Below are 57,671 nucleotides of genomic sequence, written 5' to 3'. Positions count from 1 at the left end.
GAACCAATGGCGGCCTGCACCGTGGCTTTTGGGGTATAGGCCAGCATGCAGAACAGCCGTTCCTTTTTGGTCAGGGCGGTTTTGATCAGGCAGAGGAATACCCCTGCCATGCGAAACAGCAGTACGCCGAAAATCAGCAAAATCACGGATGCGCCCATGGAAAAAGCATATCGGATATCTACAGCTGCGCCTACCAGCACAAATAAAAGAAGCTCGGCGGCAACCCATAGCTTGGAATATTTAAGAGACAGCCGCACAGCTGCCTCCCGCCGTTGCCGGCGCAGAACAGCCCCCAGCCCCATCACCGCCAGCAGTCCGGAAAAACCAATGACCCCGGTCAGGGCATGCTCCAGCGTAACCAGAAGGAAAGAAATACTTAAAATAAGAATTACCTTCAGGCTGTCCCGGATGTGAAGCCGCCGGAAGACTTCTGCTAAAATCAGGCCGCAGAGGAGCCCTCCCAGCAACCCCAGAACCACCGAGGATGGAATCCGCAGCAGGGTCAAGGGTGAAAACCCATCCCCCGCGGCGATGCTGGTAAAGGAAGTAAAAAGAACAATTACAAAAATGTCATCCACCGAGGCGCCGGCCATGATGAGTTGAGGAATTCCTTTTTTAACCCCCAGACCCTGTTCCATCAAGCGGAGCATTTTGGGCACCACCACGGCAGGGGAGACGGCGGCCACCACCGCGCCGGCAATGGCGGCGTCTAAATAGGACATTCCCAAGAGGGGCGGTGCCAGCAGAATCATTCCGATCATTTCGATACTGGCGGGAAGAAAGCACATGAGCAGGGCAGGCCGCCCTACTTTTTTTAAATCCGCAAGGTCAAGGTTCAGCCCGGCCCGGGTGAGAATGATAATCAGAGCAATCTGCCGCAGGTCGGCGGAAATGCCAAGTATATCGGGGCTAAGCAGATTCAGAACTTGCGGCCCCAGCAAAATGCCGGTCAAAAGCATGCCAAGCAGGGCGGGCAGGCGCAGCCGCTGAAAAAGGCTTCCCAGTAAGATGCCGCAGAGAAAAATGAGAGCAAGACTAAGTAACATAAAAACACCCTTTCTTCTTTGCAGAAAGCAGGTTTTTCCATAAAAAAAGCCGATGCTTCTGCAATGTATGATTGCAGAAGTCATCAGCCTGAAGTCGAATACAACAAGCGGTTTCGGCATTGCCGCGGGAGAACTTCATTCCCAACCAATATTTTAGCATAAAGCAATGTTTTTTGCAAGTCTTTTTACCGGGTTACCACAGTTGCTTTGCCATCTTTTTGAAGAACCCAGCCAAGATAGGAAAGTTCACTGACATCAATGGCAGCCTGACCGTCCGCGTCATAGACCGCCGCCGCATAGACCCCAAGATCCTCTTGGGTCTGTTTCAAAAGAACGTTAACCGCTTTATAGCCGCTCACCGAAAGGACAGCGGGGAACTGAGAGGGATCATGGCCGGTCAGTAATTTTTCCGGCGCGTTCACTACCACCAAGGTATTGGTGTCCGGTTCATAGGTCACCTCAAAGCCGTTTTCCCTTAAGTCTTCCACCCGAATCAGAGTGAGAGCAGGGTTGTCCGTGCAGATAAAATCCGCAATGGGCAGGTCGTTGATATAAACATTGGCGTCCGCAAGTGTTCCGGTATTTGTAATATTGCGCAGAACTTCCGGTTTTTCGGGCTCTGGTTCTATCTCCGGCTGAGCCTGGGCGGCCGGTTGGGAAAAGGCATAATCCAGCATGGCAATGCTGTCGGTATAGCGGCCGTCAGCATAAGGCGCGCCCATAATAACCGAGATCAGCCGCACTCCGTTTCGTTCCACCACACCGGTAAAGCAAGCGCCTGCGGCAGAAGTGGTTCCAGTTTTCAGCCCCAGGGTGCCGTCATAGGCATAGGCGCGACCGGGAAGCATTTTGTTGGTGGCGTAATAGGTCTGGCCTCTGAAATTAAGATAGGTCATGCCGGAATAGTTCAGACAGTCAGGATAGTCGCTGATCAGGCGGTTGGCAATGGTTGCCATGGCCCGCGGGGTCACCCGGTTGCGGGAGGATATGCCAGTGCAATCTGCAAAATAGGCGTCAATACCCCAATCGGCAACAAACTGGTTCATGCGGTCTACAAAGGCGGACTCACTGCCGTAGAGATAATCGCCCACTGCCATGACCGCCGCATTGGCAGATACCACAAAAATCGCGCCCAGCATTTCATCCAAGCTATAGCTGGCGCCGGCGCTCAAAATCACGTTGGAATATCCCGGATCTCTGGAAAAGGCTGCCAGTGACGAACCCACAGGAATCATGGTGTCTTTGCTGATCTGCCCCTTTGCCATGGCGTCATAAATCACGTAGACGGACATGACTTTGGTCATGCTGGCAGGCACCATAGGGGTATCGCCTTGATAGCTGTATACTTCCTGACAGGTGTCGGCGTTTAAAACAAAGCCGCCCCGCGCAGAGATGCTCAGCGCATATCCATAGCCCATATTCAAAAGAATTCCCAAAACCAAAACTACGGGAATCAATTTTCTGCAAAACTTCAAAACATCACGCACTCCTTTGTTGTAATTTGTCTGCAAACTGTTTGTAACAATTTTGTAACAATTCGATATTTTAAACCCTTTTGGTCAATTTGTCAAGAGGAAAAGGGGAAAAACAGGAAAAAGAGGAGGAAAAAAACACCGTTTTTCCTGCAGAAAACGGAGGATTTGGGAAAATGTAAATTTTTTTTGAACAAGGGCAAAATTAGGACAGTTTTTTCCTTGCAAAACGGGAATGGCTGTGCTAAAATAAAAAATGGTGCCGGAATGGTTTCGGCATACAATGGAAAAGATAAGGATGGTGAGCACATGGAGATGAACGGTGACGGCGGGAAAAAATCTGACGGGCGAAGTAGCGGCGGCCGCCGACACGGTTTGACGGCCATGTGAGATAAGTCAGGTTTTCCCCCTTACGGTACTTAAAACTGCCAAAGGAGGTAAACAAAAATGGAAAAGAATTTGATTGAGCTGGGCCGCGACGAACTGCGGGACCAGCTGGTAGCGCTGCTGCATGAAAAAAAGTTTGGAAGTCTGCGGGCGATTCTGGACATTTTAAACCCGGCAGATATTGCGTTGATTTTTGCGGAGGTGGAGGAGACGGATCTTCCGCTTCTGTTCCGGCTGCTGCCCAAAGAGGCGGCGGCAGAGGTCTTTGTGGAAATGGACAATGACCAGCAGGAGTTTTTGATTTCGGCGTTTAGTGACACGGAATTAAAAGAGGTATTGGACGAGCTGTATGTGGATGATGCGGTGGATCTGATTGAGGAAATGCCGGCCAGTGTGGTGAAAAGGATTTTGCGTTATACCGATCCAGAAACCCGCAAGAGCATCAATCAGCTTTTGCAGTATCCCAAAGACAGTGCCGGAAGCATTATGACCATCGAATATGTGGATCTGAAAAAGCATATGACGGTGGCTCAGTCTTTTGACCGGATTCGGAAAACCGGGGTGGATAAGGAAACCATCTATACCTGCTATGTGACAGACCAGAACCGGAAGCTGATCGGGCTGGTATCGGTGAAGGATCTGCTCCTTGCGGAATCGGATCAGGTTATTGACGATATTATGGAGACAAATATTATTTATGTAAGGACCTTGGACGACCAGGAAGATGTGGCCCGGATGTTTGACAAATACGGGTTTTTGGCCATTCCGGTGGTAGACCGGGAAGAGCGTCTGGTGGGGATTGTTACCGTAGACGACGCGATCGATGTTTTGCAGAAAGAGAACACAGAAGATATTTCCAAAATGGGCGCCGTAATCCCCAGTGAGGAGACTTATTTAAAAACACCGGTATGGCGGCATGCCAAAAACCGTATATTCTGGCTGTTGTTTTTGATGTTATCGGCCACCCTGACAGGGAGTATAATTCAGCATTATGAAGAAGCCTTTGTGACCATTCCCATATTGGTGGCTTTTGTGCCCATGTTGATGGATACGGGGGGAAACTGTGGTTCCCAGAGTTCCACTATGATCATTCGAGGGCTTGCTCTTGATGAGATCCGGTTTAAGGATTTCTTCCGGGTGTTGTTTAAAGAATTTCGGGTAGCAATTTTGGTGGGGATTGTTCTTGCGGTAGTCAACGGTTTGCGGGTTTTCCTGATGTATCAGGGGAATCAGGAGGTGCTTTCCCATATGACACTGATGCAGCTTGCCACAGTGTCGGGACTGAGCCTGATTGGCACAGTGGTTTTGGCAAAATGCCTGGGCTGTATTCTGCCCATGGCAGCCAAAAAGTGTAAGATGGATCCGGCGTTGATGGCATCGCCGCTTCTGACCACCATTTTGGATACCTGCTCGGTTTTCCTGTTTTTCAATATTGCTATGGCACTTTTGCATCTGTAAAAGGGATAGAAGGAATGGGGCTTTGCCCTGTTCCTTTTTTCATAGAAAGGGCAAATGCGTTCTATTTTTTATGACTGTAAGGGAAGCAATTTTTCTGCTTTGAAAGGCGTCAATTGTGGGACAAAAAGAAAAGCGACGGCAAAAAAGCCGTCGTTTTTCTTACATATATTTTAAAGGATTTGAGAAACAAGTTAATTTTCTTTTGCCATGGGCAAATTGATCGTCACCCTGGTAAACCGGCCGAATTCGCTTTCGATCTGTATGGTTCCGCCATGGCTTTCGATGATCTCCTTGGCAATGGAAAGCCCCAGTCCGGTACCGCCCTTGTCCCGGCTCCGGGCTTTGTCCACCCGGTAAAACCGCTCAAACACATGGTCTAAATCCGCCTTTGGAATGCCCTTACCGCTGTCTTCCACCTTAATATAAACGTTGTTATAAAGACTGCCGGCAAAAATCTGAATCTTATCGCCTTTGGCACAATATTTGATGGAGTTTGAAATGATATTCTTGACCGCTCTCTCTATCTGATCCTGATCGGCATAAATCGCCGGGATTTCAGTGGTACGGTTATAGGTTAGTTCTAAGCCTTTCTTCTCTGCCTCCAGACGGAACATATTTTCCAGCCGGCGCAGCATATCGTCAATGGAAAACAGGCTTTTGCGAATATCCATCCGCTGCATATCAAACCGTGACAAAATCAGCAGGTTTTGCACCAGAGCCGTCATTTTATCTGTTTCGGTCTGCACAGTATTTAACAAGCTGACAGCGGTCTTTTTATCATCCAGATACCCATTGAGCAAGGTTTCGGTATAGGTCCTTATGGTGGTTAACGGAGTTTTCAATTCATGAGAAACCTCTGCCACAAATTTCTGACGGGCTGCCTCCAGGTTAAACTGTTCGGTAACATCTTCAAAAACACAGACAATTCCGGCGGTTTTATCATTATCAATTTTAAAAGGCAGAAAACTTGCCCGAATATGATTGTTTCCAACAAGAAGATCCCGCTCCTCAGTTTTGGAACGTTCCAGATACAAAAATTCAGCCATACAGACGCCTGCGCCAATGGACCGGAAAAACCGGTCAAACCGAAGCTGGGAAGGATCTTTGATCTCAAACATCCGCTGTGCCGCAGGATTGATATGGATCATGTTCTGATCCGTGTCAAAAGCGATAATACCGTTATTAATATGCTCTAAAATGACTTCTATTTTATGCTTTTCAGCATTTATTTGCTGCAGGCTTTTGTTCATCACGGTACCCATGTGATTAAATGCCCGTACCAGCTCACCCATCTCTCCGGCGGGCACCTTTTCAAGAGCTGGTTCAAAATCACCGCTGGCAAACCGCTCCGCCCGCAGTGTCAGCTGACGCAGCGGCGAAGCCATATGCCGGGTAACCAAAAGCCCGGCGGCGGCTGACAACAAAAGCGCGGCAAGCATTGCCCAAAGCAGACAGAACAGCATTTGCCGTATCAGCTGATGAAATTCGGTTTTGTTGTCACGTATGTACAAAATATATCCATCTGCTTCAGTACTTCCGTTTCGGATAAATAAAGCGTAATCCAAATAATCCCCAAACAAGGACACACTGTCCCCCTTTGCCGCACGCATTGCCGCTGACAAATTCGGGGTTACGGTCATGGATGCCGGACGCATGTCCGCAGGAGTGATCACGCTGGCATCCCGGGCGCTGAGGATAAAGCAGGATCTGTTTTCGTCAAGTCCCAGCTTGCCCGCAAAAGCGTTCACTGCCGCTTCTGCCTGGGAAGCGGTCACGGTGTCCTCCTGCTGGGAAGTTAATATCCGCTGAATGGATTGGGGCAGATCGCTTTCTGCCACAGAATGCATATCTTCTTGAAACTGGGAAGTATAAAATGCGGTTACGCCAAAAAACAGAATCATTCCGGCAATCAGGACAGCAGCCAGCACGGTCAAAATAACAATCCCGGTTAGCCGCCAATAAAGCTGTTTCAGCACGCCGCGTACACCTCCCCTGTGACACACCTGTCTTTTGTCTCAGGTGCATTTTGGCGCAGCAAAGCAAGATCGTTGTATTATTTTTCTGTCTTACCTTGTTCTTTTTATTATACCATGGAATTTCCATTAGGTAAAGTAAAATTTTAAACTTTTTGCAATAAATTTGAAATGTTTTTTTAAAATTGTTTTAATTCCTCCTGCCATAAAAGGTCGCAGGCCGCCCGCCGCCGCAGAAACCGTGCCAAATCTCCGGCTGTTGCAAGATGAACTTGAACGCCGCCGGGAAGCTTTAAAAAATACGGATTTTGTCCTTCTAAAACATACACGGGCATGTCTGTGTTATAGGGCTTTTCCGCTTTCTCTGCCAGGCAGAAAATCCGGCCATTTACCGCATCTTTTCCCACAGGGAAAATTTCTGCCCGGCGCAGGGCAGCAGAAAGCGCGGGCCTCAAAGCTCTGGTTTTGACCCATAAAGGAAGCCGATAAAAATTCCGGCGGAAGCGGTCAAATTCCATCAGCTTGGGACGGGATGATGTAATGCCAAGCTCCGCGTCGTGAGCCGTCAGCGAATCATCATGAAAACGGTATTCATATAAAGGTGTTTTTTCCCGGGTATGGCGAATACAAAACAGACTGTTCAGCCGCATAAAATAATCATAATCCTCCAGCAGAAACTGCCGGGGGGAATACCCGCCCAGCACGGTATCTACACTGCCCCGGTATAAAAACGCGGCCCCGATGGTGTTGTTGGGGACCGTATTTAAAAGCGCCGTTGAAACCGGCAGATACACATTGGCGCTTCCGGGCGGGAACGGAAACCAGCCATGCCCGGTCAATAACCTGCCTTCTTGGTCAATCAGCCGCATATTGGCATATACCATATCAACCTTCGGCCGCCGCCGAAGCTCTTCTGTCAGAACAGCAAGACAGTTTGGAAGCATCCGGTTGTCTGCACTAATCCAGGTAAAATATTCCCCTCTTGCCTTAGAAAATCCCCGGTTCAGTGCCCGGGGCAGTTTTTGGTTTTCTTGATGGATCACAGAAATCCGTTTTTCTTTTGCGGCATACTGCTCTGCAATGGAAGGGGAGGTATCGACAGAGCCATCGTTTACAATAATCAGCTCCCAGCGGGGATAGGTTTGTGCCAAAACCGATTCCACTGCTTCTTTTAGATATTTTTCGCCGTTGTATACGGGAAGCACCACCGAAACCAGGCCCGGTTCACAGTTTCTGTAGATTTTTTGGGCAGGCAGGGATCCAAAATGGGGAGCAAGATGGCACAAAATTTGGTTCAGCATAAAGCGCTCCCTTCCGCCGCTGTATTTTTATTGGAAACAGCCAGCCATAATTCTGCAAAAGCATCCCGTTCACATTTTTTATAAAAACATTCCATCTCCGTTCCTTTTCGGCGCAGGCGGCTCAATTCCTGCGCGGCAAGCAGCATCCGTTTTTTCAAATAGGCGCTGTCCCAGTTCCAGGGTGCATAGCCGTCCCTGCAAAGGCGGAAGGTGGTAAAGATACCGGCGCGCAGTGTATTTTTTACGTGTTCCCGGGTAAAACGCCGTGGATCTACCCGGTGCTCTACCCAGGCGGAGGGTTGTACGCCGATTTCCCAGCCTCTTTGCCGCATAAGAAAACATAGCGCTGTTTCTTCGCCGCCCTCAAAGCCTGTTCCTACTCGGCCGTAATTCTCGGGAAAGCCTCCCACTGCATGCAGTGCACTGCTGCGAACCGCAAAACAGGCGCCATAGGGGAAGGCGTATTGTTCATGTACGGTGCGGTACTGCCGAAACGGCACGGTATAAGCGCTCCAAAGTCCTTCATGTCCTGGTAAAACTACTTCGGGCACAGGGGATGGCAGAGGCAGATAAATCTGCCCGCCAATCACAGCCGCCTTTGGTCGGCGCAAGAAAGCATCTTTGATTTGGGACGCAAAGTCTGTGCCTGCCACGGCGTCATCATCCATATAGAGCAAAAATTCTCCCTTTGCACAGGCCGCGCCACGGTTACGGGCAAAGGAAAGGCCTGGTTTGCTCTCCCGTACCCACCGCACTCCGGACGGAAGTAAAGCTTCCGGATCCCCGTCCGGGCGGTTCCAAACTACCAGCACCTCGCCGCCGCTGTTTTCTTTGAGGGCAGATGCGGCGGCATCCCTAAGTCCTTTCCATCGGCCGCTGGTGCAGATAATGACCGACACTGTCAGTGGCCGCTGCGCCTTTGGCATGGGAGAAACCTCTTTTTTTACCGGCCGCAGCTGTCCCAGCTCCTGAACGCCTCTTTTGACGGAAAGGAAAAGTCCGCTTTGCCGCACCTTAGCCGCAGCCAAAAGACTAATATTTGTTTTTTTCTTTTCCATTGATTTCAATTTCTGCCTGAGGACGGAAAAGCCCAAACCAATTCTGTTCCGATACCGATTCCACCCAGGCGCTCCCTTCATAATAATCATAATAGGAAATGGGCAAGGTGTCCCGCCGTTCCAGTCCTGCCGAAAGGACATACTTGCCGGGAGCAAAGCAGTTAACAAATGTAAATACCGCCGTCTGTTTTTCGCCAGGCGTCATGCGCAGTCCCCAATCCCAAGAGGAAAGCACCATCAAATCAAGGCCTTCTCGGCTCCGAACTGCAAGAGAAACCGCCGTATTGTTGGGATCCGCACAACTGGGCACCTGTACCGTGACGGATATGGTAACCGGTTTCCCCCACTGCCACTGCCGGCCGGTCTTGACCTCCTGCACCGCACCGGGCTGGGTTCCAAACCGCCGCAAAGGCACAAGCCCCTTTTCGCCAAGTCCCCCGGTCACTGCGGCCTCCATATATGCGGAGGTTACCGGACCTACCTCGCCATCCAGCATCAGCCTTCCCTCTTCCAGCCAAATCGCCCGGCTGCAAAGCTTTCTGACACTGTCAATATCATGGGTAACATACAAAATGGTAACGCCCTGCTTTTTCAGCTCTTCCATTTTGCGAAAGCATTTGGCCTGAAACATAAAGTCTCCCACTGCCAAGGCTTCGTCTACAATTAACACATCCGGCCGGATACAGGCGGCGGCCGCAAAGGCCAGGCGCACAAACATGCCGTCAGAATAGGTTCTGACAGGCTCTTTTGCATAGTCGCCAATTCCTGCAAATTCCAGAATTTCTGGCAGCTTGGCCTTGGTTTCCTGTTTGGAAACGCCGTGAATGCTCCCATTTAAGTATATGTTCTGGATTCCCGTATATTCCGGATGAAACCCCGCGCCCAATTCCAGCAGAGCGTGCACTCTGCCTTGGATTCGCACCTTTCCCGATGCCGGCGCTGTGATACCGCTGAGAATTTTCAGCAGGGTTGACTTTCCTGATCCGTTTTTTCCGATAATCCCTATGGTTTCTCCGGAAACTGCCGTGAAACTGACGTTATCCAGCGCGGTTTTATATATTTTTCTGCACAGAGGATTTCCTTTGCCGTGATAAAGACGGTAATATTTGGTCAGCCCGCATACCTCGATCTGATATTTCATCTCCCGTCCCTCCTGTCCGGTGAAATCCGGTTTTTGTAAAATATTATAGCACACCCATTTTTCCTTTGCAAGAAGAGGCGGGAAATCAGAAGGCAAAAAACTTTTTAAAAAATTTTCTTTTGTCTTGTAACCAAAAATACCGTTTCACATATGATAAAGTGAACACTAAATAGGAGGTGCAAAACATTATGTTTGGAAACGGATGTGGAGGATCTGGAATTTGGATCCTGATTGTAATTTTACTGATTTGCTGCTGCTGCGGAGGTAACAGCTGTGGCTGCGGAGATACCTGTAATTTAAACGGCTGCTGCTGTGACTGACAGCAAATAGGGCCTACATAAACGTTTTGCAGCTGCGTCAGTCAGGTACACCTTGCTGCATCATCTGCTCCGCCGTGTTTTGCCGAGAGCGGAGCTGTTTCATCTGTCCCATCTGGGACGGACATTCCCGTAAAGGGAAGGATAGAAAATAAAAAAACAAGGAGGTGTAAGTATGTGCTGTTTTGGTAATGGTTTCGGCGGTGATAGCTGCCTTTGGATCATCATTCTGATCATCTTGATTTGCTGCTGCTGCGGCGGTAACAACAACGACTGTGGCTGCAACAACAACTGCGGCTGCTGCTAACGCATGGCTGCGGCTGAAAAGCCGGCACACATAAGGCGCGGAGAATCCGCGCCTCAGCGTGTCGATACTTTATCGACACGCTGACAGATGTTGAAAAAGGAAGTTAGATTTTCCGCAATTGCTTTCGTCGGCGTACAAAGGTACGGTAGAGAGCGATTGCGGGAAAAGCAAGCAATGACGCCGGTTTCTCAATGAATCCGGCGTCATTTTATACGACAACATAAAGTTTATGAAAAGGAAGCGCATTTTGCTTTTATCATCTCGCTTGCGGTATAACGACTTTTTCGACAGTCTGAGGCGCGGAGAATCCGCGCCTTACATTTTTTAAAGCCAGCACTTGACAAGCCGAAAAAGTTATGCTATACTTTTTTGGTATCTATAAATGGTTTTGCTACCGTGGCTCAGCAGGTAGAGCAGCTCACTCGTAATGAGCAGGTCGTCCGTTCGAATCGGATCGGTAGCTCCACATCGGAACAAGTTTTGCTTGTTCCGATTTTTTTTGCAAAAATTTTTTATAAGCTTGTAACCTTTTTCCTTTTCAAACGTTGTATAATACAGAGAGAATAATTAAACCTGCTTTTTCTTACTGCGCCTTTGGCCAAACAGGGATTTTTTATACCAAAGAGGTGAACCAATGGATATTACAGATGAACTATATAAAAAGCATTATCACGGTGCATTGCTTTATGTATATTCCCTGTGCGGTAATTATCATCTGGCGGAAGACATAGTGAGTGAATCTTTTTATAAGGCGCTGGTCTCCTATCAGGATACCGAAGAAAGATTTAAGTTCTGGCTTTTCCGCGTATGCAAAAACGCTTTTATTGATTTCCTGCGCCGCAACAAGAACAAAACAGAACTAAAGGCAGACCTGCAGGATGAAACCGACATTGCTGACAGGGTAATTGTACAGGAAAAATACCGTTCCTTATACCGTGCGGTAGAACTGCTGCAGCCGGAATATCAGGAAGTGATCACGTTATTTTATTTTAACGAAATGCGCATTTCTGAAATTGCCGTTATTACAAACAAAAGCCCTGCGGCTGTTAAGGTTGCGCTTTACAGAGCCCGGAAAAAACTGAAAGAAATTTTGGAGGTCAATTATGGATTTTAAAATATTGTACCAGAAATATCTGGCAAATGCGTGCACCCCGGAAGAAAAAGCTTTTGTAGAAGCCGAAATTGAACGGGCCAAAGCGGTAAGCGAAGAGCTGTTCAAAGAACACACCCGGATTGAACTTACGCCGGCGGAAGACCAGGATGTTTTACGTGCCCGGAAAAAATGGAATACCGCTACTTTCGTAAAAACAGCGGTTATTTCCGTCCTTTCCTGTGTGGTAGTAGGCTGTGTGACGATTGCGGCAGTTTATGGCATTTCTATCAGCAGCGCCAACCGTAATATGAAATATGACAACCAGCAAGCGGAGCAGGCGGTAAAAGAGTATATATATCAGCACGCAGCTGCCAATTATTCTATTCCAAATGCCAGCATAGATACAGTCTATGTTAAAGAGGAGGACCGTGACCTGGAAATGAAAGGCCCTCTTCGCAAAAGCTATTATATGATTGAATATGAAGCAAAACTGCCGGGATACGAATTTGAAGCCGAAATGAATTCCCGTACCGGTGAAATCACCATTACTGATGTAGATAGATATTAAATTATTAACATATAATCTAAGGAGGTTTAAACTATGATATTAAAACGAAAAGAAACAAAAGTATTTGCAGGACTGCTTGCCGTGCTTCTGATGGCTGTCATTTTTACAGCTGGGAAATGCGCTCTTGCTGAGCAGGCCTATGACACGGTTACCGCACAGCTCTCGCCCCAGTTTACTATAATTATTGATGGGACAGAACGCGACTTTTACAATGCAGACGGCAACGAGGTGCATCCCATTGTTTATCAGGGGACAACCTACCTGCCTCTGCGCGCAATTGGCGAACTGATGAACAAAAATGTAAACTGGGATCAGTCCACATTGACAGTGACCCTCAGCGGTAATCGCAATGGTGAAACGGTCAGCGGTATTCGGGATACCTCTGCACGGGAAACCGATGTTTCTGTTCAACTGCGCTATGATTTTACCATTGTAGTAGACGGTATCAAACGTACTTTTACTGATGTCAACGGCAATACGGTCTATCCTATCCTCTACGAGGGATCTACCTATCTGCCTCTGCGTGCGATCGGTAATCTGATGAATAAAACCGTAGGCTGGAACGAAGCAACAGAAACCGTGACGCTGTCTTCCCCGGAGAATGGTTCTCTGGTTACCGACGCAGACAGCTTCTATCAGACGGGGTCAAACCATAACCAGCAGCCACAGTCCAGCACACCGTCTTCTATTTCCGGCAGCGCTGCAGACTTAGAACAGGCAAAAGCCGCTGCACTCCGTCACGCTGGTGTTTCGGAGGCGGACGCTGTTTTTGTCAAAACTAAAACAGACCGTGAAAACGGTGTTTTGGTTTATGACCTGGAATTTATATGCGGCAATGTAAAATATGAGTATGAGGTGGATGCCCAGACGGGAGAAATCCGTTCCTTTGACAAAGAAACGCAAAAAACAGGACAATCTGGCACAGGGACTGCCAACACCAGCCCTTCTGCAAAAATTACGCTCGACGAGGCCAAGCAGATTGCCTTAAATCATGCGGGATTGTCTGTATCTGCTGTCTCCTTCCGGAATACCAAACTGGATTTTGATGGTGGCCGTATGGTATATGAAATTGAATTTATCAGCGGTAATCAGGAATATGAATACGAAATCAGTGCACAATCGGGAGAAGTTGTGAAATACGATAAGGACCGCCATGATTAATACGGAATTTTTCCTAATTTTTCCTTTGTGAAAAGGTTAAGAAATTCTTTTTCATAGATTTTATTTTACTAAATTCATTTAAGGCATTGACTTTTTTGCACACATCGTTTATACTATGCGTGAAAAAGAGAGTTTTATATGTCTTTTGGTTGTTTTTTGCTGGTATATGGAGTTTTTATGGGGTGTACTTTGGTACGCCCCATATTATTGTTATAAGGCAAAAAACGAAAATTAAAAAATCGAGGAGAAGAATTATGAAAGGAAAAATTGTTTTATTTGCGTTTTTGCTATGTTGCTTGTTCTCTGTTGGTTCGCTGCATATGGTATACGCAGCCCAGCCCGCAGGGGATATTACCGATACGGGAATTGATTTTCTGACCAATCCGCCCCAGCAGGAGGTCACTTATACCGCCGGTCAGGGAACCGTTACCTATACACCCGAAACAGACGGCAGCGCCGTCATTACCATGGAAAATGCCTCTATTAATGGAAGCGTAAAAGGAGTCCTCTATCAAAGTCCTAACAGGGCATCGGCGGCCTTGTTTGCCAGAGGGAAAATTGATCTGGTTCTTATTGGCGAAAACACCATCACCGTAACGGAAAAAGGAACCCAGGGCGTTTTTCTCTATGACAGTGATGTAACGGTAAAAGGCACAGGAAGCCTGATTGTGGATACCACTGCCATAACGGGTTATGGCCCTTCCCCTTTCAACGTTATGGCGGGCAAAGACACCAATGAAGCAACAAGAACAGGTCATTTTACCCAGGAGGGCGGAAACATTGCTATAAAGGCAAACGCAAAGGATCCGGGAATATGTTTTCTTGTCAGCAATGACCTTACCATTGGCGGCGGTTCTCTTACCACAGAAGGCGGAAGTTATGGTATAGTATGTTCCAAAGGTACCCTTTCCATTGCTGGGGGCAGTGTTGTCTGCCGGGGATTTTCCGGTGACGGTATCTCCAATTATAAAGGGAATATTTTCATTTCCGGAGCTGACACCACCGTCGAAATCTATACCGCCAAAAAAGATGCCTATTCTTTTGGTTTGATGGCAGAGCCAGATGGAGGCAGTGATCTGCCCAGCGGAAATATTTCTATCAGCGGCGGTAATATTCATATCGAGGCAGGCCAATGTGGTATTTATACCGAAGCCGGAGATGTCAGCATTTCCGGAGGAACCCTTTACACAAAGGCGGAAAACCAAACAGGCAGCGGCGATGCTGTTGGTATTTACAGTGTAGGGAAGATAGAAATTACCGCAGGGGAGGTCTTTGCCTGCGGCATGGGTGAAGGCGTTTCAGGCGTTGGCCTATACAGCGAAGCTTCTTTGTCAATCAGCGGCGGTATTGTGACCGCCCAAGGTGTAGAGCAGGCAGTTTTCCCCGCACCGACGTTGTCCGGGTATCCGGAGCCTTGCGTTCGGGCAGCAGCGGATTTTAGCGGAAAGGAACTTTTGGAGTATAACGAAGGCAATATTTCCAGCTATCTATACTTTAATATCAGCAGCGGAAAGTATAGTCTCCGTTTTGAAAACGGTACAGCCAGTATTTCCGCGCCCTTTGGCTTTAATGCAGAAGTGCTGTTTGCCGCCTTTGACGAAACGGGAACGCTTGTGGACTTTGAAAGGAAGAAAGCTGTGCTGGCTCCGGGAACGAACAGCATTGCCCCGGAACATTTCCAGCCGGAAAGTGGAAATACAGTGAAAGTAATGCTTTGGAACAGCGCTGACAGCATGAAGCCGTTATGTAGTGCCGATGTTTCTGGTTCATAGGCATAAGAGATGAGAAAAGGACCTCTAATTGAGGTCCTTTCAGCGTGTCGATAAGGTATCGACACGCTGACAGATGTTGAAAAAGGAAGTTAGATTTTTCGTAATCGCTTTCGTCGGCGTACAAAGGTACGGTAGAGAGCGATTGCGGAAAAAGCAAGCAATGACGCCGGTTTCTCGATGAATCCGGCGTCTTTTTTTTGCGGAAAGGAAAAGCAATTTTGCGGTCAACATAAATGCCCGGGGAGCCTTCGGGTACAGGGCTCCCGCAAAACCGCTGGTTTTGCGGGAAAGAGGAGTGGCAGCCGATAACGTGAAGCCGTATTTTCATAAAAAATGCGGCAAACCAACAGGCTTGCCGCGACGAAGATTGCGGTATAACGACTTTTTCGACAGTCTGAAAGGACCTCTAATTGAGGTCCTTTCATTAATGAATCCATTGTTCCATCAGGGCGATGGTTCCTACCAGATTCATTCCCATTCCCCAAAACAGCAGAGGGAAAAGATACCAGGAGTCTGGCTTGGGATCCCGGTTTTTCTGCCAGTATACCACCGCAAAGAAGATACAGGGCAGAAGGTCTACTGTATAGCGGTTGCCAAACTGCCAGCCGCCCAGGGTTTTATGGGCGCATAAAAGAAGCAGGTGCAGAACCGGAAGCAACAGGCAAAGCCAGGTTATCTTTTGTTTGGGATGTTTCACTGCGGCCCAGATTCCAAAAACAAGCCAGGGCAGGAAAATTGGGCTGAAAAGCCACAGGGCGGCGCCGTTGAAAATGGGAAAGACCAGGCGGCCGTTTTCCAGTTGGGGAAGGCGGAACATTTGTTTTAGATTCTGGGGAATGTACCCCAGATAAAACTGGCCATTGGGGGATTCCTCACTAAATTCCGGCAGGTAGTTATGGCCAAACTCAAAAACATTATCAAACCGGAGATAGTTTAAAAGCATCAAAAATCCGCCCACCAGCAGAGGTGGCAGCAAATACCACCAAAACCGACGCAGGCAGGAAAAGAATCCCCCATTTTGCCGGCAGGTGACAAACAAAAGATACAGCACCAAAGGAAGATATACCATATTGAGCGGCCGGCACCCCACTGCCAGCGAAAGGCAGAAGAGGGGAAGCGCGGCTTTTTTTATGCCGCCTTCTGCGGCATAGTAAAGGCTCATCATGGTAAAGGTAAAGGCGCAAGTCTGCGCAAAATACCACACATCTGCCCGGTAGCCTATGTGGAGGAAATTGCTTCCTATGGTTAAAAGCAGCGTCCAAAGTACAGCCGCCGGGAAGCCCATTCCCGCAGAGAAAGCCAGCCGCAAAGCATACAGTGCGCCAATCATGCCGATGGTCACCGCAATCAAATGATCTGGAGTATGGAGCCCGAATAAGGCGGCAAAGGGTAATAAAATTACAGCAGGAATGGGAGGAAAGCTGACATAATACTTCCCGCCGTACTGGGCAATTTCCAGGTAATCGTAGTTCCTGCCAAGGTCAAGATGCCCTTCCAGCCAGCGCATGGCTTCTAACACATAGGAATTATAGGTGGCAGAGCCAAACAGGGAATCGGCGGTAAACGCCCAGAGAATCCCATAAACAGCAAGCAGGGACAGTATGACTGTCCCTGCTGCGGAAAAAAAGTCTTTTTGGTTGGATGTGTGTAAAGCGGAGTGTTTCATTTTGATTCACCTTTGCTTTGATCGTAAAGACCAGTATTGGTTTCTTTGACAATATAAATGGGGCGGCGTTTGCATTCTAAATACGCTTTGGAAAGATACTGTCCCAGCACTCCAATGCACAAAAGCTGAATGCCGCTGACCAGCAGAATAATGCATACCAGAGACGGCCAGCCGTAAGAGCTCATCTGCCAGATCAGCTCTCTTATGATGACTACAATGATTCCGATGAAGGACAGCAGGCAGAATAGAACGCCTGCGACCGAAGCAATGGCAAGGGGTACCGTAGAGAACGCCACAATTCCGTCAATGGAATAGAGAAACAGTTTCCAAAAAGACCATTTGGTCTCCCCGGCGGCGCGCTGAATATTTTTATATTCCAGCCATTGGGTGTCAAATCCTACCCAGCTGAAAATCCCCTTGGAGAACCGGTTTCGCTCGGTCATGGAAAGGATGGAGGCAACCATCTGCCGGGTCATCATCCGGTAGTCCCGGGCGCCGTCTACAATTTCGGTATTGGAAATCCTGTTAATCAGTTTATAAAACATCCGGGCAAACCAGGATCGGATTTTTGCCTCACCTTCCCTGGTGACCCGCCGCGCTGCCACACAGTCACATTCCCCTGTGGTAATTTTCTGGTACATCACGGGAATCAGCTCCAGAGGATCCTGCAAATCAGCGTCCACAATTACCATATAATCGCCGGTTGCCGCTTCCAGGCCGGCGTACATGGCCGATTCCTTGCCAAAATTCCGGGAGAAGGAAACATATTTCACTCTCTGGTCCTTTTGGCTCATCTCCCGGAGCATAGGCAGCGTCCGGTCGGAAGAACCGTCATTGACAAATAGATATTCAAATTCCGCCTGTGGCATGGAAAGGCGGATTTTTTCGATTTCCTGATAAAACAGGGGGAGCACCGCTTCCTCGTTATAGCAGGGAACAATTACGGTAATTCGATCCATAATATACTCCTTTGGCGCTTATTTTCCGCTCCGGTTATAGAGGGAACGCTTGTCAATGACACGGACGGCTTTGCCCTCGCTTCTTTCAATGGATTTCGGCTCTACCAGCTTGACCCGTGCCTTCAGGCCCAGAATGGTCATCAGGTTACTTTCTACCTTTTTCGAGATGGTTTCCAAAGACCGAATCTCGTCAGTAAAGATTTTTTCCGATACCTCCACCAGTACGTCAAGCGTATCCTTGTTATCCTTACGGTCCACAATCAGCTGATAGTAGGGCATGGTCTCTTCCATGTTCATCAGCACCTCTTCGATCTGAGAGGGGAACACATTGACCCCGCGGATAATCAGCATATCATCACTGCGGCCCATGGGTTTGCTCATGCGGACAAAGGTCCTGCCGCAGGCGCATGGCTCATAATTGAGGGAAGTAATATCTCTTGTCCGGTACCGGATCAGCGGGAAGGCTTCCTTGGTGATACAAGTAAACACCAGTTCGCCTACACTGCCTTGCGGCAGAACCTCGCCGGTATCGGGATCGATAATTTCTGGAATAAAGTGATCTTCGTTGATATGCATACCATTTTGGCAATAACAGTCATAGGAAACCCCGGGGCCCATAATTTCGCTGAGACCATAGATGTCATAGGCCTTAATGCCCAGCTTGTCCTCCAGCTCCCGGCGCATCTGGGGCGTCCACGGCTCTGCACCAAAGGCGCCGCCTTCTAACTTGATATCGTCTTTGGTATATCCCATCTCATGCAGAGTTTCTGCCAGGGACAGAGCATAGGACGGGGTACAGGCCAGGAAGGTGCTGCCAAAATCCTTCATAATTTGAATCTGACGGCGAGAGTTGCCGCTGGAGACTGGAATGGCACAAGCGCCGATTTTCAAAGCGCCGTAATGTGCGCCAAAACCTCCGGTGAACAGGCCGAAGCCATAGGCTGTATGTACAATCGATTTTTTGGTTACCCCATAGGCGGTAAGGGCGCGGGCGGCAATCTCTGCCCAAATACCCACATCATGGTTATTCATTCCCACCACAGTCTGTTTTCCGGTAGTGCCGGAGGAAGCGTGGATTTCCGTTACCTCTTCCATGGGAATGGCAAAGTAGCCATAGGGGAAATTGTCCCGAAGATCCTGCTTGGTGGTAAAGGGAAGCCGGGATAAATCCTCAATTCCCCGTATATCTTCCGGTTTCAAGCCAATGGCGTCCATTTTTTCCCGGTAAGGCGCCACATTTTCATAAACCCGCTTTACCGTATTGCGCAGATGCTCGCTTTGCCAGTCTTGAAGCGCTTCCCGGGGCATCATTTCAAATTCTTTGTTCCAAATTGCCATAACACGTCACTCTTTCTTTCAATCTCTAAAAAATTTCCTATTTATTTTACAATGTTTTTTTCCGTTTGTCAATATGCCATAGCGCCAAACAGCCGCGCAGGCTTTTTTGGGCCGCGCGGCTGTTTTTATCATTTTCTATTGCGTAAAAATCCGAAGAATATCGTTCCATGTGGCATAAAGCATCAGAAGGATCAGCAGGGCAAAACCCGCAAAATGAATCCAGCCTTCCTTGTCTCTGGGAACCGGTCGGCGGAAGATCAGCTCAATCAGCACAAAAAAGATACGGCCGCCGTCTAGTGCGGGCAGAGGAAGCAGGTTCATGATTCCAATATTCACCGCTAAAAATGCGGCAAAGAACAGGAAATCATACCAGCCGCTCTGCGCCACTGTGTTCATGGCGTGTACTACGCCTACCGGGCCGGAAAGGTCATTCAGTCCTGCCTGACCGGAAAACAGCATGCCCAAAGAGACAAATACCAGTTTCACCATCCAAACTGTCTGGAAAAAGGCTTCATGCAGAATCCCCCAGGGGGTAACCGGGTCAATGGCAATGTCAAAGCCTACCACATATCCGGTACTGCCGTCTTCATAGGTGATTTCCATAGGGGTAAAGCTTTTGGTAATTTTTTCTCCGTCGCGTTCCAGGGTAAGGGAGGTCTCCGCTCCGCTAGTCCGGGAGAGCTCAAAGCTCAGATCCCGGCGAATATGAATGGTCTTGCCATTGATTTCGGTAATTTTGTCCCCCGGCTGCAGAAATTCCGCGGCAGAGGATTGGGGGTTGACATTTTCCACTCGGACGGAAGGAAGTCCGCCGTCAGAAACAGCGGTAACCGCCACCAGACTCAGTACAATCAAAAATCCCAGAATCAAGTTCATGCCTGCGCCTGCCGCCAGAATCACAATTCGTGGCACCGGCTTTTTCCGGTTGAAGGCGCCGGGTTCCGCGCTGTCCTCGTCCTCGCCCTCCATTTTGCAGTAGCCGCCCATGGGAATGGCCCGGACGGAATACAAGGTTTGTTTGCCCTGTTTTTTCAGCAGGGCAGGACCCATGCCAATGGCAAACTCGTGTACGGTTACCCCAAACAGCCTGGCAGTGAGGAAATGCCCCAGCTCATGGACAAATATAATTACAGAAAAAATCAGGATTGCTCCTATAATGGTAAGAATCATTACTTCATAACCTTTCAGCCCACAATTTTATTTCTCCGCCTATCTGTGAGCAAGATCAGGCGCAGTTTCCCGTTTTACTTTTGAAGGCCTTCCTTCCGCACCGCTGTATCAATCTCTAAAAGGTCTTCTGCGGTAAACTGTGTTTGACGTCTCCATGAATCCTGCCAGCGGTCCATAGCGGCCTCCACCGTATCGGCAATTTCCAAAAAGCCAATTTCATCCTGCAGGAAAGCAGTCACTGCCGTTTCGTTGGCAGCGTTCAGTACGGTGGGCATAATACCGCCCTGCCGGCCTGCTTTCTTGGCAAGGGCAAGGCAACGGAAGGTCTGTTCGTCCGGACGGGCAAAGGTGAGGGCGCCAAGGGCTGCAAAGTCCACTGGCGGCTCCACTGCTTCCAGCCGGTCCGGATAGGTAAAGGCATATTGAATGGGGTGTTTCATGGACGGCAGGGACATTTGGGCAATCACACTGCGATCCTTAAACTGCACCATGGAGTGAATGATGCTCTCCCGCTGCACTACCACCTCAATATCGTCAATTTCCACATCAAAAAGCCATTTTGCTTCCATAATTTCAAGGCCCTTGTTCATCAAAGTGGCACTGTCAATGGTGATCTTGGCGCCCATGCTCCAGTTGGGATGCTTTAAGGCCTGTTCTTTTTTTACTCCGGCAAGTTCGGTGGCCGTTTTCCCAAAAAATGGTCCGCCGGAAGCCGTTAAAAGAATTTTTTCAATTTCATCATGCCGTCCGGATTTCAGGCTTTGGAAAATGGCGCAGTGTTCGCTGTCTACCGGCAAAAGCCGTACGCCGTGTTTTTTGACCGCTTCCATAAAAAGACTGCCTGCGGTCACCAGCGTTTCCTTGTTGGCAAGGGCAATGTCCTTGCCCGCCTCCACTGCCCGCAAGGTGGGGATCAGGCCCGCAAAGCCTACAATGGACGAAAGCACCATGTCCGAACCGGTTTCAGCGGCCAAATAGCAAAGTCCCTCCCTGCCGGAGAGGATTTTCGTATTGGTATCCGCCACAGCGACAGCAAGGGCTTTTGCCCCTGCTTCATCCGGCACAGCAGCATACGCCGGATGAAACCGGCGGATTTGTTCTTCCAAAAGCAGAAGGTTCCGGTTCCCGGATATGCCGGTTATGGTAATTTCCTTTTTTTCCTTGAGTTCCTCCACCACCTCCAGCGCCTGTGTGCCAATGGAACCGGTAGAACCCAGTATGGTCAGCTTCATCAATTTTCATACTCCTTTATTTTATGCCCCAATTTTCCCGTATATCACGCTAAAATCCCAATTTTCAGCAAAAACAGAAAAATGGCCGGCGCTACCAGGACAATACTGTCGCAGCGGTCTAAAATCCCGCCGTGACCAGGCAGAAGGTTTCCAAAATCTTTAATGTTGTACTGCCGCTTAATAATGGATGCGGTCAGGTCGCCGATTTCTGAAACAATAGCAGCAATCATGCCCAGCAGAAACAGCAGAAACAGATTAAAATGCTGACCGCCCAGCGCATCGGTAAAGAACAGATTCACCACTGCGCCAAACAGCAGAAAACTGAGCCCGCCGCCTGCCAATCCACCTAGGGCGCCTGCCACCGTTTTTTTGGGGCTAATGTTGGGGCACAGCTTTCTTTTGCCAAATTGTTTGCCTACAAAATAGGCGGTGGTATCCGTCATAAAAGCGCCCAAAAAGACCAGCCAGATATAAAAGTTTCCAAATTCCAGGTTTCGGATATAGATAATATGCGAGAGGAAATAGGGGATATACAAAAGCCCCATAATCAATAGCGCAAGATGGTTCAGCGTCACCCGGCGATGACTGATCAGCATCATAATAAACAGGGCGGCCACATAGAGGTATACCAGCGCCATACAAGTTCCCGGCGCCAGATAGATGCCAAGCGGAATCACCAGCGCTGCCAGATATCCCATAAGGCAGATGGGTTTATGGGTTTGCAGCCCAACCGCATGGTAAAATTCATAAAGGCCAATGATTGATACCACCATAATCACGCCCATAATCACCGGAACCGGTGAAAACAGCATCAAAATAATGAGCGGCAATCCGATTGCGGACGTAATGACTCTTTGTTTTAAGGATGCTTCCATGCTATTTGACACCTCCAAACCGCCTGTCGCGGCTCTGATAATCCAAAATGGCCTGCCTCATATCCGATTCCTTAAAATCCGGCCAGCAAATATCGCTGTACCAGAATTCGGCATAGGCCGCCTGCCACAGCATAAAATTGGAAAGACGTTTTTCGCCGCTGGGACGGATAATCAAATCCACTTCAGGGAGGTCAGCCGTATCCAGATAGGAGGCAAACCGGTCTTCATCCAGAGCCTCAATGGCAAGACTGCCGGAGAGAATGTCCTGCGCCGCGTGTTTTGCCGCCCGTACAATCTCGTCACGGCCGCCGTAATTCAAGGCAATGTTAAGCACCATACCGTCGCCGGAAGCGGTGACTTTTTCTGCATGATGAATGGCTGCCTGAATCTTTTCGCTGAGCCTGCTAATATCGCCGCTGATTTTCAGCCGCATATTCCGGCCGCGGAATTTTTCTTCCACCATCATCAGATAATCATATAAAAGTTTCATCAGTGCGTCAATTTCCTTTTCCGGACGGGACCAGTTCTCGGTAGAAAAGGCATAGACGGTGAGCGCCTTGATGCCAAGACTGTTACAGTAATCACAGATGTTTTCCAAAATATCGGCCCCCCGCTTATGCCCTGCCGAGCGGGGAAGGCCCCGGCGCTTGGCCCAGCGGCCGTTTCCGTCCATAATGACTCCAATATGGCGGGGGATCCTTGTCATATTCAGTTCCGTTTCCTTTTTTTTTCGATTCCACAGCATAGTATCTTCCCTCAATACACGACGGGGAATAGAAGCGCTCTGCCTTCTATTCCCCCCCTTTTTTCTTTTTTACGCCGTCCTTTCAAGGTAGGCATGGTTTTGTCCCCCGCCGCTCAAGAGGCGGGGACATCTGTGCTTAGATTATACTTCCATAATTTCCTTTTCTTTGTCAGCAATAATGCCGTCAATCTGTTTCACAAATTTGTCGGTCAGCTTCTGTACTTGTTCTTCCAGATCTTTTAAATCATCCTCGGTAATTTCGCCAGCCTTTTTCTGTTTTTTAAACTGCTCCATGGCGTCGCGGCGGATATTCCGCACAGCAACCTTTGCCTCCTCGCCGCGTTTGGAGACACCCTTGCTGAGTTCACGGCGGCGTTCTTCGGTCAGCGGCGGGAAGTTCAAACGAATCATTTTGCCGTCATTGTTGGGCGTAATTCCGATATCTGATGCCAAAATGGCTTTTTCTACCGCCTTGAGCACCGAAGCGTCCCAGGGCTGAACAATGATGGTTCTGGCCTCCGGCACAGAAATGGTTCCCACCTGGGCAAGGGGTGTCTGCACACCGTAGTATTCTACTGTAATTTTATCCAGAATAGCCGGATTGGCACGGCCGGCACGGATAGACGCCAGATCCCCTTCCAGGGAAGCAATGGCTTTGTTCATTTTGTTCTCTGTATTTTTCATAGCGTTTCTTCCTTTCTACCGGCTTACCAAAGTGCCGATCTCTTCGCCCATTACGGCGCGTTTAATGTTTTCCGGGTCATTCAGTCCAAATACTAAAATGGGAATATTGTTATCCATGCACAAAGAGGTGGCAGTGGAATCCATCACGCCCAGCCCTTTGTTAAGCACATCAATAAAGGAGAGAGAATCAAATTTCTTGGCGTCGGGGTTCAGGTTGGGATCGCTGTCGTAAACGCCGTCCACCTTTTTAGCAAGCAGGATCACTTCAGCGTCAATTTCGGCTGCCCGCAGTGCCGCGGTGGTATCGGTGGAGAAAAAGGGATTACCGGTGCCACAGGCAAAAATGACAACCCTGCCCTTTTCCAGATGGCGCGCTGCTTTTAAGCGGATATACGGTTCTGCAATCTGCCGCATTTCGATGGCTGTCTGTACCCGGCTTTCCACGCCCAGGTGTTCCAGAGCGTCAAGCAGAGCCAGAGAGTTGATAACGGTAGCCAGCATACCCATATGATCGGCACGGGAGCGGTCCATACCCTCGCCGGTGCGTCCCCGCCAGAAATTGCCGCCGCCGACAACAATGGCGATTTCGACCCCCATATCATAGCATTCTTTTACCTTTTCAGCGATAGCATTAATGGTAGGCTGATCAAGGCCGAAGCCCTTATCTCCTGCCAGCGCTTCTCCGCTGATTTTCAGCATGATTCTCTTATACTTTGGCTTTTTCATAGGTTTCTCCTTTGCTTTTGATAAATTTAAACCGCGAAACCCTATCGGCTGCTGCCGGAGGCACTTGTGCTCCGGGACGATGAAGAGGAAGAAGACGAGGGCTTGCTCGTTGGCTTATACCGGTCCAATTCAGCCTGCAGTATGGTAATCTGATCCTGCAGCAGCTGAACATCCTCTTTGAGCTTTGCGTTCTCACTTTGCAGTGTATTTTCATCCGTTTCTTCCGACTGCGCCGCCTGTATCATCACCTGAAACGAACACGCAAACGAGCCTAAAAAAACGCCGGCTATAATAAATAAGATTCCAAATACCATTAATGTTTTTCTTCCCCGTGCGCTTCCTTTTTTTACAGGGGGAAGCTGTTCTTCTCTCATAGTAACCATCCTTTCGCGTAGCTTGGTTTCAACAATTGCGAAGTCATCCACTCACCGATTACCCCCAGGTTTAAAACCCCAGTGACCAGCAGTGTCATAATAATGCCGGAAATCATGATTCCAAGCAATATAGCCGGAAACGCGTATTTAAACCGCATATCCAGCAAAGAGGCAATCATTGCCCCGGTCCATGCCCCGGTTGTAGGAAAGGGAATGGCCACAAATATCATCAGCGCACCTGCGCTTGCTTTGCTAAGCTTGCCTGCCTTGCGGCGGGTTCGATCTTCCAGCCAGTGGGCAAACCGGCTGAGCAGGCGGGTGGTCTTGAGCCACTTGACAATAGGCCGGAAAATCAGCATAATCACCGGCACAGGAAGAAAATTACCAATTACCGACAAAAGGTACATTACCAAAATATTGCCGAAGGTATGATCCACCTGATTGAGCGCATAAATCAAAGACCCGCGTATCTCAGAAATCGGTGCCATAGAGAGGAAAAAAGTCCAGAAATATTCTGTAAAAGAAGCGTTCATATATACGTTACCCCGTGTATATCAGTTTTTCATGTGTTTGACATGGAAACCGCGCGGAGCCGCATATCAGATAAGGCCTCAAACCGCTTGTTTTCCGGTGTGTCATCTATTATTCATCAGTATAGCATAGTTTTATTTCTTTTTCAAGAAAAATTTATGTCCGCGGCATTATTTTCTGCGGCCGCGGCGGTTTTGACTTTTTTTCCGATACTGCGCGGTTTTCAGTGACCGATATAACCCCAGTATGAAGAAAAGAATCAGCACCAAAAGGACGGCCAGAACGAGATAGGTTATGATGCGAACCAGGAAAAAGCTCCAGAGCCATTCCCCCAGAGCCTGAACGGGCCAGAAGGGGCTGCGTTCCACGTCCACATCGGCGCGCAGATTGCCGGAAGCCAGTTCCGTTCCGTTATATAGGACGGTGACTTTTGCCGCAACCTGGTCTTTATATACAGGTGCATATATGGCGTCGGGGATTTCGGGACGAATTTCCAGATCCTGCCGGGTGGTGCCTTTTGGGACAACCACTTTAATATTTCCCTCAGAGGACAAAGTCACCGAATCGGTGGATTTCCCCTGTTTTACCCGGACTTCGCCAAGGATTTCGCCTTCAGAAATGGGAGATATGATTTCGTATTGTGAAAAGCCGTAATCCAAAAGACGGATGCTGTCCTGATGTGATGCCGCCACGTCTTTGCCGTGGAACACTACGCCAATCAGCTCCATGCCGTTTTGGACGGCGGAAAAGACCAGGCAGTTGCCTGCCTGACTGGTATTTCCTGTTTTGATGCCGTTTGCGCCTTTATAGTAATATTCTAGGTAGCGCATGGTGGACAAAAGGCCGTTGGTATTAATATAATACCGTTCCTTTTCGGTTTTGTTGGTGGGCGGAATCTTAATATGGGCAATGTCGACAGTATCCCGGAAGATTTCGTATTGCATGGCCGCCTGGGCAATCTTTGCCATGTCGGCAGCAGTGGTATAGTGATTGTCATCGTGAAGACCATGGGGATTCATGAAATGGGTGCCGCTAAGCCCCAGTTCTGCGGCCTTGGCATTCATTTTTTCCACAAAAGCCTGGTCGTTTCCGGCCAGACGAAAGGCAATGGCCATAGCGGCGTCGTTGCCTGATGGAATCAACAGTCCCTTTAAAAGCGCGTCAAAGGAGATAATTTCCCCTTCCTTCAGGTTCATGGTGCTGCTGTCTGCCGCCAATCCGCTAAGCATCTCGGGTGTAATCTCTATCTGCTCTTCCAGAGTCACCTCGCCTTTTTCCAAAGCTTCCGCCGCAAGCAGGGCGGTCATAATTTTGGTGGTGCTTGCAGGGAACATCTGCTTTTCGCTTTCCGATTCATATAAGACGGTGCCAGAGGTGCTTTCAATCAAGATACCCGTTTCCCCCTGTCCCAGAATGGGCCTGCCGTTTGCATCCATATGGGAGTTTTGCGTTTGCTCTGCGGCAGAGGTATCTGTTTGAGTCGAAGGCGCTGACGATGCCGCGGGGGATGCCGTAGGTTCCCCGAAAACCGCCGCGGGCAGGAGTACCTGCCACAGCAGAAATACCGCCCACAGTGCGCATAAAACCCGTTTCCGATTTTTCAATGTTACTCCACTCCTATCTGCTGTTTTGCAATTTTTCCATTCGTTCCCGTTCTGCCTGTGACAGCCGGATATACTGGGGTACCAAATCTGTATAGGAAACGGTCGCGCCGCTTTTTATTGCTTCAAAGGCCAGCTCGGCGACCGAGCCTGCCAGATTCATGTTCTGCATTCTCTGGGCAAAAATTGCCTGACCGCCAAGTGTTTCTTCAATGGCTTCTCGATACACCAAGGTTCCGTCTCCGCAGAATAAAACCGGCAATTCCTGTTTTTTCAATTCCGAAAGCAGATCGGAAAGGGCGATTGCCCGGTCATCACAGAGCCGCGCAAGTTGTTTGCCGCCATGGAACAAGGCGTTATACACCTGGTTTCTGCGGGCGTCTAAGACAGGGCAGATGATCCCGTCAAACACTGCGGAATTGTTGGCCAAGGCGTGCAGGGTGGAAACTGCCGCACAGGGCTTTTGCGTGGCCTGTGCCAGTCCTTTTGCGGTAGCAACGCCGATGCGGACGCCGGTAAAGGAGCCGGGCCCTACGGCTGCGGCAAAACAGTCAATTTCTTCTATCTTAATTTCTGCCTGGGCAAACATGACCTCAATTTGCGGCATCATCTTTTGGGAATGGGTTTTTTTATGATTGATCACCGTCTGTGCAATCAGCCGGGTATCGTCCATCAAAGCCGCAGTGGCAGCCATACAGCAGGTATCAATTCCAAATATCAGCATATGATGATCTCCCTGAAATTTTCGCCCCGTGCGGGGTCTTTTTTAAAATAGATCCAAATGGTATTTTCGGGAAGAACCGCGCGGACATTGTCCGCCCATTCAATCAGGCAGATGCCGTCACCGAAAAGGTAGTCATCCATCCAGTCACAAAGTGCCGGATCCGGGTTTTCCAGCCGGTAGACGTCAAAATGATAAACCGGCACCGTGCCGGGGTATTCATTCACCAAAGCAAAGGTGGGGCTGGTCACCATATCGCCGCCGCCAAAGCAGTCGGCTGCACCTTTGACAAACTCTGTTTTTCCGCAGCCCAAATCGCCGCTGAGGGCAAGGATTGCCCCGGGCGAAAGGGTTTTAGAAAAATCTTTGCCTGCCTTTCGGGTTTCCTCCGGGCTGTTTGTTTCGATCCGTAACATTGTTCTTCACCGCTCTTTTCAAAATTACCTTTTTATTATATTAATTCCCTGCCGCAAAGTCAAGACATTAGGGCAGATTTGCGGTTGCAATTTTCCCTCTGCTCTGCTATAATACAAAAAACGCTTTTTTGCGGCAAGAAAGGTGCGGTGAAAATGGAAAGAGTGGACAAGCACAACTATTATTTGGATATTGCTGAAACAGTGACCGAGCGGGGAACCTGCCTGCGGCGGAATTTCGGCGCCATTATTGTAAAAAATGATGAAATTGTTTCAACGGGTTATACCGGCGCGCCCCGGGGCAGAAAGAACTGTTCCGACCTGGGGTTTTGTACCCGGGAACAGCTTCAGATCCCAAGAGGGGAGCGGTATGAGCTCTGCCGGAGTGTACACGCTGAGGCCAATTGTATTATATCTGCCGCGCGGCGGGATATGCTGGGAGGGACACTTTACCTTTGCGGCAGGGATGCCAAGACCGGCGAACTGGTGCGTGATGCTTGCTGCTGCGCCATGTGCAAGCGGATGGTGATCAATGCCGGTATCGAAAAAGTGGTGGTGCGCAACACCCCTACGGAGTATACGGAAATTCAAGTCAGCACCTGGATAGAGGATGATGATTCCCTTTCCGGGAAAAGGGGCTATTAATATAAGTTTTGAAAATGGGGGATAAAAATGATTGAATTTCAAAACCAGATATTTCATTTGCACGCCGGCGGTATGAGCTATATTTTTGGCATAGAGGCAGGCGTGCCGCAGATGTATTACTGGGGCAAAACGGTGGAGGTATCTGACTTAAAGGGGTTGATGAGTCAGGGCGGCATGGGATGGTCTACCCAGGCAGATACGCAGCTGCTGGAAATGCCGGTTTACGGAACCGGGGATTACCGGAGCCCTATGCTGGAAATCGAGTTCGCGGACGGATCGGGTGTGACGGAGTTTCGGTATCAGTCTCATAGGATTTATGACGGTAAGCCAAAACTGAACGGACTGCCTGCCACCTATACGGAGCAGGAGAAAGAGGCCCAGACGCTGGAGATTGTTTTGTATGACGCGTTGAAGAAGACAGAGGCCGTTTTGCTGTATTCCGTATTTGAAAACGGTGCGCTGGCAAGAAGCATCAGACTGAAAAACAATTCCAGCGAGCCGCTGAAAATGAAGCGGATTTTAAGTGCCAGTGTAGATTTTTATGACGATGATTTTGAGACGCTGACCCTGCATGGATCGTGGGCACGGGAGCGGCATGTGGAAAGAGGAAAGCTCTTCCACGGCAAAAAAAGTATTTCCAGCAGCCGGGGTGCAAGCAGCCATCATAAGAACCCGTTCCTTGCGCTGGTGCGGCCGTATACCACGGAGCAGCAGGGAGAGGTGTATGCCATGAACCTGATTTACAGCGGCAACTTTGAAGCGGCAGCGGAACTCAGCTCTTATCCTCTTACCCGGATGCAGATAGGGATTAACCCCTTTGGCTTTGCGTGGGAATTGGGTGCGGGGCAGGAATTCCAGGCACCGGAGGCCATTTTGGTCTATTCGGACATGGGTTTAAACGGAATGAGCCGGATCTATCATGATTTATACCGAAACCGGCTGTGCCGGGGAAAATATCGTTCTGCTGTACGGCCTGTGCTGGTCAACAACTGGGAGGCGACTTACTTTGATTTTACGGAAGAGAAGCTGATTGCACTTGCCAAAGAGGGAAAGGAGATCGGTGCAGAACTGTTTGTGCTGGATGACGGATGGTTCGGAAAAAGGAATAAGGATAACTGTTCCCTGGGTGACTGGAAGGTTAATATGGAAAAGATTCCCCATGGATTAGAGGGCCTTGCGGCAAAGGTGACGGAAATGGGGCTGCGGTTTGGGCTTTGGTTTGAGCCGGAAATGGTGAACCCGGACAGTGATTTGTACCGGGCGCATCCGGATTGGTGTATCCATACGGAAGGCCGGCCCCGGACCGAGTCAAGAAACCAGCTGGTTTTGGATTTGTCTCGGCCGGAGGTATGTGATTATATCATTGATGCAGTATCGGCGGTGCTTTCTTCCGCAAAGATCACTTATGTGAAATGGGATATGAACCGGTCTATGACCGAGATTCCAAGAAGTGATACGGCGCATAAGTATATGCTGGGGCTTTACCGGGTGATGGAGACAGTGACTTCCCGATTCCCGGAAGTGTTGTTTGAAGGCTGCAGCGGCGGCGGCGGAAGGTTTGACGGCGGCATGCTTTATTATATGCCCCAGATATGGACCAGCGATGATACCGATGCGTATGAAAGGTTGTTTATCCAGTACGGAACCAGTATGGTTTATCCCGTTTCAGCCATGGGGTCGCATGTGTCGGCGGTGCCCAATCATCAGACCGGCAGGATAACACCGCTGAAATCCCGCGGTGATGTGGCAATGTCGGGAAATCTGGGCTATGAGCTGGATCTTTCAAAGTGCAGTCCCGAGGAGAAAGAACAGATGAAGGCGCAAATCGCCTTTTATAAAGCCAACCGGGAGCTTGTACAATTCGGGGACTTTTATAGAATCGAAAGCCCGTTTGAGGGAAATTATGCGGCATGGCAGTTTGTTTCAAAGGATAAAAAAGAGAGCCTTTTGTTTGCTTTCAAAAAGATGACTGTGCCCAACGGCAAACCCAAGCGGGTAAAAATGACCGGACTTGATAAGGATACCTATTATGAGACCACCTATCAAAATCAGCGTATCAAAGGCGATGTGTTGATGAACGTGGGTATTATTCTGGAGAAAACGGCACAGGATTTTGAAAGTTTTGCTATCAAAATGACGGCTGTGCCTGACGTTTCTGCTGGAAAAGAGTGAGGAGGCAGACAATGAAAGCGTTTCGGTTTGGAATTATGGGAGCGGGACGGATTGCGCACAAGTTCTGCGACGCGGCAAGGAGAGCGGGCTGTGAGATTGCCGCCGTATCCAGCAAAAGCGCCGAGCGTGCGGCTGCTTTTGCTAAGGAGGAAAAAATCCCCTGTTCCTATGGAGATTATACAGCCATGCTGGATACAGAAGAGCTGGATGCGGTATATATTGCAACAACACACAACTTTCATTATGAAAATATTATGCTTTGCCTGTCCCGGAAGGTGCCGGTGTTGTGTGAAAAGTGTATGGTTTGCACCAGGGCGGAAGCAGAGGCGGTTTTTGCGGAAGCCAGGAAACAGAATGTTTTTGTCATGGAGGCCATGTGGTCGCGGTTTCTGCCGCATATAAGACGGGCGGCGAAGTGGCTTGAAGAAGGCCGGATCGGTCGGCCAGAGCTGGCGTCATCGGTAGTGGCGTTCCGGGCGGAATATCAGCCGGAGGGCCGGCTGTTTGCGCCGGAGCTGGCAGGCGGCGCCATGTGGGATGTGGGCGTCTATGCTGCGGAGCTTTTGACCTATTTGTTAAAGGAAACCCCTGAAGAAGTAACATCTATGGTTTCCCGTGCGCCCACGGGCGTGGATAAGGCGTCGGCGGCGCTGCTACGGTTTTCTAACTGTCTGGGCGTGATCCAAACCAGCGTGCTGGCCGCTGCCAAAGAAGGCATTTCGCTGAGCGGGACAGAGGGAAGTATTTGGATCCCGCATTCCCATGCGGGCAGAGAGGCCTGCCTTTATAACAGAAGAGGAATTTTAATAGAGCATTTTATTGAAGATTATCCCAACGGTTTTTTGTGGGAAGTGGAGGAAACGGTCCGCTGTGTCCGGAATGGACTGCTGGAAAGTCCAGTGGTTCCCTGGGCAGATACCCTTTGGTGTGCCGGGCTGTTTGATCAAATTTTATCAGAATAAAGAAAGCCTGCGGCTTTGGAGCAATCCTGACCGCAGGCTTTTTCAGATATTGTTAAAAGAATAGACATATTGTTTTTATAAGGAACTATGACGGTGTTCGGATTGAAAAGAGGAGGGAGTTAAGCCGGTATTTTTCTTAAATATTACACTAAAATGCTGTGCGGTTTTATATCCTACTTCATGTGCAATTTCATATATTGTTTTATCTGAATTTAACAGCAGATCTTTTGCATAATTGATCCGTTCCATAATTAAAAAATTTTTTAATGTAATATCGGTGTTTTTGCTGAAAATAATACTCAGATAGCTGGGTGATAAATGAAAGTGAGCGGCAATATCTACTAAAGTTGCTGAAATATTTTGTTGAATATATTTTTTGATATCATTTACCAGGCTGGACACCCTGTTGCTTCGTGCGAAACTAATGGAAGAAACGACAACAGAGATGGTATCGCTAATAAATTTTTTCAGCAGGTTGATGTCCGTATATTGCTGAATCAGCGACCATATATCCGTTTTGTTAAACAATATATTCGGATCCTGGCCGCACTGCATCAGACAGAGTGCCAAATTAACAAAAATATTGTGGCAGGTTCTGTGTACCACCGTGATGTCTTCCTTGTTTGTAATAAAGGCTTCAAACAGCGTGTCAATGGCTGTTTGCACCGCTTCCATATCTCCGATTTTGACGCTGTTTAAAAAACCATCTCCATAGATATTCCGATAATTGTATACGGCAGTATTCTGCTCCATATCAGAGATGCAAATGACCGTCCGCTTACCCAAGTAAAACCGATAGTCCACTGCATTCAGCGCCGAGGTAATGGACTGCTGAATGTTTTGCCGTTTGGTTACCGGATTGCCTGTACCTATTACAAAATCTACTATGGACGCATAGTTTAAGTGATCCTTGATGGTGTCGGCAATATCCAGAGCCGTTTGCAATGCCTGGCCGGGGGTGGTATCATCAAACGCCAGCACATAGGTAAAGGTATAGATTTCAAAAAAAGATACATAATTTAAATATTTCTTTTTCAAGATTTTTTCTATATCGGAAAACAAGCTGAAATTCTTTTTATAATCCCCGTTTTGTTCTGATTTTTCCAAGGATACGCAGAGAGAAATATATACTTGATTGGAGGTATATTCTCCAAACATGGAGATAAAATCCTTGTTAAGCGAAGACCTGGATAAGAAGCTTAGATAATATTCTTTCATAAAATGTTTGCTCAGCTCCAGACGGCTGTTAATTGTTTCAAAAAGGGCGTTTTGCTGCTGTGCGGCTTTAATTTCTGTTTTGGCTTTTTCCACCACTTCCATAAGCTGTTCGGTGGTATACGGCTTTAGGATATATTCAAAAACACCGTATGCAATGGCCTTTTGGGTATAGCTGAAATCGGAATAGGCGGAAACAATGATCACCTTGGTATCCGGCAATAAGGTGGCAATTTTGCCTGCCAGATCAATTCCGTTGATTTCGGGCATGCGGATATCCGATATTACAATATCCGGCTTGGTCTTTTTGGCCAGTTCCAGTGCGGTAAGGCCGTTATCGGCCGTGCCTTTGAGCTCTATCCCAGCCGCTGCCCAGTCGATACTTTTCAGATTTTCCAATGCCAGCATTTCGTCTTCAGCAATCAGTAATTTCATTCTTCTTCTCCTTTTTCCAAAATGGCCTTAATCCGTATGGTAACTGTAAATCCGCCCGATGGGCCGGTTTCATAGTGCAGTCCGTATTCTTTGCCAAAATACAGGTGAATCCTTTGATTCACATTGTGCACCCCATATTTTTGAATGGGTTCGGTAATATCTATCTCTTTGTTGATGTAATCATTAAGAAGATTGGGGTCCATGACCATTTCGCCCAAGCCATTGTCCGCTACGGTAATGACGATGTCGTCAGAACCTTTCTCGTTTGGTTCTTTGCGAAAATCGATTTTAATTTCTCCTGTATAATCAATACAGTCAAAGGCGTGATTGATACAGTTTTCAATCAGTGGCTGCAGGGTCAGTTTGCAGATTAAGTAATCCTTCAGATTTTCCGGAAGATTGATTTCCACATTAAATTTGTCGCCATAGCGTATTTTTTGTATGTAGACATAACTCATGGCGTGTTCCACTTCCCGCGCAAGGGTGAGCATTTCCCCGCCGTTGTTGAGGGAATTGACAAAAAATTTGGATAATGCCATGGTCATTTCTTCTATATCTTTTGCGTTGTATTTGTGGGAAAGGGCGCAGATGGAGTTGAGGGTATTATACAAAAAGTGCGGCGTAATCTGTGCCTGCAGTGCTTTGAGCTCTGCAATCTGCCGAATTTTGGATTCCCTTTTGATTCCCTGAATCAGGTCGGTAATTTTGTTTTGCATCGCATTAAAGGAATTGATCAATACGCCAATTTCATCATGGGAATTGGCCGGCAGGCTGGCGTTGTTATAATAGTCATAATGCCGCATATTTTTGGCCATGTTCATAATGGGCTTGGTGACCATGGATGAGATATAGGCGATAAACAGCATGGAAAAGAGGATAACCAAGATTCCGGTATAAAAGATTGCACTGGAAAGAGAGTCTGAGGCTGAGTTGAACTCGGAAAGCTTGACCGCCCCTACCAGATAGAGCTCCGTTTCGGGAATGGGATAGCTGCAAAGGTAGTATTTTTCATTGTCAATATCAATATAGGTATGCTGTTTGGTCTGTGACGGAAGCATATCCTGAAACAGGACATGGTTGTTTTTCAAGGCTTGTCCCAGCTGCGATTCGGAAGCGTTTGCAATGTGGCTTTGGGTGCAGAGAAAAATTTTCCCCGTCTCCGCCAGAGAGAGCCGGTCAACAATATCGGTCAGGGTGGTTAAATTGACTTTGGCTTTTAAAAGCGCAACCGGTTCATGGGCGTTGATGCCGCAGATCAGCTTGGATGCTACGATAAATGAATTTCCGTCCGTAATAGAATCCTGAATAAACCACTGGGTTTCATAACCGCTGTTGACCATTTGCGAAAAAAGAACGTCATTTTGCATGGAACCGCTGTAAAAAACAGACTGTTTGATGTTATATCTTGGGTAATTGTCGTGCTTGAAGGAATACAGCTCAAAGGAATCGATTTTTGTATGAAAGGGATCAAGGGAAAGCAGTTCCTTTTCCAGGGTTGCCACGTCCTGTATGGGCTTTTCGCTGACGTCGCTGGAGAGGAGCTGCTGGACCTCGCTGTTGACCTGAAAGGTCAGCATACACTCGTTGATGCTGGAAATCAGGGTAGAAATGTTGCTTTGTGTATTTAAAATAACCCCGTCAACATTTTTTTGAACCAAATTTTTCACCACAGCATTGGAACGAAAGACAATAATGGCAACAAAGATACATAAGGAGGAAAGCACAATAAAGGAATGATAACAGATCAGCTTGAACTTTATGGACGATTTTGCAAACAGTTTTTTTCGCATGGCGCTCTCCTTTCTCTTGTAATTGGCCTGCCGCAGAGGACCAGCACAGCGGTAATTGCATAAGAATTCGTAATTTCGCCAGAGTAATTGCGCAGTTTACGATCATTGATTTCTTTAATAACATTATAGTATATTTCCCATAAAAAAGAAAGTGGAAAAGGAAAAAAAACAAAATTTACGAACAATTTAAAAAGTTTTTTATGTTGTGCATTTTTTAAAACGGAATTATAATAAAAAAGGAAAAAGGAAAAGGGTGTCCTTTTCCGCAAGATAAAAAATTCTTTGTAAAAGTCATTTATTTTTATTTGAGAACTGCAATTTTAGTTGATAAGAAACTTTTTTAGGCAGAGCTGAAAAAGCCAAAACTGCCAAACTTATTTTGGAATCCGCAAAAGGATCAAATTGTATCTGTGGTTACAGGGAAAAAGAAAAAAATATCAGAAAAAGCTGACAGAAGGAAAAGGGCTTTTGTTTTTGTACGCAGAAAGGCCGGAAAAAAGAAAGGCGGGGGAGCAATGCACTGGGGCAAAAAGAAAAACGCAAAAGGAAAAATGTTTTGCTGTTTTTTCCTATCGTGCGCTTTGATAGGAACGGCGGCAGGCTGTTCTTGTGCCAGACAGCCGGAGGCGGGCCTGCAAAAGCCAAAAGAAGAGATCATCTTTGCGGTGCAGCGGGATTTTACCGGAGCTTATGAAAATATTGTCCGTGAATTTTCCGAAAACAGTGTTGGCACAGAGGTGCAGCTTAAAAAAATCGGTTCGGACAGCAGTGATTTTTATCGGATAATCAGTTCGGTTTTTTTGGGCGGCGAAATTGATATTGATATGTGTCTGATAGAGGATGTCTGGATACAGGACTTTTTGGAAAACGACTATCTTGCGCCGCTGGACGAGTGGATTTCCATAGACCCGGGTCAGTATCCCCATGCAGTGGCAGAGCGGATACAAAAGGAGAACCATTTGTATGTTTTGCCGCTGGAGCAGGATGTGGGTTTGATTTACAGCAGGAAGGAAAGTGCTGGCTTCAAAATAGAAGATGCGGTTGGCCGCCGGGTCGCCGTGCAGGGAGACGATGACGGTGAAACCACAGTTAATATTATGGAGCTGATTGCCTTTGGCGGCAGTGTGGAAGAGGGACTGCGGCTTTATAAACGGCTATGGCAAAGCGGCCAAAAACAGTTTTCCTTTTCGGATTTCAAAGACGGAGAGGCCGATTTGGCTTTGTCCTACAGCGGAAAGGGCAGAGAGTTGGTTTCTGCTTCCAGTAACGTGCAGGGGCGGTTTGATGTGGAAACAATTACCGACAGCCAAGATCAATCCTGTGCGGTGGCAAGGGTATACGGCGCTGTGGTAAATAAGCGAAGTGAAAAAACTCAGGGAATTGAGGAGTTTTTAGAATACCTCAGCCGGGAAGACGTGCAGATTGCCATTTTGAAAGAGCACGGAACCCTGCCGGTCAAGGAAAGCTTGTATGATAATGATGTGGTGCTGGATTCCGGTGTGGGAATCCGAATGATAAAGCCGTTAAAAGAAACGCTGATATACAGAGAGGAGAATCCGCATTATATGCTTTGCATGGAAAATGCCATCAAAGCCGTAGAGCGGTATTTGGCCGATGACGCCGCCCTGCAGGACGCCTGTGCGGCGTTTGAAGAAATATACAGCGGCGCCGGTGTTTAGCAGAATCAATTCCATGATAGAAAGGCAGAAAAGAAATGAGAGTGAAAAGCAAAACCAAACAAACTGTAATAAAAAACAAAAGGATTTCGGCGGAGAAAATCAAAAGCCAGCTGCCCTTGTTTATGATGACGTTGCCGGGCATTATCATTACCTTTATGTTTGCGTATATGCCCATGTTCGGCATTATTCTCGCATTTAAAAAAATTAACCTGCGGCAGGGAATTTTTGGAAGCGACTGGTATGGACTGAAAAATTTCTCCTATCTTTTTAAATCCAATGACGCATACATCATGATACGGAACACCATATGCTATAACCTGACCTTTATTGTGGTAGGCGCCGTTTTGGGCGTGGCCCTTGCTATCGGACTCAGTATATTGCGGAACAAGCGGACCTCCAAGGTGTTTCAGACGGTATTCATTATGCCGCATTTTCTTTCCATGATTATTGTCAGTTATTTGGTTCTGGCTTTTTTGAACATGGAAAACGGTTTTTTAAACCGGGTCATTACAATGGTGTTTGGAGGCGACCCTGTCAACTGGTATGTTGAACCAAAGTGGTGGCCGTTTATTCTAATATTTGTCAACTTCTGGAAAGAAATGGGCTTTGGCAGCATTATTTATCTTTCGGCAATATCGGGAATTGATATGCAGCTTTATGAAGCGGCAAGCATTGACGGTGCCAGCGGCTGGCAAAAAATCTGGCATATTACGCTTCCTATGCTGAAAACCATTGTGTGTATTCAGATTATTCTGGGTGTTGGCTCGCTGTTCGGCGGAGATTTCGGACTCTTTTACCAGGTGCCCATGGATTCCGGGGCACTGAGCGAGGTAACGACCACCATTCCGGTCTATGTGTACAAAAACATTACGGCCGGCGGTCCCAGAGCGCTGGGTCTGGCATCGGCGACCTCGTTTATCCAGTCGGTAACCGGCTGCGCACTGGTCATTTTTGCCAATGCGGTGGTTAGAAAACTGGATAGTGACAGCTCATTGTTTTAGGAGGGCAAAAAATGTTAGCAGAAAAAAAATCAAATCTTATTTTAAATATTATATTTGCAATCATGTTTGTGGTGACCGTATTTCCCATCCTGCTGACCATCAGCATATCTCTGACGGATTCCAGGGCCATTATGGATCATGGGTATTCTATCTGGCCGGAGACGTTCAGCACAGAGGCATACCGGTACATATTCAAGACCCCGGAAACCATTTTGCGGGCATATGCGGTAACCATTTTTGTAACGGTTGTGGGTGCGACCTTATCCACCCTGATTATTTCCCTTTATTCCTATGCTTTGTCAAGAAAGGATTTTAAAGGGCGGAAGGTTCTCACTTTTTATGTGTTCATCACCATGCTGTTTAACGGCGGGACGGTTGCCTGGTATATTGTTTGCACCTCCCTTTATCACCTCTCTAACACGGTGTGGTCCATGATTCTTCCCTATCTGATGAACACCTGGTATATCATTATTATGAGAACCTTTTTTCAGACCTCGGTTCCGGTTTCCATTATTGAATCCGGTAAATTAGACGGGGCGGGCGAATGGAGAATTTTCTTTGAGCTGGTAATCCCCATTGCGGTGCCGGGAATTGCGACCATTGCCCTGTTCCAGACGCTAAATTATTGGAATGACTGGTGGCTGCCCATCATGTTCATTGTCAAGCCGGAGCTTTACAACCTTCAGTTCCTGCTGCAGCGTATGATGCAGAATATTCAGCAGCTGAATGAAAACGCAAAATATATGGCAAACGCATCGGAGCAGCTGATGAATGTCCCCACAGACGGTGCCAGAATGGCGCTGTGTATTGTGGCCATGGGGCCCATTCTCATTGTATATCCCTTCTTCCAGAAATACTTTATTCAGGGCCTGACCATAGGCTCGATCAAAGGCTGATTGGAAAAGGTAAAGTGGAAAAGAATAAAAATGATATAATTTTATGTAAAGGATGGTAGAGAAAATGAAGATGAAAAAATGGTTGTCCTTCTTGTTGGCGGCAGTTCTTGCGGCTTTGTGCCTGGCGGGCTGCGGCGGAAACCAAAACAGTGCGGTCGTTGAAGAAGATATGAATCAATGCCCGGAGGATTCCTATGAGATCAACTGGTATCTCATGGCAGAACCGCAGAGCGATGTTCACAGCATTGAGGCTGCACTGAACGATTATTTAAAGGACAAAATCAATGTCACGGTGAAAATTAACTGCCTGTCTTCTGCGCAGTATGGCCAGAAGATGAACACCATGATCAATGCCAACGAGTATTTTGATCTGTGCTTTGCCGCAAGGTGGATGCTGGATTATGTGAACAACGCCAGAGCGGGTGCATTTGTAGCTCTGGACGACTATCTGGATTCCTATCTGAAGGATACCGCAGCAGGATACAACGAGGGAATTCTGGATTGCTCCAGAGTGGACGGCACCCTGTATGCCTTGCCGGTAAACAAGGAAATGGCGACACAGTATGGCTGGATTTACAGAAAGGACATTGCGGATAAATACAATATTGACATGAGCCAGTATAAATCCTTTGAGGATTTGGAGCCGGTGCTTGCGATGATCAAGGAAAACGAACCGGAAATGAACTATCCCATTGACTGGTCCATCGATACGGCGCCCTTTACCCTGTATCAAAGCGAAAACTTTATTTTCAAAGACGGGACCTATCCGGACGATACGGTTATGAACATCTTTGGTACACCGGAATTTAAACAGGCTTGTGAGACCGCCCGGGATTTTTATGAGAAAGGCTATGTCCGGTCTGATGTGTTAACGGCAACCGATCAGCTTCAGAGAATGAAGGAAGGAAAAACCTTTGTTATGCTGCAGCCCATTAAGCCGGGGAAAGTACAGGAACTGTTTAAAGACAGCACCTATCAGTTTGCGCAGACAGGGGTGACCCAACCCATGATTGACTATCTGGCGGGCACAGGCTCTATGCAGGCAATTTCGGCAACCAGCAAAAACCCGGTTCGGGTGGCAAGATTTTTGAATATTCTCAACACAGACCCGTATGTTAAAAACCTGGTCATCCATGGCATCGAAGGCAAGCACTATACAAAGATAGACGAAAAGACCGTAGAACCCATAGAAAATTCCGGTTATGATCTTTATGCGGATTCCTGGACCATTGGGAATGTATTTCTTGACTATCTTACCACAGCAGAAGAGCCGGATAAGCTGGAGCAGTTAAAACAGTTCAATGCGGAAGCAAAGGATTCCAGAGTCAACAAATTCCTGCTGGAAGCAAATGACGATGTGGAACAGAGACAGGCCGAAATTTCCAATGTCATTGATAAGTATAAAAAGCAGCTGGTGGTTGGTGCTGTCGATCCGGAGACCACCATTCCGGAATTCTTGGAGCAGCTGGATGTGGTAGGCGTGCAGGAGCAGATCCAGTACAACCAGGAACAGTATGATGCTTATCTGAAGACCCTGGAGCAATAAAACGGAACAAAACCTTGCTTTGAAGGGATCGGCGAGAGTCCCATGAAAGAACAAGGGAAATGATGAAAAAGAGAAAGTCGAATGATTCATAGCCCGGATCACGTTAAAAAAATGTGGTCCGGGCAAGGTGGCATTTTCGACAGTGGATAGTTGTGTTGTAAATATTTCATTTAGGAGGGGATAAAGTGAAAAAGTTTATTGGCTTATTAACCTGCTTGACGCTTACATTGACCTCTGTCATAGGTTTCCCGGTTTCCGGCGCAGAAACAGAAAAACTCAATATAGGAAGCTTTGAAGGGTTTGATCTTGCCGCAGTTGTCAATGAGAGCAGTACAGAATATACGGATGGAACCAAATGGGGAACGCCGGACGTGGACCGGGACAAGCTGAGCGAGGCGTTTTTGGTACAGGACGGTGTGCTTTGGGGAAAAGATCCCAGCACCAGCGCAACGGTTTATTATGATCAGGCCAATACCCAGGTGCTGAAGAAAAAGTTTGCCAAGCTGACGGCGGGACAGACTCTGAAGGTTACCAGCCGGATCAAGCTGAACAAAAGTATTGGATCTTTGACAGAGGCATCTGTCCGTATCGGCGGCGGCAACGGTGATTTGAAAATATTGGGATTCAGCTTTAACTGGTATAACCCCAATGCCGCAGAGCGGTATATCGTCAGCGCTCTGAAACAAAATCAGCAGATCAACCCCTGGGCCGGCTCCGATGGGGATTACAGAGGAACTGTGGTTGCGGGCTATGACGATGTTAACAATATACCGGACAATATGACCGATTTGCTGACCGAGCTCTCGATTGTGCCTGTGGATGCGGCGGCAAGTGCGTATGATGCGGTGCTGCGTCTGCCCGAGCTGGGATACAGCACTTCTCTTAGAATTTCCAAAGAAGAGGCAGAGGCATACGATTATTTTGCTTTTTACACTTCCAGAGAAAAGAGCATGGCAGACACGGGAAAACAGACTATGGGTATTGCCAGCCTTTTAATCACTGAAGAGGATACGGTGCCCTCTGTGCCGGAGGAAGGCAAGGTCAGTTTTGGAGAAGTACAGCTGAGCGATGCGTCTGTTCGGTTTGACCAGGACATGGCCGCTATGAATCTCGGCACAGTTATGGCTGCCGCCGGAAGCACATATGAAAACGGCGACACCTGGGGAGCCAATGACATAACCGACCTTACCGACTGTTATACCGTGCAGGACGGAACCCTTTGGGCACGGGGCAGATTAAACAAGGGGCAGACGGAAGCCAACATTCTATCCCGCAAATTTGCAAAGATACAGGACGGCGAGTCGCTTTCGGTGTCTGCGGTGGTCAATTTTGCAGATTTCGCTTTTGACGAAACGGATGTTTCTTTCCGGCTTTTTGATTCCGCTGCCGCAGAAAACAACTATGTGCTTTTGCGGTTTAACCAGCTGTGGAATGGGCAGGAGCTTTCGGCGCTTTCCCGCAATCAAACCCCCGGCGCATGGCAGAACGAAAACGGGACGGGCACGGTTTTGCTGGGTCGGGGCTATTGGCATATTGCCAGTGCAGTTCCCGAAGAGGACAAAGGCCTTGACGGCGATGTGCAGATGACAGTCACGCTGCAGCCGGATGGCGATGGGTATAAACTCTCCCTTTCTCTGGCGGGCCGGCAGACATATACCGCAGAAAAAACCATTTCCAAGGCGGACGCTTTGGGCCTTGATACCTTTGCGGTTTATTCCTCAAGCAACGGCAAAACCAGCGGAAGCGCCAATTTCATGGGGCTGAAAAACGTATCGATTGCAACCTTGCCGGATAAGACCGCCTTGTCCCCGGATGAGGACAATACGCTGTATATTCCTTATACCAATACCACCGGAGAGGCCAAAAATATTGTGATCTGTGCGGCGGTCTGCGGCAAAGAGGATCATGCACAGAAACGCTTTTTTATTGAAGAGAGCAGATACCAGAATTTTGCAGAGACAAAGGACAATCTGGAGATCAACGTTGGAAAAATTGCGGATAATGAGTATGTCAGAGTCTTTTTGTTCAATGACTTTGAGCAGTTAATACCCCTTGCAGAAAGCATGCAGGTGGGCGAGGTATAAAAAAAGATGCAGACCCGGTATTTTCCGGGTCTGCAATTTGACCGATTGGAATACGGAGGTAGAATATGAAAATCAAAAAACGATTCGGAGCGGCGGTTTTGGCAGCAATCGCAGCCGGAATATGCTGGGGACAGGCAGTGTTTGCCGGTGAACAGATAATTTATGACGAAACATTGAACAATGTATACCAAAACGGCGATTTGGGCACGACTTGGTGGGGAAATTTAACCGGAAACAGCAAGTACATGTCGGGCGAATGCTGGGGCAGCTCGTATGGATCGGAAGGCTGGTGTTCGGACGGGGAAGACGGCGCTTTGATTTTTCATACCAAAGAAGGTGCTGCCGGCGAAACGGAAAATTATATTTCCAAAAGAGTTATGGCAGAAACTTTGCCGGATAACAGCACCATAGAATTTTCGATTGATTTGACCACTGCCCCCAAGCCGAAAAGCGGCAGTGAGCAAATCAAATTTGGTCTGTCCTTTGCCGATGCCAGCGCATATGTTTTCATGCTGCAGACATCGCCGATGAAAGATTTGGAAATAGGGTTTGCCAGCACCACCACCTGGCCTTTTACGGCCAAGGAATTTGACCGGGATCCCGATCAGATGAAAATGGAGTATGGAAAGGACTATACGGTAAAGATTATTTTAAAGCCGACCCAGAACCAATCCTGCAAATTTATTGCCGAGCTTTACAGCGGCGGCAGTAAGCTGGCAACTGGAATTATAGATGAATACCCTGTGCTCACCATGGAAAGTATGAAAAATCTGCAGGAAATCCTGATCTGTTCGACTACAAAAAGTGAGATTACAGAATCAGAACCGGTGATTACCTTAAAAAGGGTAACAATAACCGCCCAGTACGATGATGTTCTGCCAAAGGCAGAGCTGTATCCTGCGGATAAAGCTGTAGATGTGGAGGTGGATACCAACTGTTATATGCAGTTTGAAATTCCGGTTCAGCCCATTTCGGCAGAAAACGTCACCATCAGCGGAGCAGACGGCGCCGCAGTGACAGCGGTAGAGATGCAGGGCAACAAGCGGGCGGATTTCAAACTGACAGGACTTAAGGGCAATACGGTATATACCATGCACGTGCAAAATGTACAGGCGTGCAATGCCGAAAAAACCTTTGACTATACCTGGAGCTTTACCACCGGCGGCGCAGTGGAGTTTGGCAAGCCGTATTTTGGCCTTGCGCAAAGCGTTCTTGAACAGGACATGAAAAAATTGAATTTATCAGCGGTTACCGAGGTGACCGATCCGCTGTATACCGGCGGAGAGGGCTGGGCGGTTACCGATATGGCAGACAAAGACACTTGCTATCGAGTTGCCGAGGACGGATATCTGTGGATCAGGGCACGGCTTGGAAAAGACCAGGCAAGTGTTAACAGCCTGCAGCACAAATTTACACCGGTGCAGGACGGGGAAACCCTGGAGCTGTCAACCGTACTGAAGCTGACCGGGTATCAGAATGATCAGACAGAGGCGTCTCTTCGGCTTTTGGGACCGAACATTGATTACACCATTCTGCGGCTAAATGCCAGATGGGACGGATATGAACTGTCTGCGCTTTCCAAGGACCAGGTGGCAGGCGCCTGGGTAGAGGAAAACGGAACAGGTACCAAGCTGCTGAGCCGGGGGTATTGGCATCTGGACGACGGCAGCGCTGGCTTGGATGGAGAGGTGGCTCTGCATCTGAAAATGAGACCAGACGGAGATAACTATATTTTAGAGGTGACACTGAAAGGAACCAAGGAGTATACGGCAAGCAGAACCATTTCCGCTGAGGAAGCAAAGCAGATCGACACGCTGGGGCTTTACAGCTCCGGGCATAATCTGACCCAGGAGGCAGATTATCTGGCGGTCAGGCAAATCAGTGCGGTAAAAACCAGAGGCAATGAGGGAATGCAGCCGGGTGAGAATATCGCCTATATCGATTATTATAATTTGGATGCTTCTACCCCGTTTGACGCCGATATTCTGATTGTGGAACACCGGCCTGATATTGACGGCGGGTATGGTTTGGTTCAGAATGTAACAGTGGTATCTCAAAAGGAAGTAAGCGGCGCAAACGGAAAAATAGAATGTCCGTTTACGCTGACGGATGCCGGTTCAGTGGTAGATTTCTATGTATTAAACAGTATAGACAGCGGCATTTTGCTGGCGGAGGGAGCAAGTCTTTCTGCCCAATAAAGGCAAGGCGAAAGGAGAAAAGTGTATGCGACTAAAAAAATGTGCAGCTGCATTTCTTATGTTTTTTGTGCTGGTATCCTGTCTGCCGCTGTCTGTTCTTGCAGAAGAGACAGCCCCCATCAAGCTTTATATTGATCAGGTGGAGCAGAAGCTGGAACACCCGTGCACGATTGACCAAAACGGCAACGTGTATATTCCCATGGAAGAGGTCTTCTTTAAAATGGGAGTGTATATGTCATGGAACGAGATGGGCGGTTTTTGGTACGGCGAGGGAAATAACGGCGAGATTCGAATTACCGTGGGCAGTATGACCGCAGACATTGACTGGGTTGACGTGGAGCTTCCGGCGCCGATTATTGAGGAAAACGGCGTGGTTATGATACCCATTTATTTGGTAGAGGACGCACTCAAAACCGAGCCGGCAGTGTATAATGCGGCAGAAAAAAGCATCTACATTCAGTTTCCGGATATCAATTACCAACCGCAGGAGGAATTTAAAATAGAAAGCGTGGTAGGGGATCTGCCAGAGGGTGTGGATCTGTTCCGTGAGGAACAGCTGTATCAGCTTTATCCGGATACCGGAGGAGAAAGCATTGTGTATTCGGTGGTGGACGTAGAGGGAATGCCCTTTAAAAAGGCGGCACAGCTTGAGATGCTGCCGGTTGAACCCTTCCCCCTTACAATTTATTCCAACCAATACGCCACCATTATTGACGGCGGCGACTTTGAGGCGGGCGATGTGGGCTTGATGACCTTCTGGGCAAGAGCCACCGAAACCACCGATGAAACCGGATTGGCTAAATTCCGCCCCGCTTATGAGCAGCTTCAGTTCTGGCAGAAGGCCCAGGCGGATACGGTTGATATTGGAAAAGAGTGGAAAAAATATTATCTGCCTCTTTACAGCGGACAATATACGCTAAAAAGCGGCGCATCTCATCTTACCTTCTCGGTAGGCGGCAAGGCGCAGACCATACAGATTGCGGATATGCATTTGTATAATTATGGCAAGCAAGTTCCCATAGAGATGTTGATTCCCGGCACCGGCGAGGCGTATAAGGGCATGGAGGACGATGCGCTGTGGAGAAAAGAGGCGTACCGCCGTATCGAAAAGTACAGAAAAAATGATATGATCATCACGGTAAAGGACGAGGAGGGCAATCCCGTAGAGGGCGCCACCGTCCGGGCCGATATGACAGAGAACGAATTTATGCTGGGACTTGCAATCTGCAGTAACGAGATTTTAGACTTGAATGAGGAGGAGTCCAGAGTCGGGCAGATCAAGTCGGACGTGATTGATCTGTATAGCAACACCGGCGTCTGCGGCTTGGAAATGAAGGGCTACCGAAGCATTGATGATTACCGAAGCGCTGTGCGGATGGTCAATGAATGGCTGGATAGGGGCAAGCGTATGCGGGGGCACTGTCTGACCTGGGATGATCAGGCGATTCGGGATATGGACGGCTATCCCAACGTATCCTATGAGGAAATGTATGAATACCTCAAAGAAGAGGTCATAGGGGAAGCCTGGCTGTTTAAAGGAACCATGACCCAGTGGGACGGACTGAATGAGCCTCATGATTCCAATGGAATGCGGCTGAAATATGGCACCGAAATGTTCTCGGATATGCTGCAAATTGCAAAAGCCATTGATCCCAAATCCAAAATCTATGTGAACGAAACCGGCATGGAGGGTCACCCCAATCGGGATGAGGCCATGCGGGCGCCGGCCTTGCTTCAGATTGTAGAGGGTATGGTGGAGAACGAACGTGCTCCGGTGGATGGATTGGGCGTACAGGGACACTGTACCAGATACCTCTATCCGCAGGGGTTTTATCAGGAACTGGATACGCTGGCGCAGGAGGTTGATGAGGTTTCGGTTACAGAATATGATTTTTTCAATACAGATTATACCTATGCGCCGCAGCATCTGCGGGACACTTTTATTGCTACTTTTTCCCATCCCAAGGCAACTGCGTTTGTGATCTGGGGATATTATGATCCCATGCACTGGCGCAATTACGGGCCGTTTTATGACAGAAACTGGAATAAAAAGCCCGAGCTTGACGAGTGGGATCGGCTGATTCACGAGGAATTTGCCACTCATGCGACGGCAGTGACCGATCAAAACGGGCAGGCCGTTATCCGAGGATACCGGGGCAAGTATAATGTTTCCGTTGCAATGGGCGAGGTAAATGGAAGTACGGAATTTACGCTGACAAATTCACAGACCCCGGAAAGAGACAATTATATCCATGTTGTGATGAAGCAGGATTCTGTAGAAATGACCCATCCCAATCCCGTAGAAGTTTACGCAGACAACAATTCTTCCGGAAGGGTGGAATTTAACAACTGGACCGAGGCATATGCGGACTATATCGCAACGGTCGGGGATAAAGAGCTGATAGGTGTATACGATCACAGCGACAATCACGGAAACTCTGTTCCCAAAACCAATGACGGATTATATAACACCTACTGGTATGGACAGGGAAATGATTTTCTTACCTATGAGCTGGTGAAAAAGGCAGACCGTGGCACTGTTTCGGTGGATTTCAGAACGCCTTGCGGTGAAGTATATGATTACAGGGTCATGTCGTCAAAGGATGGGGAGACATGGACCACGCTTTATGAGGGAAGCTCAGATACGAAAGCGAGCATTGATTTCACAGACGCCATGTTTATCAGGATTCAATCCGTGGACAACGAATATATGGGAGTATCGGAGGTAAATATCTATGCAGAAAAGGACTAAAGCGATTTTATGTGCGGCTTGCTCCGCAGTGATGCTGTTTTCCACTGGCTATGCGGCAGAGTACGGCGCAGCATTTGACCAGGAAAGCGGCAGAATTACCATCAGCAGCAGCCTGGAAGAAACCGGCTTTGGCACATTTTTATACATTTTTCAAGGAAAGATCGAAAAGACAGAAAAGATTTCAGATAAGCTCTCAAAAGATACCCTTTTGTATGCGGGCGGACTGACTCAGGCGTTTGCACTGCCTTCTGATGCGCCGGATGGCGTATACACCGTGGTGTTTTGTGCAAAAACCATTCCCTCAGACGGTGACAGGCTGGTCTATGTTTTAAAGGCGGATTTACAGACTCAGCAAGCTGGCCTAAAGGCGGTGCTGCAGGCTGCTTCCGCACAGGAAATGCTCTCTGCCCTGCAGGAGAATAACGAAAAGGCATTTATTTTGGAACTGGACGGCGCAGAGGAAAAGGCGCAGCTCCTTTATGATGTTGTCAAGGAAATGGGGCTGGATACCAAAGTTGACCCCGTTTTCTCAGATTTAGAAGAGGCATATGCCCTGGCAGATGTGCTCTCTTCCATGCAAAGCGTTTCTGAGGAGGAGCTGGCCGAGATTTTCCTAGCAAATAAACAAATTTTAGGTCTAAATGACGATATTGAAAAATACGCCAGGGAAACCGCAGAGGCCTTGGTGGCGGCACGGGAGGACGGACTGGTTTTGGATTCTCTGGCGGGGGCAAAGCAGGCGGCAAGAGAGCAGCTTGCCCTGACGGTTTTAAATCATGCGGGAAATTCAGAGATTTTCCCAACCATAGAAAAATACAACGACATTTTTCAGGTGACCTATTCTGCCCATAAAGGAAGCGTCAGTGAATACGATGTGGCGAAATTGATTGCAGGCACGGTCTTTACCGATGTGGCAGAGGTGGAAAAGGTCGTCAACAATGCCATTGAACAGGTATATCAAAAACAGCAAAGCGGCAGCACCTCTGTTGTCAGGCCCTCCGGCGGCTCATCCGGCGGAGGGGGATTCGGCGGTGGCTCATCCGGCTCCGGTATGGGGTATGATGCCCCCTCTTTGATTGAAAAAGAAGAGGTTATCGGTGACTTGGGTCAGAATACGGGATTTTCGGATATTTCCGGCTATGACTGGGCAAAAGACGCCATTGCCTATCTTGCGGCAAATAACATTATGGTCGGGGACAGCAGCGGTCTGTTTCGCCCCGGTGACAGCGTAACCCGAGAAGAATTGGTCAAGGTGATTGTCATGGCCATTGGCAAAGGAAAACTGGAAACCGCTGACCTGGATTTTGAAGATGTACAGGATGAATGGTATAAGACTTATATTGAAACCGCATACAAGAACGGAATCATCAAGGGACTGACAGAAACCCGCTTTGGCGTGGGTGAAGCTGTGACTCGTGAAGACGCCTGCGTTATGCTGGTCAGGGCGGCCGAGGCGTATTATAAAACCTTTCATAAGGAACAGACGCTGGTAGATATTCAGGATTTTGACACGGTGTCGGACTATGCAAGAGTCAGCGTGGATACGCTGGCACGGGCGCAGATCATATCGGGATTTGAAGATGGCACGTTCCGGCCGCAGCAAAATATTACAAGGGCGGAAATTGCAAAAGTGATCTATGGCTGTCTTAAGAATATAGAAGCATAAGCGAAGGAGGAGAAACGGATGGTTTACAGAAAAATAATCAGCAGTTTGTTGATTCTCTTCACGGTATTTCTTTGCTGCGCCAATGCCGCTTTTGCGGAAACGGGCGAGTATACTGTGGATGAAGCTGCTTTTGCAGTAAAGATCGCCCAGGGTCTGGGTGCCGTTGCAAATTATGACCCAGAGCAAAAGGTGACTGTTGCCGATTTGAAAAAGGCAGTGGACAGTCTTTCCAACCACGCAGGCGCTTCCTCTTTGTACTTTGAAAATTCCCAGGCAGACAGCCAGGAAATCAAATGCGGCACAGCCGCCGCTGTCATTTGTGATATGCTGGGCTATGGAATATTTGCCAGCAATCATGCTTCGGATAAGGTAAGTACAGATGAGATGTTTCTCGTTGCCAGAAAATATGGCATTCTGGACGGCGTGGCAGAAGGCCAGGAGGATATTCTCACCATGCAAAGTATGGTAACAATGCTGTATCATGCACTTCATGCCAAGGCGCTGGAGACCTCTTATTACGGAGACGGAACCTGGAATTCCAGTATTACCGATCAAACCTATATGGAAGCCGTTTTGCATATGGAGATTATTAACGGTATTGTGGAAACAACCAAATTTTCTTCAATCAAGGAGGAAGAGGGAACCGAGACCAATCATATTGTCATCAGCGGCGTTTCCTATGTGTGTGACCTGCCGGATTTTGAACAATATATCGGCATGGAGGTCAAAGCGCTGGCGGGCTATGTTGAGGATCAGAGAAAGGTACTGGCGCTGTATTCTGACGGCAGGGCCATGGAGATCAGCGCCAAGGATCTGGAAACAGAAAAAATCACAGAGGACAAAATCTGGTACTTTAACGAAAACGGAACGTCCCGCAGCCTTTCCATCGCTCCCGGGGCGGATGTGTTATACAACTTCAAGCTGTTAAAGGATTGGTCAGAGGAGGATTTTAAGATCACCCAGGGCAGGCTGGTGTGCATTGACAACAACCGTGACGGCAGATATGAGGTCGTTAAGATTGAGGAATACAAGTCCATGCGCATTTTTTCCGCTTCGGTGCAGTCGCAGAAAATCAGCGATCCAAACGGGGAGACCATCAGCATCAAGGACTTGATTGAAAAAGGGTATCCTGTATACGAAAAAGGACAGGTGATTCTGCCGGAAAACATTCAGCCGGGTTCCGTTGCCACCTATTTTCTTGACAAGACCGGAGAAGTGACCGCAATCTATATCAATTCCGACATTGCGGCGGGAACGGTCAACCGGTTTGAAAAAGAGGAGAACCAAATTTTCCTGGATGGGGAAACCTATTTTTATACCGATGAAATCAAAGAAGCGCTGGAAAAGGTGGAATACGGCACCTGTCTTACGGTCAGTTTGAATATTTATGGGGAAATTGCATATTTTGAAAAATCCAAAGATGCCTTCCTTTATGGATACCTGATCAGCTTTTCATCCGACAACGGATTTTCCAATCCGAAAGTGAGAATATTTACACAGACCAACGAAATCAAGGTGTATGAAACCGCAGATAAAATCAATTTTAATGGCGTGAAACAGTCTTCAAATGAGGCGTTTCAGTATGACCTCAGTACCGGACTTTGGGACGAAGCCGGAAAAATCAATCAGATTATCAAATATCGGGTCAACGCAAATCAGCTGGTAACCGCCATCCGTACCGCATCCAACTATGATACGGGAGATTCGGAAAGACTGCTAAAGGAAAAGGACGGCGTCTATACCTATTATTCTGCGCCAAACACCATCTGCGGGGATACCAGACTCAATGTTTCTACCAAGGTATTTCTGATTCCTACGGATCTCAGAGAGGAAAGCCGGTATAAATGCGGTGGGCCGGAAGTATTGGGCAATGATACGGACTATACCTGCCAGGTGTATGACATTGATGAAAACAGATATGCAGACGTTGTGGTTGCCCGGATCGATCCTTATGGCACCGGAAGCCCGGTAGATGATCTGGGCGGTGCTGTCTATATGGTAGAGAACATAGGTACTTATATCAATAACCGCGGAGAGGAGTCTGTCTTTGTAGATGCGCATCAGCTGGGACAGGCCGAGCCTACAACCGTTCAGCTCAAGTTCAACCGCAAGGACATTCCGGCACAATGGCAGAGTCTCAATATTACGGCAGAAGATCTGCAGCGGGGCGATATTATTATGACGGCAGAGGACAGCACGGTCAATCATACCGGCGAAATGGCCAATTTCCTTATTTGGTACCGGCCGGGTGTGACTGAGCCGTATGAGGTTGTTAAGCAGTACTGGTATTCTGCTACCACCGTGGATACCTTTATGTCGGACGGAAACTGCTATACCGCCGGCAAAGTGATTCGGTTGGTGGAAAATGGTGTGATTTTAAACAATCAGCCGGAAGATACCGAAAATTACGATGCGTGGAACAGAATTATTACCCTGTCCTCCTCCACGCCTGTTTATATCTTGGATAAAAACAGAAAAAGCTTGGTACAGGGGTCGATTGCGGATCTGATGCCGGGAGATACGGTGTTCTCCTTTATGAGAAACGCACTGCCGGACGAAATGATCATTTATCGGAATTTTGAATAATACAAAACGGCAGAAAAGGATTCGGCGGCGCAGCAGAAATCAGCGCGCCGCTGCTTTTTTCCAGGAGGTGCGGAGCATTGAAACATTTTTTAAAGAGATTCTGCTGCATAATTATGGCGCTTTGCATTGTGGCAGGCGGACAGGTTTTTGCGGATTTTGCCGGATATGAAGGGAAATGTGAAACCGTTACGGCGGTCTATACCGGAACAACCACACCAAACGCCTTGGTCAGCTTTATGGTGATTGCCGGGGACGGGAATTTTTCCAGTTTGCAGGCGGATGACATCTATCAGAGCGAAATTATTAAAGCCGACGAAAAGGGGAACTTTTCCTATGCGGTTACGCTGAAAGATGCACAGTTTGACAGCCAAGGCAATATCATCAATTATAAGCTCAATTCAAGCATCAAGGATATTGACATTAACTCCGGATATTCGGCAGATCGGATCTATGTCCAGATTGACGATGTGTTTACAGAGTTTGCCGTACCGCCAAGGGAAGTGGACGGGGTTGTGTTTATGCCCATTGCGGAAACCTTTGAAAAGCTGGGGGTGCCCCTTGCCTATGATGCGGACACAAAAACCTATACCGGCGAGGGAAACAATGGCGATATTGAGATTGTCATGGGCCTAAATACGGCGGAAATTGACTGGGTAGATGTTGAAATGCCGGCCCCATCTCAGAACATAGATGGTGTCGATATGATTCCTCTGTATATTATAGAGGACGCAGTGCGTACCGATCCGCCCGTATACAATCAAGAGACCAAGATTGTTTCCATCCAAAAACCGGAGGAGGGGGATAAGGCTGAGGAGGTCTTTGATATTGCCAAGGTGGTGGAAACTCTGCCCCAGGGGACGGTGGTCATGTCCAACAGCCAGTTTTTAAGCATGATTCGCATGAGCACCGGAAAGGAGTACGCAACCATCAGCAAAACCGAGGACACCCTGCGTATCACTACCCGGAAAAACGCCTATGGAGAAATTCCGTCAGAAATTTCCGGCATTCAATTCCCCGTCTGGGCCAGCAAGAGCTTTGGCAAGGGTGAAACCGGATTGATTTCGTTTAAGGCCCGTGCTATTTCAACCCAGGACGACAGCGGAAATGCCAATGTTTCGATTATGTATCAGAGAACAACCGATTGGCAGAAAGCCATGAGCGAACAGATTGCCATCCGCACCGGTGACTGGCAGCAGTTTTACCTGCCGGTATACAGCAGTTTTTATGATATGAACGTGGATAAAGCGCCTCATGTGATGCTGCAGGTGGGGGGCAAGCCGATGGATATTGAAATCAAGGATTTCAGTTTTGTAAATTATGGAACCGCAGTGCCCATTGAAACCCTGCGCCCGGCAGACGCCAAGCCCTATAAGGGGATGGGCGAAGATGCGCTGTGGCGGAAAGAGGCATATCGGCGGATTGAAAAATACAGGAAAAATGATATGAAAATTACCGTGGCGGACGAGCAGGGAAATCCGGTGGAAAATGCCCAAATTACTGTGGATATGACCGATAATGAGTTTATGTTTGGCGTGTCCCTGTGCGCCAGCGAGATTCTGGATCTTGACCTGAACAGTCAAAGCGGAAAAATTTATAATGATCTGGTTACCAACGATTTTAATACCGCAGTCTGCGGTCTGGAAATGAAGGCCGCATATGCAGTGGAGGACGATGCTGAAGACGGAATCCGTATGGTAAATGAATTTTTGAGCCGGGGCAAGAGGATGCGTGGCCATGCGGTCCTGTGGGACGGAGAAGGATTGCTGCCGTTCCAAAACCCGGAGGATATGAGCTATGATGAACTGTATGATGCTTTGCTGACCTGGACACAGACCATGGCGTATGCCTTTAAGGGGAAGGTGGAGCAATGGGATGTTTTGAACGAGCCCTGCGACAGCAATTTGATTAGCAGCAGATTCAATACCACCAAGCTATACACCGATGTTTTCAAGCAGGTGCACGAGATTGATCCCGAGGCAAAGCTGTATGTAAATGAGACCGGAATTGAAGGAAAGGAAAGCGAAAATATTTCCGACCGCGTACCCTCTCTGGTCAGCAAGGTGGAGAGGATGAAGAGGGAAGGCGCTCCGATTGACGGAATCGGTATCCAGGCCCACTGTACCGCATACCACTATCCGCAGGGATTTTATCATCAGCTGGACGAATGTGCGTCGGTGGTGGATGAGGTAGCGGTCACAGAGTATGATTTTCAAAACCAAAACACCGAATATGCCGATGAGCATTTGCGGGATACTCTGCTGGCTACCTTCTCACACCCCAAAGCAACCGCCTTTATTGTATGGGGCGTGCAGGACACCATGCACTGGAGAAATGCGGCGCCGTTTTATGATGCAAACTGGAATGAGCGGCCTGCTTTGGACGTTTGGCAGTACATGGTCAACGAGGAGTTCTCGACCCATGAGACCGTGCAGACCGGACAAAATGGAACTGCCGCTATACGTGGATTTCGTGGGGATTATAACATCACCTGCAAGGTGGACGGAAAAGAATATACCGTTCCCTTCCGGCTGATCAAAGACGGAGAGAATACAGTGACTTTTACGGTGCGGGGAAACAGCATCTCAGCGCAGGTTTCCAATGCGCCGGAAGAAAAACCCGATTCCATTTCCTATAGCAATCTAATAGAGGCAAGAGAGGCCTATGAGACCGAAACCCCTGCGGCCTATGAACAGGTCTACTTTGACACTGCCTTTAAGGGTTCCAGGGGGGTGGAAAATGATGCGGTGCTCAACGGCGGCCAGCTGGGCAGCAGCTATGAAGCGGGAGAGGCATGGGGATCCCAAAGCGGCATATCCGGCTTTGCAGCCGGCGGGGATGACAATGCGGTCTATCTGAAAACGCCGGGAACAGTGCAGACAGCAGATCTGCGGCACAAGCTTTCTCTCTCTGGCAGAGCGCCTGATACCAATTTAAGTTTTGACCTGGTGTTTGATACCCTAACAGCAAGCGAAAGCGGAGATTTTTCAGCAGAGCTGGCTTTGCAGGGCGAAGACAGTTATCCGCTGGGAAAACTGCGGTATCAAAACGGACAATATACCATAGAAACCGCAGATGGAAAAATATTTGCGCTTGACCGGAATGCGCAGTATACGCTGAGGGTAACTTTGGTATATGACCCGGACGGGTATTTTGTCAAATATGAAATTTTGGATGTAAAAGACACGGTTTTAAATAGTCATACAGACCAAGGTGCGGCCTATGCGGATATTGCAGATATTCAGGAGCTGTGCATGACCTTCTCCTCTTCGGCCGGAACAGAAGAAAATTTGTTTAAGCTGTATGATGTCAGAGTTTGGGGAAGCCAGGACGGCGAAATTATCTTTTTTGAGCCGGTTCGGGCCAGCGCTGTGCTGTTCAGTGACAGTATGCGGGATTTTGACCTGACAAAACTGGAGTACCTCGGAACCGACCCGGGAGCGGGGACGGCAAAGCCGGCGGATCCCCAGCAATGGGGACTGTATGGTGCGGCACGGGATACCAATGCGTTTGCATATGAAACGTATGGCCATTATTTATATGCCATGCGCAATGCGCCCACCGGGAAAAACGTGCTGGCGAGAGGGTTTGAACCCATACAGGCAGGCGATACCCTATCCCTTACCTATCATATGTATATCAATGGCGCCGCACAGTGGTTTGACTCCGCAGGAGGGGCAACTGTGGCGCTGGGAAGTGCCGATAAAACCGTCAGTTTGGATATTTCATCGTTTGAATATGATCCCTATCATGGTTTTTGGGTCAATATTTTTGACGAACAGAACGCAGTGACCAGTTATACCAAGAACGATTGGAACTGGGTGGATCTGACGGTATTTGTTCAGCTGATTCCCAATGCGCAGGGAAATTATGATGCGGCAGTGCGTGTGAGCAATGACTATGGATTTTTGTATGATAGAACTGTGGCGGATGTGCTGACAGCAGAAGATGCGCAGAAGATCAGTATGCTGTTTATTACCTCCCGCACCGACAGCGGCGGATCAAGATACGGTGCAAACATTTGCGGGTTTAAAGAGATCAAAGTTGAAAAGGCAACCGAGGCACTGGAAGAACGGAGCGACGGGCTGTATGGAGATCAGAATCTGTGCCGGTTTGAAATTCCCTATCAAAATATTACAGGCAGAAGGACGGAAGCCACGGTGATAGCGGGCTTATATCAGGATGGAAAGCTCTGCAAAATAGAGAGCTTCCCCTATGTCTTGGAAAAAGGGGAGGGAACGCTTTGGTTTTCTATAGAAGGCCGGGAGCAGGCCGATATGATGAAGGTGTTTGCCATAAGCGATATGCAAAATATCATTCCGTTTAAGCAAGCGGAGAAAATCAAAGTGAAATAAAAAGGAGAGCGTTATGTTATTCAAAGAAAAAGGATTATTTCGATATGAGAACAACCCTATCATTACCCCGGCGGATTATCCGGGAGCACTGGCAGTATTCAACTGCGGACAGACCATGTATCAAGGGCAAACCATATTGCTTTGTGCAATCGACCCGGCAAACGGGGGATTGCCATATATTCACGTTGCCCGCAGCGATGACGGGATACATTTTACCTTTGATGAAAAGCCGTTTATCACCCAATCCCGGCTGCCGCATATCAAAGAGCTTGACTGGTGGCCGATCGATCCCCGTGTCACCTATTTTCCGGAGGAGGACGTGTATTATATTATGCGGCCTGGCAATTCTGATGCGGGGTGTGTGGCGTTTTTGGGGAAGACCCATGATTTTGTGACGTATGAGGATATCGATGTCATAGCCCTGCCCAACAATCGGGTGCCCTGCCTGTTTCCGGAAAAGATCAACGGAATGTATTACAGGCTGGACCGGCCGTATGTGCTGTTAAACGATCCGCACAACGAGAACCAAAGAGGGTATATCTGGATATCAGAGTCTCCGGATTTGATTCACTGGGGAAGGCACCGGATATTGCTTCGGCCCTGGGCGAACTGGAATATAGTTAAAATCGGGCCAACCCCGCCGATCAAGACAAAAGACGGCTGGCTGGAGATTATTCACGGGGTGAGCGGAAGCTGCAGCGGGCAGAGGTATTCGCTTGGGGCGGTTTTGCTGGATCTTGAGGATCCGACCAAGGTCATCGGAAGATGCGACGAGCCGCTGATTACACCGGACAGGGAGTATGAATATATGGGCAAAGTGCCCAATGTAATCTTTACCTGCGGAGCCATTGCGGACTATGGAGAGGACAGACTGCGGGTGTATTACGGAGCCGCAGACACGTCCATAGGGCTGGCGACAGGATCGCTGAGCGAAATCATCGCAATGTGCAAACAAAAGTAAGGAAAGACAGAGGAGAAGAAGATGTACCAAACAGAAATAAAAATGCTGGAAAAGGAATACTGGTATGGAGGGATTGTACACCTGGGAAGGACCATGCCGTACGGGGAAGAGTCGGAAGCGGAAATAGACCTGATCAGCGGGAGAGACGCCTGTGATCAGTATTCCCCGCTGTTTTTCTCAAGCAAGGGCAGATATCTGCACTCCAACCAGCCTTTTTCGATTGCCTTTGACAAGGGAACCATCCGGATCAAAGGCATAGAGGAGGTGGCGCTCAGCCAGGGGCACGGGACCCTGAAAGGAGCGATGGCCGCAGCGGCCGGGAAGTACTACTGCCTGGAAGGGAAGATTCCGAAAGAACTTTTTTTCCGTGTGCCACAGTATAACACGTGGATTGAGCTGATGTATGATCAGAACGAGAAGGATATTTTAAATTATGCAGAAACCCTGGTCAAAGAGGGAATGCCGCCCGGAATATTGATGATAGACGAAGGCTGGGCACCGGACTATGGGGATTTTGACTTTTGCCGGAGAAAGTTTGAGGACCCGAAGGGAATGATAGAAAAACTGCATAGCATGGGCTTTAAAGTAATGCTGTGGATTACACCGCACATATCGCCGGACAGCGGCTGTTTTCGTGAAATT

45 protein-coding genes, 1 tRNA gene and 1 riboswitch (2 of these 47 cut by a window edge) are annotated in these 57,671 nt (G+C 48.2%); of the genes, 23 read left to right on the top strand and 23 right to left on the bottom strand.

The genetic code is table 11. The features are described from left to right. Together INF28_RS01760 and INF28_RS01755 are read right to left on the bottom strand one after the other, a co-directional pair. On the bottom strand, positions 1-1,046 hold the 5' portion of the coding sequence (locus tag INF28_RS01760) for a cation:proton antiporter domain-containing protein (protein WP_226391756.1). It extends 130 nt beyond the left edge of the window; the window shows 1,046 of its 1,176 coding nt (coding positions 1-1,046); it begins with the start codon at positions 1,044-1,046; the stop codon falls past the left edge of the window. A gap of 67 nt (positions 1,047-1,113) precedes the next feature. After that, positions 1,114-1,198: riboswitch (Fluoride riboswitch) on the bottom strand. 33 nt (positions 1,199-1,231) lie between these two features. Further along, positions 1,232-2,521 carry a D-alanyl-D-alanine carboxypeptidase family protein gene (locus INF28_RS01755; RefSeq protein WP_226391755.1) on the bottom strand — a complete coding sequence of 430 codons (1,290 nt, stop codon included), beginning with the start codon at positions 2,519-2,521 and terminating at the stop codon, positions 1,232-1,234. Between the two features lie 219 nt (positions 2,522-2,740). Here INF28_RS01755 and INF28_RS01750 point away from each other — a divergent pair, with 219 nt between their 5' ends. Both INF28_RS01750 and mgtE read left to right on the top strand, forming a co-directional pair. Beyond that, positions 2,741-2,908, top strand: coding sequence for a hypothetical protein (locus INF28_RS01750; RefSeq protein WP_226391754.1), 168 nt, complete (start codon positions 2,741-2,743; stop codon positions 2,906-2,908). Positions 2,909-2,965: 57 nt separating this feature from the next. Next, positions 2,966-4,363, top strand: coding sequence for a magnesium transporter (mgtE, locus tag INF28_RS01745; RefSeq protein ID WP_226391753.1), 1,398 nt, complete (start codon positions 2,966-2,968; stop codon positions 4,361-4,363). Positions 4,364-4,554: 191 nt separating this feature from the next. Here the strand turns inward: mgtE and INF28_RS01740 are convergent, their stop codons facing one another. The 4 genes from INF28_RS01740 to INF28_RS01725 form a co-directional block, all read right to left on the bottom strand. Then, positions 4,555-6,339 carry an ATP-binding protein gene (locus INF28_RS01740; protein ID WP_226391752.1) on the bottom strand — a complete coding sequence of 595 codons (1,785 nt, stop codon included), beginning with the start codon at positions 6,337-6,339 and terminating at the stop codon, positions 4,555-4,557. 176 nt (positions 6,340-6,515) lie between these two features. Then, positions 6,516-7,637: a glycosyltransferase family 2 protein gene (locus tag INF28_RS01735; RefSeq protein WP_226391751.1), complete on the bottom strand. Its 1,122-nt coding sequence runs from the start codon at positions 7,635-7,637 to the stop codon at positions 6,516-6,518. Continuing rightward, positions 7,631-8,695, bottom strand: a complete 1,065-nt coding sequence (locus INF28_RS01730; RefSeq protein WP_226391750.1) for a glycosyltransferase family 2 protein — start codon at positions 8,693-8,695, stop codon at positions 7,631-7,633. Before INF28_RS01730 ends, INF28_RS01735 begins: the two co-directional genes overlap by 7 nt. Further along, the gene (locus INF28_RS01725) at positions 8,670-9,836 is read right to left on the bottom strand and encodes an ABC transporter ATP-binding protein (RefSeq protein ID WP_226391749.1); all 1,167 of its coding nucleotides are present in this window, start codon (positions 9,834-9,836) and stop codon (positions 8,670-8,672) included. The genes INF28_RS01730 and INF28_RS01725 overlap by 26 nt, the downstream gene beginning before the upstream one ends. Before the next feature lie 188 nt (positions 9,837-10,024). Between INF28_RS01725 and INF28_RS12795 the strand changes: the two genes are divergently transcribed. Next, complete coding sequence (locus INF28_RS12795) at positions 10,025-10,156, top strand: hypothetical protein (RefSeq protein WP_264175654.1); 132 nt, start codon at positions 10,025-10,027, stop codon at positions 10,154-10,156. 37 nt (positions 10,157-10,193) lie between these two features. Here INF28_RS12795 and INF28_RS01720 read toward each other — a convergent pair whose 3' ends face one another. Next, positions 10,194-10,490 (bottom strand): hypothetical protein, encoded by a 297-nt coding sequence (locus INF28_RS01720; RefSeq protein ID WP_226391829.1) that lies wholly within the window; start codon positions 10,488-10,490, stop codon positions 10,194-10,196. Between the two features lie 360 nt (positions 10,491-10,850). Between INF28_RS01720 and INF28_RS01715 the strand changes: the two genes are divergently transcribed. From INF28_RS01715 to INF28_RS01695, 5 genes are all read left to right on the top strand, one after another. Then, positions 10,851-10,926, top strand: a tRNA-Thr gene (locus INF28_RS01715). A gap of 168 nt (positions 10,927-11,094) precedes the next feature. Next, entirely contained in the window at positions 11,095-11,574 is a 480-nt protein-coding gene (locus tag INF28_RS01710) for an RNA polymerase sigma factor (protein WP_226391748.1), read from the top strand. Next, positions 11,564-12,121, top strand: a complete 558-nt coding sequence (locus INF28_RS01705) for a hypothetical protein (protein WP_226391747.1) — start codon at positions 11,564-11,566, stop codon at positions 12,119-12,121. The genes INF28_RS01710 and INF28_RS01705 overlap by 11 nt, the downstream gene beginning before the upstream one ends. 33 nt (positions 12,122-12,154) lie before the next feature. Further along, entirely contained in the window at positions 12,155-13,282 is a 1,128-nt protein-coding gene (locus INF28_RS01700) for a PepSY domain-containing protein (RefSeq protein ID WP_226391746.1), read from the top strand. A 254-nt stretch (positions 13,283-13,536) separates the two neighbouring features. Further along, positions 13,537-15,054, top strand: a complete 1,518-nt coding sequence (locus tag INF28_RS01695; RefSeq protein WP_226391745.1) for a carbohydrate-binding domain-containing protein — start codon at positions 13,537-13,539, stop codon at positions 15,052-15,054. Positions 15,055-15,478: 424 nt separating this feature from the next. Here INF28_RS01695 and INF28_RS01690 read toward each other — a convergent pair whose 3' ends face one another. The 14 genes from INF28_RS01690 to tsaE form a co-directional block, all read right to left on the bottom strand. Beyond that, a complete protein-coding gene (locus INF28_RS01690; RefSeq protein ID WP_226391744.1) occupies positions 15,479-16,720 on the bottom strand; it encodes a hypothetical protein in 1,242 nt (413 codons plus the stop codon). After that, entirely contained in the window at positions 16,717-17,679 is a 963-nt protein-coding gene (locus tag INF28_RS01685; protein WP_226391743.1) for a glycosyltransferase family 2 protein, read from the bottom strand. Before INF28_RS01685 ends, INF28_RS01690 begins: the two co-directional genes overlap by 4 nt. 18 nt (positions 17,680-17,697) lie before the next feature. Continuing rightward, entirely contained in the window at positions 17,698-19,017 is a 1,320-nt protein-coding gene (locus INF28_RS01680) for a phenylacetate--CoA ligase family protein (protein ID WP_226391742.1), read from the bottom strand. A 135-nt stretch (positions 19,018-19,152) separates the two neighbouring features. Continuing rightward, the gene (rseP, locus tag INF28_RS01675) at positions 19,153-20,187 is read right to left on the bottom strand and encodes an RIP metalloprotease RseP (protein ID WP_226391741.1); all 1,035 of its coding nucleotides are present in this window, start codon (positions 20,185-20,187) and stop codon (positions 19,153-19,155) included. A gap of 74 nt (positions 20,188-20,261) precedes the next feature. Continuing rightward, positions 20,262-21,419 (bottom strand): 1-deoxy-D-xylulose-5-phosphate reductoisomerase, encoded by a 1,158-nt coding sequence (locus INF28_RS01670; RefSeq protein WP_226391740.1) that lies wholly within the window; start codon positions 21,417-21,419, stop codon positions 20,262-20,264. 44 nt (positions 21,420-21,463) lie between these two features. Next, on the bottom strand, positions 21,464-22,306 hold the full coding sequence (locus tag INF28_RS01665) for a phosphatidate cytidylyltransferase (protein WP_226391739.1): 843 nt from the start codon (positions 22,304-22,306) through the stop codon (positions 21,464-21,466). After that, positions 22,296-23,039 carry an isoprenyl transferase gene (locus tag INF28_RS01660; protein ID WP_226391738.1) on the bottom strand — a complete coding sequence of 248 codons (744 nt, stop codon included), beginning with the start codon at positions 23,037-23,039 and terminating at the stop codon, positions 22,296-22,298. Before INF28_RS01660 ends, INF28_RS01665 begins: the two co-directional genes overlap by 11 nt. Positions 23,040-23,180: 141 nt before the next feature. Then, entirely contained in the window at positions 23,181-23,723 is a 543-nt protein-coding gene (frr, locus tag INF28_RS01655; RefSeq protein WP_226391737.1) for a ribosome recycling factor, read from the bottom strand. Positions 23,724-23,738: 15 nt separating this feature from the next. After that, positions 23,739-24,449, bottom strand: a complete 711-nt coding sequence (gene pyrH, locus INF28_RS01650) for a UMP kinase (protein WP_226391736.1) — start codon at positions 24,447-24,449, stop codon at positions 23,739-23,741. 41 nt (positions 24,450-24,490) lie between these two features. Beyond that, positions 24,491-24,823, bottom strand: coding sequence for a hypothetical protein (locus INF28_RS01645; protein ID WP_226391735.1), 333 nt, complete (start codon positions 24,821-24,823; stop codon positions 24,491-24,493). Further along, complete coding sequence (locus INF28_RS01640; protein ID WP_226391734.1) at positions 24,820-25,356, bottom strand: COG2426 family protein; 537 nt, start codon at positions 25,354-25,356, stop codon at positions 24,820-24,822. Before INF28_RS01640 ends, INF28_RS01645 begins: the two co-directional genes overlap by 4 nt. A gap of 168 nt (positions 25,357-25,524) precedes the next feature. Continuing rightward, the gene (locus INF28_RS01635; RefSeq protein WP_226391733.1) at positions 25,525-26,958 is read right to left on the bottom strand and encodes a D-alanyl-D-alanine carboxypeptidase family protein; all 1,434 of its coding nucleotides are present in this window, start codon (positions 26,956-26,958) and stop codon (positions 25,525-25,527) included. 13 nt (positions 26,959-26,971) lie between these two features. After that, positions 26,972-27,679: a tRNA (adenosine(37)-N6)-threonylcarbamoyltransferase complex dimerization subunit type 1 TsaB gene (gene tsaB, locus INF28_RS01630; protein WP_226391732.1), complete on the bottom strand. Its 708-nt coding sequence runs from the start codon at positions 27,677-27,679 to the stop codon at positions 26,972-26,974. Further along, positions 27,673-28,092, bottom strand: a complete 420-nt coding sequence (tsaE, locus tag INF28_RS01625; RefSeq protein WP_226391731.1) for a tRNA (adenosine(37)-N6)-threonylcarbamoyltransferase complex ATPase subunit type 1 TsaE — start codon at positions 28,090-28,092, stop codon at positions 27,673-27,675. The genes tsaB and tsaE overlap by 7 nt, the downstream gene beginning before the upstream one ends. Before the next feature lie 153 nt (positions 28,093-28,245). Here tsaE and INF28_RS01620 point away from each other — a divergent pair, with 153 nt between their 5' ends. From INF28_RS01620 to INF28_RS01610, 3 genes are read left to right on the top strand one after another with little or no spacing between them, the layout of a single operon-like run. After that, positions 28,246-28,734, top strand: coding sequence for a deoxycytidylate deaminase (locus INF28_RS01620; protein WP_226391730.1), 489 nt, complete (start codon positions 28,246-28,248; stop codon positions 28,732-28,734). Positions 28,735-28,761: 27 nt separating this feature from the next. Then, complete coding sequence (locus INF28_RS01615; RefSeq protein ID WP_226391729.1) at positions 28,762-30,906, top strand: alpha-galactosidase; 2,145 nt, start codon at positions 28,762-28,764, stop codon at positions 30,904-30,906. Between the two features lie 11 nt (positions 30,907-30,917). Beyond that, entirely contained in the window at positions 30,918-31,868 is a 951-nt protein-coding gene (locus INF28_RS01610; RefSeq protein WP_226391728.1) for a Gfo/Idh/MocA family protein, read from the top strand. A 75-nt stretch (positions 31,869-31,943) separates the two neighbouring features. Here INF28_RS01610 and INF28_RS01605 read toward each other — a convergent pair whose 3' ends face one another. After that, entirely contained in the window at positions 31,944-33,518 is a 1,575-nt protein-coding gene (locus INF28_RS01605) for a response regulator transcription factor (RefSeq protein ID WP_226391727.1), read from the bottom strand. Further along, entirely contained in the window at positions 33,515-35,308 is a 1,794-nt protein-coding gene (locus INF28_RS01600) for a sensor histidine kinase (protein ID WP_226391726.1), read from the bottom strand. The genes INF28_RS01605 and INF28_RS01600 overlap by 4 nt, the downstream gene beginning before the upstream one ends. 551 nt (positions 35,309-35,859) lie before the next feature. Between INF28_RS01600 and INF28_RS01595 the strand changes: the two genes are divergently transcribed. The 12 genes from INF28_RS01595 to INF28_RS01540 form a co-directional block, all read left to right on the top strand. Next, the gene (locus INF28_RS01595) at positions 35,860-36,987 is read left to right on the top strand and encodes an extracellular solute-binding protein (RefSeq protein WP_226391725.1); all 1,128 of its coding nucleotides are present in this window, start codon (positions 35,860-35,862) and stop codon (positions 36,985-36,987) included. Between the two features lie 41 nt (positions 36,988-37,028). Next, positions 37,029-37,988: an ABC transporter permease gene (locus INF28_RS01590; protein WP_226391724.1), complete on the top strand. Its 960-nt coding sequence runs from the start codon at positions 37,029-37,031 to the stop codon at positions 37,986-37,988. A gap of 11 nt (positions 37,989-37,999) precedes the next feature. Then, on the top strand, positions 38,000-38,884 hold the full coding sequence (locus INF28_RS01585) for a carbohydrate ABC transporter permease (RefSeq protein WP_226391723.1): 885 nt from the start codon (positions 38,000-38,002) through the stop codon (positions 38,882-38,884). A gap of 64 nt (positions 38,885-38,948) precedes the next feature. Beyond that, on the top strand, positions 38,949-40,430 hold the full coding sequence (locus INF28_RS01580) for an ABC transporter substrate-binding protein (protein ID WP_226391722.1): 1,482 nt from the start codon (positions 38,949-38,951) through the stop codon (positions 40,428-40,430). A gap of 185 nt (positions 40,431-40,615) precedes the next feature. Continuing rightward, positions 40,616-42,514, top strand: a complete 1,899-nt coding sequence (locus tag INF28_RS01575) for a hypothetical protein (RefSeq protein WP_226391721.1) — start codon at positions 40,616-40,618, stop codon at positions 42,512-42,514. Positions 42,515-42,579: 65 nt separating this feature from the next. Further along, positions 42,580-44,712, top strand: coding sequence for an Ig-like domain-containing protein (locus INF28_RS01570; RefSeq protein WP_226391720.1), 2,133 nt, complete (start codon positions 42,580-42,582; stop codon positions 44,710-44,712). A gap of 25 nt (positions 44,713-44,737) precedes the next feature. After that, positions 44,738-47,464 (top strand): endo-1,4-beta-xylanase, encoded by a 2,727-nt coding sequence (locus tag INF28_RS01565; RefSeq protein WP_226391719.1) that lies wholly within the window; start codon positions 44,738-44,740, stop codon positions 47,462-47,464. Further along, a complete protein-coding gene (locus INF28_RS01560) occupies positions 47,448-49,130 on the top strand; it encodes an S-layer homology domain-containing protein (protein ID WP_226391718.1) in 1,683 nt (560 codons plus the stop codon). Before INF28_RS01565 ends, INF28_RS01560 begins: the two co-directional genes overlap by 17 nt. A gap of 18 nt (positions 49,131-49,148) precedes the next feature. After that, positions 49,149-51,716 carry a hypothetical protein gene (locus INF28_RS01555; protein WP_226391717.1) on the top strand — a complete coding sequence of 856 codons (2,568 nt, stop codon included), beginning with the start codon at positions 49,149-49,151 and terminating at the stop codon, positions 51,714-51,716. A gap of 77 nt (positions 51,717-51,793) precedes the next feature. Next, positions 51,794-56,068: an endo-1,4-beta-xylanase gene (locus INF28_RS01550; protein WP_226391716.1), complete on the top strand. Its 4,275-nt coding sequence runs from the start codon at positions 51,794-51,796 to the stop codon at positions 56,066-56,068. A gap of 13 nt (positions 56,069-56,081) precedes the next feature. Then, a complete protein-coding gene (locus INF28_RS01545) occupies positions 56,082-57,029 on the top strand; it encodes a glycoside hydrolase family 130 protein (RefSeq protein WP_226391715.1) in 948 nt (315 codons plus the stop codon). Between the two features lie 21 nt (positions 57,030-57,050). Then, positions 57,051-57,671, top strand: the 5' portion of a protein-coding gene (locus INF28_RS01540) for a glycoside hydrolase family 31 protein (RefSeq protein ID WP_226391714.1). It continues 906 nt past the right edge of the window; 621 of the gene's 1,527 nt are visible here — the first part of the coding sequence; its start codon is at positions 57,051-57,053; its stop codon lies off the right edge, out of view.

It is taken from the genome of Ructibacterium gallinarum (genome assembly GCF_014982785.1).
GTDB lineage: Bacteria > Bacillota > Clostridia > Monoglobales > Monoglobaceae > Ructibacterium > Ructibacterium gallinarum.
This window is presented reverse-complemented; position numbering and strand designations above follow the sequence as displayed.

Excerpts from the sequence above, each read along its gene's own strand:
- mgtE (WP_226391753.1), top strand. The coding sequence starts at position 2,966 with ATGGAAAAGAATTTGATTGAGCTGGGCCGCGACGAACTGCGGGACCAG.
- INF28_RS01735 (WP_226391751.1), bottom strand. The coding sequence starts at position 7,637 with ATGCTGAACCAAATTTTGTGCCATCTTGCTCCCCATTTTGGATCCCTG.
- INF28_RS01730 (WP_226391750.1), bottom strand. The coding sequence starts at position 8,695 with ATGGAAAAGAAAAAAACAAATATTAGTCTTTTGGCTGCGGCTAAGGTG.
- INF28_RS01725 (WP_226391749.1), bottom strand. The coding sequence starts at position 9,836 with ATGAAATATCAGATCGAGGTATGCGGGCTGACCAAATATTACCGTCTT.
- INF28_RS12795 (WP_264175654.1), top strand. The coding sequence starts at position 10,025 with ATGTTTGGAAACGGATGTGGAGGATCTGGAATTTGGATCCTGATTGTA.
- INF28_RS01710 (WP_226391748.1), top strand. The coding sequence starts at position 11,095 with ATGGATATTACAGATGAACTATATAAAAAGCATTATCACGGTGCATTG.
- INF28_RS01705 (WP_226391747.1), top strand. The coding sequence starts at position 11,564 with ATGGATTTTAAAATATTGTACCAGAAATATCTGGCAAATGCGTGCACC.
- INF28_RS01700 (WP_226391746.1), top strand. The coding sequence starts at position 12,155 with ATGATATTAAAACGAAAAGAAACAAAAGTATTTGCAGGACTGCTTGCC.
- INF28_RS01695 (WP_226391745.1), top strand. The coding sequence starts at position 13,537 with ATGAAAGGAAAAATTGTTTTATTTGCGTTTTTGCTATGTTGCTTGTTC.
- INF28_RS01690 (WP_226391744.1), bottom strand. The coding sequence starts at position 16,720 with ATGAAACACTCCGCTTTACACACATCCAACCAAAAAGACTTTTTTTCC.
- INF28_RS01685 (WP_226391743.1), bottom strand. The coding sequence starts at position 17,679 with ATGGATCGAATTACCGTAATTGTTCCCTGCTATAACGAGGAAGCGGTG.
- INF28_RS01680 (WP_226391742.1), bottom strand. The coding sequence starts at position 19,017 with ATGGCAATTTGGAACAAAGAATTTGAAATGATGCCCCGGGAAGCGCTT.
- rseP (WP_226391741.1), bottom strand. The coding sequence starts at position 20,187 with ATGATTCTTACCATTATAGGAGCAATCCTGATTTTTTCTGTAATTATA.
- INF28_RS01670 (WP_226391740.1), bottom strand. The coding sequence starts at position 21,419 with ATGAAGCTGACCATACTGGGTTCTACCGGTTCCATTGGCACACAGGCG.
- INF28_RS01660 (WP_226391738.1), bottom strand. The coding sequence starts at position 23,039 with ATGCTGTGGAATCGAAAAAAAAAGGAAACGGAACTGAATATGACAAGG.
- frr (WP_226391737.1), bottom strand. The coding sequence starts at position 23,723 with ATGAAAAATACAGAGAACAAAATGAACAAAGCCATTGCTTCCCTGGAA.
- pyrH (WP_226391736.1), bottom strand. The coding sequence starts at position 24,449 with ATGAAAAAGCCAAAGTATAAGAGAATCATGCTGAAAATCAGCGGAGAA.
- INF28_RS01645 (WP_226391735.1), bottom strand. The coding sequence starts at position 24,823 with ATGAGAGAAGAACAGCTTCCCCCTGTAAAAAAAGGAAGCGCACGGGGA.
- INF28_RS01640 (WP_226391734.1), bottom strand. The coding sequence starts at position 25,356 with ATGAACGCTTCTTTTACAGAATATTTCTGGACTTTTTTCCTCTCTATG.
- tsaB (WP_226391732.1), bottom strand. The coding sequence starts at position 27,679 with ATGCTGATATTTGGAATTGATACCTGCTGTATGGCTGCCACTGCGGCT.
- tsaE (WP_226391731.1), bottom strand. The coding sequence starts at position 28,092 with ATGTTACGGATCGAAACAAACAGCCCGGAGGAAACCCGAAAGGCAGGC.
- INF28_RS01620 (WP_226391730.1), top strand. The coding sequence starts at position 28,246 with ATGGAAAGAGTGGACAAGCACAACTATTATTTGGATATTGCTGAAACA.
- INF28_RS01615 (WP_226391729.1), top strand. The coding sequence starts at position 28,762 with ATGATTGAATTTCAAAACCAGATATTTCATTTGCACGCCGGCGGTATG.
- INF28_RS01610 (WP_226391728.1), top strand. The coding sequence starts at position 30,918 with ATGAAAGCGTTTCGGTTTGGAATTATGGGAGCGGGACGGATTGCGCAC.
- INF28_RS01605 (WP_226391727.1), bottom strand. The coding sequence starts at position 33,518 with ATGAAATTACTGATTGCTGAAGACGAAATGCTGGCATTGGAAAATCTG.
- INF28_RS01600 (WP_226391726.1), bottom strand. The coding sequence starts at position 35,308 with ATGCGAAAAAAACTGTTTGCAAAATCGTCCATAAAGTTCAAGCTGATC.
- INF28_RS01595 (WP_226391725.1), top strand. The coding sequence starts at position 35,860 with ATGTTTTGCTGTTTTTTCCTATCGTGCGCTTTGATAGGAACGGCGGCA.
- INF28_RS01585 (WP_226391723.1), top strand. The coding sequence starts at position 38,000 with ATGTTAGCAGAAAAAAAATCAAATCTTATTTTAAATATTATATTTGCA.
- INF28_RS01580 (WP_226391722.1), top strand. The coding sequence starts at position 38,949 with ATGAAGATGAAAAAATGGTTGTCCTTCTTGTTGGCGGCAGTTCTTGCG.
- INF28_RS01570 (WP_226391720.1), top strand. The coding sequence starts at position 42,580 with ATGAAAATCAAAAAACGATTCGGAGCGGCGGTTTTGGCAGCAATCGCA.
- INF28_RS01565 (WP_226391719.1), top strand. The coding sequence starts at position 44,738 with ATGCGACTAAAAAAATGTGCAGCTGCATTTCTTATGTTTTTTGTGCTG.
- INF28_RS01560 (WP_226391718.1), top strand. The coding sequence starts at position 47,448 with ATGCAGAAAAGGACTAAAGCGATTTTATGTGCGGCTTGCTCCGCAGTG.
- INF28_RS01555 (WP_226391717.1), top strand. The coding sequence starts at position 49,149 with ATGGTTTACAGAAAAATAATCAGCAGTTTGTTGATTCTCTTCACGGTA.
- INF28_RS01545 (WP_226391715.1), top strand. The coding sequence starts at position 56,082 with ATGTTATTCAAAGAAAAAGGATTATTTCGATATGAGAACAACCCTATC.